Origin of the sequence: Bradyrhizobium genosp. SA-4 str. CB756 (genome assembly GCF_000473125.1) — a bacterium.
In the GTDB taxonomy this organism is placed as follows: Bacteria; Pseudomonadota; Alphaproteobacteria; order Rhizobiales; family Xanthobacteraceae; genus Bradyrhizobium; species Bradyrhizobium arachidis.
The window spans coordinates 851,165-908,554 of record NZ_KI421499.1 but is presented as its reverse complement, the minus strand read 5'-3'; the positions used below and the strand labels follow the sequence as shown (position 1 = coordinate 908,554).

At 64.9% G+C, this 57,390-nt stretch carries 50 protein-coding genes (2 of these 50 only partly in view); 19 read left to right on the top strand and 31 right to left on the bottom strand.

All coding sequences use genetic code 11. From position 1 onward, the window contains the following. From BRAGE_RS0104310 to BRAGE_RS0104290, 4 genes are all read left to right on the top strand, one after another. On the top strand, positions 1–832 hold the end of the coding sequence (locus tag BRAGE_RS0104310; RefSeq protein WP_027564578.1) for an ATP-binding protein. It extends 2,003 nt beyond the left edge of the window; the window shows 832 of its 2,835 coding nt (coding positions 2,004–2,835); the start codon falls outside the window, past its left edge; the stop codon is at positions 830–832. 118 nt (positions 833–950) lie between these two features. Further along, a complete protein-coding gene (locus tag BRAGE_RS0104305) occupies positions 951–1,658 on the top strand; it encodes a hypothetical protein (protein ID WP_027564579.1) in 708 nt (235 codons plus the stop codon). Positions 1,659–1,733: 75 nt separating this feature from the next. Beyond that, positions 1,734–2,786 (top strand): alpha/beta fold hydrolase, encoded by a 1,053-nt coding sequence (locus BRAGE_RS0104300; RefSeq protein ID WP_027564580.1) that lies wholly within the window; start codon positions 1,734–1,736, stop codon positions 2,784–2,786. A 394-nt stretch (positions 2,787–3,180) separates the two neighbouring features. After that, entirely contained in the window at positions 3,181–4,167 is a 987-nt protein-coding gene (locus BRAGE_RS0104290; protein ID WP_027564581.1) for a helix-turn-helix domain-containing protein, read from the top strand. A 155-nt stretch (positions 4,168–4,322) separates the two neighbouring features. On the opposite strand, the gene BRAGE_RS0104285 is transcribed toward BRAGE_RS0104290, so the two are convergent. From BRAGE_RS0104285 to BRAGE_RS0104275, 3 genes are all read right to left on the bottom strand, one after another. Beyond that, positions 4,323–6,719 (bottom strand): hypothetical protein, encoded by a 2,397-nt coding sequence (locus BRAGE_RS0104285; RefSeq protein ID WP_035729372.1) that lies wholly within the window; start codon positions 6,717–6,719, stop codon positions 4,323–4,325. Between the two features lie 363 nt (positions 6,720–7,082). Further along, on the bottom strand, positions 7,083–9,404 hold the full coding sequence (locus BRAGE_RS0104280; protein ID WP_027564583.1) for a molybdopterin guanine dinucleotide-containing S/N-oxide reductase: 2,322 nt from the start codon (positions 9,402–9,404) through the stop codon (positions 7,083–7,085). Positions 9,405–9,556: 152 nt separating this feature from the next. Next, positions 9,557–10,411 carry a LysR family transcriptional regulator gene (locus tag BRAGE_RS0104275; RefSeq protein ID WP_027564584.1) on the bottom strand — a complete coding sequence of 285 codons (855 nt, stop codon included), beginning with the start codon at positions 10,409–10,411 and terminating at the stop codon, positions 9,557–9,559. Positions 10,412–10,651: 240 nt separating this feature from the next. Between BRAGE_RS0104275 and BRAGE_RS47750 the strand changes: the two genes are divergently transcribed. Together BRAGE_RS47750 and BRAGE_RS0104265 are read left to right on the top strand one after the other, a co-directional pair. Then, positions 10,652–12,160, top strand: coding sequence for an MFS transporter (locus BRAGE_RS47750; protein WP_084560357.1), 1,509 nt, complete (start codon positions 10,652–10,654; stop codon positions 12,158–12,160). A gap of 96 nt (positions 12,161–12,256) precedes the next feature. Continuing rightward, positions 12,257–12,607: a RidA family protein gene (locus tag BRAGE_RS0104265; RefSeq protein ID WP_027564585.1), complete on the top strand. Its 351-nt coding sequence runs from the start codon at positions 12,257–12,259 to the stop codon at positions 12,605–12,607. Positions 12,608–12,647: 40 nt separating this feature from the next. Here BRAGE_RS0104265 and BRAGE_RS0104260 read toward each other — a convergent pair whose 3' ends face one another. The 12 genes from BRAGE_RS0104260 to BRAGE_RS0104205 form a co-directional block, all read right to left on the bottom strand. Further along, positions 12,648–13,844 carry a CaiB/BaiF CoA transferase family protein gene (locus tag BRAGE_RS0104260; RefSeq protein ID WP_027564586.1) on the bottom strand — a complete coding sequence of 399 codons (1,197 nt, stop codon included), beginning with the start codon at positions 13,842–13,844 and terminating at the stop codon, positions 12,648–12,650. A 27-nt stretch (positions 13,845–13,871) separates the two neighbouring features. Continuing rightward, the gene (locus BRAGE_RS0104255; RefSeq protein ID WP_027564587.1) at positions 13,872–15,026 is read right to left on the bottom strand and encodes an acyl-CoA dehydrogenase family protein; all 1,155 of its coding nucleotides are present in this window, start codon (positions 15,024–15,026) and stop codon (positions 13,872–13,874) included. 22 nt (positions 15,027–15,048) lie between these two features. Beyond that, positions 15,049–16,548, bottom strand: a complete 1,500-nt coding sequence (locus BRAGE_RS0104250) for a tripartite tricarboxylate transporter permease (protein WP_027564588.1) — start codon at positions 16,546–16,548, stop codon at positions 15,049–15,051. A 12-nt stretch (positions 16,549–16,560) separates the two neighbouring features. Beyond that, complete coding sequence (locus BRAGE_RS0104245) at positions 16,561–17,028, bottom strand: tripartite tricarboxylate transporter TctB family protein (protein WP_084335030.1); 468 nt, start codon at positions 17,026–17,028, stop codon at positions 16,561–16,563. Next, the gene (locus tag BRAGE_RS0104240) at positions 17,025–17,822 is read right to left on the bottom strand and encodes a carboxymuconolactone decarboxylase family protein (RefSeq protein WP_027564590.1); all 798 of its coding nucleotides are present in this window, start codon (positions 17,820–17,822) and stop codon (positions 17,025–17,027) included. Before BRAGE_RS0104240 ends, BRAGE_RS0104245 begins: the two co-directional genes overlap by 4 nt. Positions 17,823–17,835: 13 nt before the next feature. Then, positions 17,836–18,609: an SDR family NAD(P)-dependent oxidoreductase gene (locus BRAGE_RS0104235; RefSeq protein WP_027564591.1), complete on the bottom strand. Its 774-nt coding sequence runs from the start codon at positions 18,607–18,609 to the stop codon at positions 17,836–17,838. A 10-nt stretch (positions 18,610–18,619) separates the two neighbouring features. Beyond that, positions 18,620–19,639, bottom strand: coding sequence for an acyl-CoA dehydrogenase family protein (locus BRAGE_RS0104230; RefSeq protein ID WP_231164094.1), 1,020 nt, complete (start codon positions 19,637–19,639; stop codon positions 18,620–18,622). A 46-nt stretch (positions 19,640–19,685) separates the two neighbouring features. Next, on the bottom strand, positions 19,686–20,456 hold the full coding sequence (locus BRAGE_RS0104225; protein WP_027564593.1) for an SDR family NAD(P)-dependent oxidoreductase: 771 nt from the start codon (positions 20,454–20,456) through the stop codon (positions 19,686–19,688). Next, positions 20,456–21,667, bottom strand: a complete 1,212-nt coding sequence (locus BRAGE_RS0104220) for an acyl-CoA dehydrogenase (protein ID WP_027564594.1) — start codon at positions 21,665–21,667, stop codon at positions 20,456–20,458. Before BRAGE_RS0104220 ends, BRAGE_RS0104225 begins: the two co-directional genes overlap by 1 nt. 52 nt (positions 21,668–21,719) lie before the next feature. Further along, entirely contained in the window at positions 21,720–22,937 is a 1,218-nt protein-coding gene (locus tag BRAGE_RS0104215) for an ABC transporter substrate-binding protein (protein WP_027564595.1), read from the bottom strand. 63 nt (positions 22,938–23,000) lie between these two features. Beyond that, the gene (locus BRAGE_RS0104210) at positions 23,001–25,124 is read right to left on the bottom strand and encodes an acetate--CoA ligase family protein (protein WP_027564596.1); all 2,124 of its coding nucleotides are present in this window, start codon (positions 25,122–25,124) and stop codon (positions 23,001–23,003) included. A gap of 1 nt (position 25,125) precedes the next feature. Beyond that, positions 25,126–25,896, bottom strand: coding sequence for an enoyl-CoA hydratase/isomerase family protein (locus BRAGE_RS0104205; RefSeq protein WP_027564597.1), 771 nt, complete (start codon positions 25,894–25,896; stop codon positions 25,126–25,128). A 189-nt stretch (positions 25,897–26,085) separates the two neighbouring features. On the opposite strand from BRAGE_RS0104205, the gene BRAGE_RS0104200 reads away from it, so the two are divergent. After that, entirely contained in the window at positions 26,086–27,063 is a 978-nt protein-coding gene (locus BRAGE_RS0104200; protein ID WP_027564598.1) for a tripartite tricarboxylate transporter substrate binding protein, read from the top strand. 21 nt (positions 27,064–27,084) lie between these two features. Here the strand turns inward: BRAGE_RS0104200 and BRAGE_RS0104195 are convergent, their stop codons facing one another. Continuing rightward, positions 27,085–27,759: a TetR/AcrR family transcriptional regulator gene (locus BRAGE_RS0104195; protein WP_027564599.1), complete on the bottom strand. Its 675-nt coding sequence runs from the start codon at positions 27,757–27,759 to the stop codon at positions 27,085–27,087. Positions 27,760–27,857: 98 nt separating this feature from the next. Here BRAGE_RS0104195 and BRAGE_RS0104190 point away from each other — a divergent pair, with 98 nt between their 5' ends. Continuing rightward, positions 27,858–28,742 carry an SMP-30/gluconolactonase/LRE family protein gene (locus BRAGE_RS0104190; RefSeq protein WP_027564600.1) on the top strand — a complete coding sequence of 295 codons (885 nt, stop codon included), beginning with the start codon at positions 27,858–27,860 and terminating at the stop codon, positions 28,740–28,742. Positions 28,743–28,753: 11 nt separating this feature from the next. Here BRAGE_RS0104190 and BRAGE_RS0104185 read toward each other — a convergent pair whose 3' ends face one another. After that, positions 28,754–29,671 carry a LysR family transcriptional regulator gene (locus BRAGE_RS0104185; protein ID WP_027564601.1) on the bottom strand — a complete coding sequence of 306 codons (918 nt, stop codon included), beginning with the start codon at positions 29,669–29,671 and terminating at the stop codon, positions 28,754–28,756. Positions 29,672–29,794: 123 nt separating this feature from the next. Here BRAGE_RS0104185 and BRAGE_RS0104180 point away from each other — a divergent pair, with 123 nt between their 5' ends. From BRAGE_RS0104180 to BRAGE_RS0104170, 3 genes are all read left to right on the top strand, one after another. Beyond that, entirely contained in the window at positions 29,795–30,877 is a 1,083-nt protein-coding gene (locus BRAGE_RS0104180) for an LLM class flavin-dependent oxidoreductase (RefSeq protein ID WP_027564602.1), read from the top strand. 52 nt (positions 30,878–30,929) lie between these two features. Then, positions 30,930–31,424: a flavin reductase family protein gene (locus BRAGE_RS0104175; protein WP_027564603.1), complete on the top strand. Its 495-nt coding sequence runs from the start codon at positions 30,930–30,932 to the stop codon at positions 31,422–31,424. Positions 31,425–31,548: 124 nt separating this feature from the next. Then, positions 31,549–31,845, top strand: coding sequence for a hypothetical protein (locus BRAGE_RS0104170; RefSeq protein WP_027564604.1), 297 nt, complete (start codon positions 31,549–31,551; stop codon positions 31,843–31,845). Between the two features lie 10 nt (positions 31,846–31,855). Here the strand turns inward: BRAGE_RS0104170 and BRAGE_RS47745 are convergent, their stop codons facing one another. Continuing rightward, the gene (locus BRAGE_RS47745) at positions 31,856–32,296 is read right to left on the bottom strand and encodes a general secretion pathway protein GspN (protein ID WP_141263130.1); all 441 of its coding nucleotides are present in this window, start codon (positions 32,294–32,296) and stop codon (positions 31,856–31,858) included. A gap of 548 nt (positions 32,297–32,844) precedes the next feature. On the opposite strand from BRAGE_RS47745, the gene BRAGE_RS0104160 reads away from it, so the two are divergent. Next, positions 32,845–35,082 carry a TonB-dependent receptor gene (locus BRAGE_RS0104160; RefSeq protein ID WP_051377685.1) on the top strand — a complete coding sequence of 746 codons (2,238 nt, stop codon included), beginning with the start codon at positions 32,845–32,847 and terminating at the stop codon, positions 35,080–35,082. Between the two features lie 151 nt (positions 35,083–35,233). Further along, positions 35,234–37,867 carry a spermidine synthase gene (locus BRAGE_RS0104155; protein ID WP_027564606.1) on the top strand — a complete coding sequence of 878 codons (2,634 nt, stop codon included), beginning with the start codon at positions 35,234–35,236 and terminating at the stop codon, positions 37,865–37,867. A gap of 9 nt (positions 37,868–37,876) precedes the next feature. Here the strand turns inward: BRAGE_RS0104155 and BRAGE_RS0104150 are convergent, their stop codons facing one another. From BRAGE_RS0104150 to BRAGE_RS0104140, 3 genes are all read right to left on the bottom strand, one after another. Further along, positions 37,877–38,500 carry a putative 2OG-Fe(II) oxygenase gene (locus tag BRAGE_RS0104150; protein ID WP_027564607.1) on the bottom strand — a complete coding sequence of 208 codons (624 nt, stop codon included), beginning with the start codon at positions 38,498–38,500 and terminating at the stop codon, positions 37,877–37,879. 90 nt (positions 38,501–38,590) lie between these two features. Beyond that, entirely contained in the window at positions 38,591–38,986 is a 396-nt protein-coding gene (locus BRAGE_RS0104145; RefSeq protein ID WP_322596971.1) for a hypothetical protein, read from the bottom strand. Between the two features lie 38 nt (positions 38,987–39,024). Further along, on the bottom strand, positions 39,025–41,049 hold the full coding sequence (locus tag BRAGE_RS0104140) for a hypothetical protein (RefSeq protein ID WP_027564609.1): 2,025 nt from the start codon (positions 41,047–41,049) through the stop codon (positions 39,025–39,027). Between the two features lie 445 nt (positions 41,050–41,494). Here BRAGE_RS0104140 and BRAGE_RS0104135 point away from each other — a divergent pair, with 445 nt between their 5' ends. Genes BRAGE_RS0104135 through BRAGE_RS0104120 form a run of 4 tightly spaced genes read left to right on the top strand, consistent with a single transcriptional unit; the run spans position 41,495 to position 44,481 of the window. Next, positions 41,495–42,256, top strand: a complete 762-nt coding sequence (locus tag BRAGE_RS0104135) for a peptidylprolyl isomerase (RefSeq protein ID WP_322596972.1) — start codon at positions 41,495–41,497, stop codon at positions 42,254–42,256. Beyond that, positions 42,253–43,245 (top strand): HupE/UreJ family protein, encoded by a 993-nt coding sequence (locus tag BRAGE_RS0104130; protein ID WP_027564611.1) that lies wholly within the window; start codon positions 42,253–42,255, stop codon positions 43,243–43,245. The genes BRAGE_RS0104135 and BRAGE_RS0104130 overlap by 4 nt, the downstream gene beginning before the upstream one ends. A gap of 16 nt (positions 43,246–43,261) precedes the next feature. Continuing rightward, the gene (locus BRAGE_RS0104125; protein WP_027564612.1) at positions 43,262–43,867 is read left to right on the top strand and encodes a HupE/UreJ family protein; all 606 of its coding nucleotides are present in this window, start codon (positions 43,262–43,264) and stop codon (positions 43,865–43,867) included. Then, the gene (locus BRAGE_RS0104120) at positions 43,864–44,481 is read left to right on the top strand and encodes a HupE/UreJ family protein (protein WP_027564613.1); all 618 of its coding nucleotides are present in this window, start codon (positions 43,864–43,866) and stop codon (positions 44,479–44,481) included. Before BRAGE_RS0104125 ends, BRAGE_RS0104120 begins: the two co-directional genes overlap by 4 nt. Before the next feature lie 156 nt (positions 44,482–44,637). Here BRAGE_RS0104120 and BRAGE_RS0104115 read toward each other — a convergent pair whose 3' ends face one another. From BRAGE_RS0104115 to BRAGE_RS47740, 4 genes are read right to left on the bottom strand one after another with little or no spacing between them, the layout of a single operon-like run. Next, entirely contained in the window at positions 44,638–45,834 is a 1,197-nt protein-coding gene (locus BRAGE_RS0104115; RefSeq protein ID WP_027564614.1) for a CaiB/BaiF CoA transferase family protein, read from the bottom strand. Positions 45,835–45,844: 10 nt separating this feature from the next. After that, positions 45,845–48,046, bottom strand: coding sequence for an acyl-CoA dehydrogenase (locus tag BRAGE_RS0104110; RefSeq protein WP_231164096.1), 2,202 nt, complete (start codon positions 48,044–48,046; stop codon positions 45,845–45,847). Between the two features lie 49 nt (positions 48,047–48,095). Next, complete coding sequence (locus BRAGE_RS0104105) at positions 48,096–48,905, bottom strand: enoyl-CoA hydratase/isomerase family protein (RefSeq protein ID WP_027564616.1); 810 nt, start codon at positions 48,903–48,905, stop codon at positions 48,096–48,098. Positions 48,906–48,964: 59 nt separating this feature from the next. Beyond that, entirely contained in the window at positions 48,965–49,723 is a 759-nt protein-coding gene (locus tag BRAGE_RS47740; RefSeq protein ID WP_051395272.1) for a FadR/GntR family transcriptional regulator, read from the bottom strand. A gap of 191 nt (positions 49,724–49,914) precedes the next feature. Here BRAGE_RS47740 and BRAGE_RS0104095 point away from each other — a divergent pair, with 191 nt between their 5' ends. Then, positions 49,915–51,054 (top strand): acyl-CoA dehydrogenase family protein, encoded by a 1,140-nt coding sequence (locus BRAGE_RS0104095; protein WP_027564617.1) that lies wholly within the window; start codon positions 49,915–49,917, stop codon positions 51,052–51,054. A 52-nt stretch (positions 51,055–51,106) separates the two neighbouring features. Beyond that, positions 51,107–52,300 carry an ABC transporter substrate-binding protein gene (locus BRAGE_RS0104090; protein ID WP_027564618.1) on the top strand — a complete coding sequence of 398 codons (1,194 nt, stop codon included), beginning with the start codon at positions 51,107–51,109 and terminating at the stop codon, positions 52,298–52,300. A gap of 21 nt (positions 52,301–52,321) precedes the next feature. Here the strand turns inward: BRAGE_RS0104090 and BRAGE_RS0104085 are convergent, their stop codons facing one another. The 6 genes in view from BRAGE_RS0104085 to BRAGE_RS0104060 are tightly spaced (at most 42 nt apart) and all read right to left on the bottom strand, a layout consistent with a single transcriptional unit that may run on beyond the window. Further along, the gene (locus BRAGE_RS0104085; protein WP_027564619.1) at positions 52,322–53,470 is read right to left on the bottom strand and encodes a CaiB/BaiF CoA transferase family protein; all 1,149 of its coding nucleotides are present in this window, start codon (positions 53,468–53,470) and stop codon (positions 52,322–52,324) included. Positions 53,471–53,496: 26 nt separating this feature from the next. Then, complete coding sequence (locus BRAGE_RS0104080) at positions 53,497–54,183, bottom strand: nitroreductase (protein WP_035729363.1); 687 nt, start codon at positions 54,181–54,183, stop codon at positions 53,497–53,499. Then, positions 54,180–55,220 carry a phosphotransferase family protein gene (locus BRAGE_RS0104075; RefSeq protein ID WP_027564621.1) on the bottom strand — a complete coding sequence of 347 codons (1,041 nt, stop codon included), beginning with the start codon at positions 55,218–55,220 and terminating at the stop codon, positions 54,180–54,182. Before BRAGE_RS0104075 ends, BRAGE_RS0104080 begins: the two co-directional genes overlap by 4 nt. Before the next feature lie 5 nt (positions 55,221–55,225). Next, positions 55,226–56,470: an acyl-CoA dehydrogenase family protein gene (locus tag BRAGE_RS0104070; RefSeq protein ID WP_027564622.1), complete on the bottom strand. Its 1,245-nt coding sequence runs from the start codon at positions 56,468–56,470 to the stop codon at positions 55,226–55,228. A gap of 42 nt (positions 56,471–56,512) precedes the next feature. Beyond that, positions 56,513–57,298, bottom strand: a complete 786-nt coding sequence (locus BRAGE_RS0104065) for an SDR family NAD(P)-dependent oxidoreductase (protein ID WP_027564623.1) — start codon at positions 57,296–57,298, stop codon at positions 56,513–56,515. A gap of 10 nt (positions 57,299–57,308) precedes the next feature. Continuing rightward, positions 57,309–57,390 carry the 3' portion of an SDR family NAD(P)-dependent oxidoreductase gene (locus BRAGE_RS0104060; RefSeq protein ID WP_027564624.1) on the bottom strand. It continues 680 nt past the right edge of the window, so only the last 82 of its 762 coding nucleotides appear in the window; the start codon falls outside the window, past its right edge; the stop codon is at positions 57,309–57,311.

Here is a 57,390-nt window from a genome sequence, read left to right as displayed (position 1 = left end):
GTTCTGCCAAAGCGCGATGCTGCACAATCCCGGCTCGCAGCGGCTGAATATCGGCCATCTCGGCTATGACGACCGCATCGTCGCGCTGGTGGCGCTGGCACGCGGGCTGTGGCTCACCGGCCGGCCCGATCGCGCGATCGAGGCGGCCGAATACACCGTGCGCGAGGCCGAGCTGCTCGAACAGCCGCTGACGCTCGGCATCTCCCTGGTCTGGACGATCTACGTGTTTCTCTGGGTTGGTGACTTCGCCAATGCCGAGATCCTGATCGAGCGGCTGATCGACCATTCGGCGCGGCACTTCCTCGGTCCCTATCACGCGGTCGGCATCGGCCAGAAGGGCGAGCTGATGCTGCGCCGCGGCGAGGTTGCTGCGGGAATCGAGCACCTCCGCCGCAGCCAGGCGACGCTGTACGTGACACGGCACCGGATCATGACGACGGTGTTCGCGACCGCGCTCGCCGAGGGTCTCGCCGCGCAAGACCTGTCCGAAGAGGCCTTGCAGACCATCAATGAGGCCATCGGTCAGGTCCCCGATCACGGCGAGTCGTTCGACATGCCGGAGATGCTCAGGGTCAAGGGCGAGATCCTGGCGCGGTCGGGCAATCCGGCAGAGGCCGAGAGCTATCTGCGCAGATCGCTCGATCTGGCGCGGCGGCAATGCGCGCTCGGCTGGGAGCTCCGCGGCGCGATCAGCCTCGGCCGTATCTGGCAGCGGGCCGGAAAAGCAGGCGAAGCACGCGCCCTGCTCGCCCCGCTCGTCGCGCAATATCAAGAGGGTCTTCAGAGCCGCGATCTGGTCGCCGCAAAGGGATTGCTGAACACGCTGAATTGAGAGCGTCTTCAACGAGATACTGCCATCCCAAGCGCTCGCAACTCCTAACAACTTCTAACATGCCAAGCCGCATGCGCCCCGCCATGGTGGTGCCGCTTCACGGCGGACATGACGGGATATGGCGCTTCTTGACGATGCAATCGATGCCTGCGGCGGCATGGCCCACTGGAACAGCCTGGACCGGTTCACGCTCCACCTTTCCGTCGGCGGCACGCTGTTCACCAGCGCTGGGCATGCCAGGGAATTCAAGGACGTGACCGCGGAAGGCTCGACCCGCACGCAATCGGTCCGCTTCACCGGCATCACCGGGGGCGAACATTCCGGCACCTTTCAGCCCGATGCGATCACGATCGAGAGCGTGGACGGCGAGGTGCTGCGGACCTGGCGCAATCCGAGCCTTGCGTTTCCCGAGGTCGGCTCCCCTGCGCTCGCCGACGAGTTGCACCTCGTCTTCTTCTGCGGCGTCGCGATCTGGAACTACCTGACCAATCCGTTCCTGCTCGCCCATCCCGATGTCGTCACCGAAGAGCTTGCGCCATGGCGCGAGAACACCGAGACGTGGCGGCGGCTACGGGCGCAATTCCCCCCGCATTTGATCACGCTCGCGCCCGAGCAGATCTTCTATTTCGACGAGAACGCGCTGCAGCGGCGGACCGATCACGATCTTTTTGGAACGAAGGTCGCGCATTACTCCTGGGCGCATGACAGTTTTGGCGGCATCGTGGTGCCGACGCTTCGACGCGCGCAGGCGCTGCGCCCTGACGGAAGCGTGATCGCAAAGCCCGTACTGATGGACGTCGAGATTTTCGACGCCGTGTTCGAGTAGCGGCGGCGACAGCCGGTACCAACAGCACGGCGAACGGCCGCACGTCCTGCAAGACAAGGACGAGAGGAGATCGACATGTCCGACAAGATCGACCGTGAACGCCGCCAGTTCTTCGCCGGCGCGGCCATGACCTTCGCGGCAGCGCAGCTTTCGCTGACCGCGACGGCCGCCGCGGAGACGGCGAAGCCGGCGAAGTCCGCCGGCGCCATCAAGCCGGGAGCCAACACGAGCTTCGCATCGCTGAAGCAAATCGACGCCGGCCTCCTCAACGTCGGCTATGCCGAAGCGGGGCCGGCCGACGGGCCGCCCGTGATCCTGCTGCACGGCTGGCCTTACGACATCTACGCTTTCGTCGACGTCGCACCGATGCTCGCGGCGGCCGGGCGTCGCGTGATCGTCCCCTATCTGCGCGGCTACGGCAGCACGCGCTTCTTGTCCAACGCGACGATGCGGAACGGCCAGCCGGCGGCGATCGCAACCGACATCGTCGCGCTGATGGACGCACTCAAGATCGAAAAGGCCACGCTTGCCGGCTTCGATTGGGGCGCGCGGACCGCCAACATCGTCGCGGCGCTCTGGCCGGAGCGCGTCAAGGCGATGGTCTCGGTCAGCGGCTATCTGATCGGCAGCCAGCAGGCCGGCAAGATGCCGCTGCCGCCGAAGGCGGAGCTGCAATGGTGGTATCAGTTCTATTTCGCGACCGAGCGCGGCCGCGAAGGCTATGACAAGTACCGGCGCGACTTCTCGAAGCTGATCTGGCAGCTCGCTTCGCCGCAATGGCATTTCGACGATGCCACCTTCGAGCGCAGCGCCAAGGCCTTCGACAATCCGGATCACGTCGCGATCGTGATCCACAATTACCGCTGGCGGCTCGGCCTCGCCGAGGGCGAGGCGAAATACGACGCCTACGAGGCGCAGCTGGCGCAGGCGCCCGTGATCACCGTGCCCACCATCACCATGGAGGGAGACGCCAACGGCGCGCCGCATCCGGAGCCGTCGGCCTATGCCAAGAAGTTCTCGGGGCACTATTCGCACCGGACCATCAAGGGCGGCATCGGCCACAACCTCCCGCAGGAGGCACCGAAGGCCTTTGCCGACGCTATCCTGGACGTGGCGGCCGCAAGTTAGCCATGACGCCCGCGAGGTCCGCAGCAACGGGAGACGAAGCATGCGCAGGTTGCTTGCCGCGACGGCTCTCCTCGTCGTTGTCCTTCTCGTGCTCATCCAGTTTGGTCCGGCATGGCTGTTCGGTTAGGCCGTGCCGGGCCGCATCGATCGCCGCGCGACTATCGCTGCGCTGTCCCATGACGAGGCATCCACGCAATTGTCTGAAAAACTGAGCGCAATCAGAGCTACTGCGGCGGGCTGTCGCACCCAGTGAGCACGCACAAAAACTAACACATCCTAATCACCCCTAACGGGCTTCCTGGCCAAGTCGCGCCTATTCTCCCAGCATGAAAAGGAATGGGTTTGCGCGCTCGCCCGTCGTTGCAAGAGCGGCAGAGCCAGGAGAGGACCAACGATGTCGATCAATTTGCACGCGGCGCACGGCTCGATTGATTTTCCGATCTGCTCGCGGGATCACGAGATGTCCCGAGCCACAGAGGCTATCGCCCGGGAAAGCCAATGGCGTCAGGTCGTCCGCAGTCCGCAGGCCGACATCGCGGACATCACGATCTCGCGATGGGAAGAGGCGCGAAGCACCTCCTCGCATCAGGCGACGACGCCCGAGGATTGCTATTTCGTCGCCATCGCCCTCAAGTCCACACGCGCGAAATTGACCCGGGACCGCCAGGTCGTTTTCGACGGCACCATGCCCGAGGGCACGCTGTATGTCACCGCGCCATCAAAACCCCTCGCCGTGCAATTCCAGTCGCCGTGCGCCTTCCTGCACTTCCACATCTCCGCGGACCATTTTCCGGCGCAACTCGCCGCGGCCGAGGGACTGAACGATCTGGTGCTGCTGCGCGACCCGCTCGCAGCCGAGCTTGCCAAGGCGCTGATCGAACGTGGCGATGCCGCCGACCACCAATTCACCTTCTGCATCGGCCAGACCCTCGCGATGCATCTGACCCGGCTGGAATTGCCGCGCGCGCGGGTCAATGCCTTGCCGAAATGGCGGTTGCGTCGGGTCGAGCAATACATCGCCGATCATTTCGACCGCTGCATCAGCCTGTCCGAGCTCGCCAATGTCGCCGGCCTGTCCAGGATGCACTTTGCGGCACAATTCCGCGCCGCGACCGGCTATCGTCCTCGCGAATATCTGCTCAAATACCGGATCGAGCACGCGAAGACGCTGCTCGCGACGACCGGACGGCCGCTGGCCGAGATCGCACTCGCCGTGGGCTTCAGCACGCAGGCGCATTTCTCGACCGTGTTCAAGCGCATCAGCGGCCAGTCTCCGGCACGCTGGCGCCTTGCGAGCAAGAACCAGCGCTTCGAGGTCGAAGCGCTGCCGCGACGCCGTCCTTCGGCCGATGGGGATTGGATCACGAGCGCCGCCGCGTAGCACTTGCGCCGGCTCGCACCCTCCTCCTCCCGGGTCCTGCGAGCCTCTCGGGGCCGTCCCCGCGCCCACACAGGACGGCCCCATTTTCTTCCCGTCGGGAACCGCTCATGCGCGCCGGTGCGGCGCACCGCTTGGCCGATATTTCAGCCTGCGGGCTATTTCGAAGGCTGCCTTGGGATCTCTGAATTTTCACGAACCGCCCGGACAACGTCCGCGAATTGCCGCGCGTTCGGAGCAAACAGCTTAAGGCCCTGTCGCTGCAGATCGGAGACGGAGCTTGTGTCCAGGTACTTCTTGAACGGACGGACGTCGAGAACGAGCTCAGGAATGGAACCGAAGAAGGACATGAAGTTGGAAACAATAGACGGCAAGGCGGGCAAGATCAGCGTACAACATACCAATGGATCAGCCCGGCCGCCGCTCCGCTCCTCAATCTGGGCCCGCATACGAGCCGACAGCGTCCACGACAAAGGCGCCTGAAATTCATGATCGAAGAGTTGATAACCGTGCACGAACTTGAAGCCGGCAGCCAACGCATCGGCCTGGCGGAGACTGCGCGCGGTCCGCACCGCTTCGAATGTCGTGATCGGCGCCACAAGCTCTGATTGAGCACCTCGCTGCCCCTCCAACTGCAATGCTGCATTCGAATGCCCGAACGAAATCAGATGAAGTTCGAGATTTGATACGAGAGTCTTGGTGTCCTCGGCAGCCTGCAACTGCTTGATGATCTCGATAGCGGTGGCGATGCCGCTGTTGTCCCAGAAACCGCCGTCGATCAATTGAAGCCCGGTGGTCTCCCGCAATGTCGCGTCCGCAGCTACGATCTTCTTGTCCGCATACAACACGCCGGGCGGCGTCACATAGGGAAAACGCGCACTCAGTATTGCTGCCGTCAGAAGCGACAATTGAAGATTGGGGCGATATTCGAGAATGTTGAAATAGGCCGGCCGCGAATACTCGCTCGAACGAATCCCGGTGGTGACCATGCGCTGAACAGCCCTCAGCCGCTCAGGATCTTTCTCGGTTTGTTGCGTGAGCCGGCCCCAAACCGAGGCGAACACCTCCGAGAATGCACCCGCGGTACGCTTGTCTGTCATATATAGCTGCGAAATCAGGGTCGGCCTTCCATAGTTCGCGCTGGTTGTGTTCAAGAACAGCGCTGGAGCAACACCTGCGGCAGACCATGACGAATAGAACTGTGTTGAGCTGTCGTCTCCGTTCGAGCCCGTTACGGCGTTGATCGCGTTCTTGACGGCTAGCTCGAGCGTGTTTGCCCGGTCCGGAGCAAGATGCAGTTGCGGAATGGCAAGAGTTGGCGCATCGAAGAAAAGTCCGCTCGCGACGACCGGGGTCACCAAATCGTATTCAAAGAACTCGCGGACGGATTTCTCCAGCTTGCCGTCACTGACCGGAGCAGCGGAGCACCCGTCCCCGAGCGGTTCAGATCGACGCAACAGTTCGCTGAAGATGCTCGCGCCCAGACTTCCGCCGGAGACGCCGCTGATCGCGAAGACATGGTCTTTGAGTTTCGGGCAGCTATCATAGAGGCGGGCAAGGGAGAGTGCCGTGTGATAGGCCGCGTACTGACCGCCTCCCTGCGCTGCTACGATGAAGATCGGATATTTCCGCCCTTGCTCACCCGACCCAGCCGAAATCCGGCGCTGTTCCAGCCAGCTGCGGAAACCAGGAACAAGGCTTGGCACCTTGCGATTTTGAACGGTGCTCTCGATTGCCGCGGGCGTTTCCGGCTTTGCGTCGCCGATGTCAACGACGCTGTAGGGAAATTCAGGCGATGAACCGCCAATGAATTGGCTCAGCAGAACTACCACAAGGAGCCAAGCAGTGGCCCCATAAACGATGCCGTTCAACCAAATGAGGGCCTCACCGAGCAGCAACAGACATACGAGAAACAGCAGGATGATTCCGACGCCACCGATGAAGAAGGTTGCACCGATCACGTCGTACCAAAGCCAAAAATAAAGCGCGAGCGCGCAGCCGCCGGCCAACACCAGAATGGCCAGCGTTTTCCCGACGGACGCAACACGCTGCTCTTGATTTATCGGAATTGAGGCCATGATCGCCTGAATCACGGTGGTAATGATGACAACGGAGGCAGCCAGCCAGATCACCCATGACCCGCCGGCGGCTTGGCCCGCGGCATCGATCAGCAAATAGCTGAGAGCAACGGCCGGCATGACGAGAATGATCAACCGCGCCAATCGTTCGATGACCGATGGTGCCGGAGAGAGCGCGGTGCCCTTTGCACGCGAAATGACTCTGCGAAATAGCAGAATGGCGAAGATCAGATACAACCCGATGCAGAGCAGGAATTGAGCGATCAATCGCCAGCCGAAATTGTCGTGCGCAAACTCCGCCGTGTACAGGAAGTAGTCCGAGAGCGGGGAGAATTTGACAAGATGGTAGCTGAAGTAAGCCGCCAGGCAAACCAAGCAGACGACAAACGGAAAGCTTCCTCGTGGCGGGGCCGCAGCTGCTGGAATCGACATGTTCAAAATCTTTATTTGTAATACGGAAAAAGTCTTCGTTCGCATCAGCGCCTGCGCGCAATTCGCAGGAAGCAACGTGGAAGCGTATCAACGGGGCGCCTAATAAAAAGGGGGCGCAGTTAGCCAGTATATTCCTGTTCGATCGTACAATCCAGAGGTGTAGGGGCGCGTCCTGGACGCTGGGCGTGCAGACAGGTTTCGTGGGACCACGACCGATGCGTTTTGAAGATGCACTGGGGCGAAATCGCTACAAGCCGCGTCCTTGCAGGTACTTGCGTCGGCCCCAGTCATTTGCGCTATCGTTTTTGATGCAGCGCATCAGCGGCCGTTCAGCAGGGCGCCCGGCAGAGTCATGCGTAGCCGGCAACGGCGCCCTTCCGCAAACAGGAAGGCGAAGGCGCCTTCCCCCTACACCGGATCGAACGCCCGGATCGGCGGCAGATTGCCGGTGAACTTCTCCACCTCCACCGTCGTCAGCTGCCCCGTGCAGCCTTGCGCGAACGACGACGTGCCGATGTCGCGGGTGAGCACGTTCGGATTGCCGTGCACGCAGAGCGGCGCCTCGTCCTCGGGGTCCATCGGATCGTACCAGGCGCCGGTCGGAAGCTGCACGACACCGGCCGCGATGCCGTCGGTGACGTGGACGGCGGCAAGGCACGCGCCGCGTTCGTTGAACAGGCGGATGATGTCGCCATCCTTGATGCCGCGGGCATTTGCATCAACCGGGTTCATGCGCGCGACCTCGCGGCCGCGATGCTTTGCGCCAAGCGAATGGCCGCCGAAATCGAGCTGGCTGTGCAGGCGGGTCACCGGCTGGTTGGCAACGAGGAAGCACGGCGCGCCCGGTCTCGGCATGTCGGTCTTTTTCAGCCAAACCGGATGGCCGGGGCAATCCGCATCGCCATGGCCCGCGATCTTTTGCGAAAAGACCTCGATGCGGCCGCTCGGCGTCGGCAGCGCATGATTGACGGGATCCTCGCGGAAGCGGCGCAGCCGGCCGCCATCGTCGGGCTGCTGCGGCACGACCAGGCTGCCGCGCTGCCAGAATGTTTCGAAGCTGGGGGCCTCAAGACCGCGCTTGGCCAGCGAGGCGCGGGTCGGCTCGTAGAGATGCTCCAGCCATTGCCGCGATGTGCGGCCCTCGGTGAAGGGTTCGCGGGCGCCGAGACGCTCGGCGAGATCGGCAAATATCTCGTAATCGTCCCGTGCAAGGCCGAACGGCTCGGCGATGCGGTGCATCGCGACCATGAGGGGATCGTTGGTGGAATAGCCGATGTCCTCGCGCTCGAGTGTCATCGTGCTCGGCAGCACGATGTCGGCGTGACGCGCCGTCGCAGTCCAGGCGAGCTCGTGCACCACGAAGGTATCGAGCTGCGCAAACGCCTTGCGCAGGCGGTTGATGTCCTGGTGGTGATGGAAGGGATTGCCGCCGGCCCAGTAGACGAGGCGAATGTCCGGATAGGTCCGCGTCTCGCCATTGTAGCGATAGGTGGCGCCGGGATTGAGCAGCATGTCGGCGATGCGCGCCACCGGAATGAAATCGGCAACGCCGTTGCGGCCCTGCCCCAGCGTCGGCCCCGGCACGTCGTTGACGCGGCGGCCGTAATAGCCGATCGCGCCGAGCGAATAGGCGTAGCCGCCGCCGGGGAGTCCGATCTGGCCGAGGGCTGCCGCCAGCACCATGCCCATCCACACCGGCTGCTCGCCATGCTCGGCGCGCTGGAGCGAATGCGAGACGGTGATCAGCGCGCGCTTGCCGGCAGCGCGGCGCGCAAGCGAGCGGATGGCGTCGGCGTCGACGCCTGAGATCGATGCGGCCCAGTCGGCGTGCTTGGGCTGCCCGTCGCTCTCGCCAAGGAGATAGCGCAAGAAAACCGGCCAGCCTTCGGTATAGCGATCGAGGAAGGCCTGGTCGTGCAGGTTTTCCGCGACCAGCGTGTGGACGATGCCGAGCATCAGGGCGGTGTCGGTGCCGGGCACGCAGGTCATCCACTCCGCGCCCGCCTCGACGGGAAGATCGTCGCGCAGCGGGCTCACCAGAATGAACTCGCAGCCGCGCCGACGCGCAGCTTCCATCGCGCCGCGCTCGACATGCTTGCTGATCGAGCCGCCGGCCACCATGGAGTTTTTCAGCGCCATGCCGCCGAAAGCGAGCACGATGTCGGTCTCGGCAGCGATCTGCTCCCAAGTGACGTTGCGCTTGGTGATGTCCTCGTAGCCCGCGAGGATCTGCGGTAGCAGCACCGAGGACGCACCCGACGAGTAGGTGTTCACCGAGCGCACATAGCCGCCCATGGCGATGTTGAGGAAGCGGTGCACCTGGCTCTGGGCATGATGGAAGCGGCCCGCGCTCGACCAGCCATAGGAGCCGCCGAACACGGCGCCGGGACCGCGCGTGTCGCGGATGCGGCCGAGCTCGTCGCCGAGCAGATCGAGCGCCTTCTCCCAGCTCACCGAGACGAACTCGTCGCGGCCGCGGCGATCGTCCGGACCTGGACCCCGCTCGAGCCAGCCGCGGCGGATCGCCGGCTGGGCGATGCGCGCCTGGTGGCGCAGCGCGCCGGGGAAATTTTCGATGATGCCGTTCGGATCAGGATCGCCCGCATAGGCCCTGACCTCGAGCCCGGCTTCGCCGTGACGCGCGGAAAACACGCCCCAATGCGAGGTGTGCGGCTTGAAGCCGTCCGACAGGTCGAGGCCCGGGTCGGGGAAGCCAATCGTATCGTCCATCGCGAGATCCTTGTTCCGGTGCGTGGTGGCAGTATACCGATCCACATCCCGATGTCATGGCGATCAGGCTGACGTAGACGCGGGGCTCCCCTGTACGCCGTGCGGTCTGGTGAACGTTTCGTTGGAACGACAGTCGCTGGCTTCGCGTGGGCTCACGCCGGCGCACGATGCTCGCGGAATGCGGCCGCCAATGCGGCCAGGGCAGCCCGCGACCGTCGATCCGTCAAGGACGAATGAAGCACGACCTCGGACGGTGGAAGTTTTGGTAGCCCAAGCCGCTCGCCGATGTCGATCGTGCCGCCAGGAGCGATCCGATACGACAACGGTGCGATTGCGAGTCCGGCCACAACCGCGGCGTGGACCGCAGAGGAGCCACCTCCCAAAAACACCTCGGTCCATTTGATGCCGGCAGCGTCCAGTGCCTGCGTGGCGATGTTGCGGACACCGCAGGTCGCGGCCAGCGCGGCGAGGCGCAAGGGCTCTCCCGGCCTGTGCTCGAACCCCTGCGCTGCGAACCAGCCGAAGCGCTCGTGTGCAAGCGTCTCGCCGTCGCGACGATCGTCCTCGCGCTGGACGATGGCCGCGTCCAGCCGTCCCTGATCGAACAGATCGAGGAGGTTTCGCGAACTGTCGAGCTGGACCTCGATGGTCAAATTCGGATCATGCGCATGGAGCCGCGACAGCAGGGACGGAACCTCCGGGCCTGCGACATGCGCGGCAATGCCGAGGCCGAAGTGACGCGGCGGCGCAGTGAGTCCCGCGATCGCGCGCTCGTGAGCCGCGATGAAGTCCCGCGCGCCCTGGAGGAAGGCGGTTCCCTGCGCCGACAGCCGCACCGAGCGCGGCGTGCGTTCGAGCAAGCGATGACCGATGCGATCCTCGAGCCGCTTCAGCTTCACGCTGATCGCCCCTTGCGTAGTCCCCAAAGCCTTTGCGGCGCGCGTGAAGCTGTGGAGATCCGCCACCATCACAAAAGCCCTGACGGCATCGACATCGAGCGAGAGCATTCCACCATCCGGCTTTGTTGTCTCTGAAATCTATATTGATCGGATTTTGTTGTGGTCAAGGCCCCCCTATGTTCGCGCGGCCTGACGCACGGCAGCGCAGGGGAAAGCAGCATCCTTCGATCGAGGGATGCCGCGCCTGCACGTCCGTCATCGGCACCAAGTTTGGAGGTCATAGCTTTGACGGTCTCACCATCACGACGAAACACGATTGCCCTCGCCGCGGCGTGCCTTGCGTCCCTCATGTTCGGTCTGGAGATCTCCAGCGTGCCGACGATCCTGCCGACACTGGAGACGGTGCTGCACGCAACCTTCCAGCAGCTCCAGTGGATCATGAACGCCTACACCATCGCAGTTACGACGGTTCTGATGGCGACGGGGACGCTGGCGGATCGCTATGGCAGAAAACTTGTGTTCGTCGTCAGCATCGTCGTGTTCGGACTTGCCTCGCTGGTCTGCGGCCTAGCACAGGACGCCCTGGTCCTCATCGGGAGCCGCTTCCTTCAGGGCATGAGCGGCGGCGCGATGCTGATCTGCCAGGTTGCGGTTCTCTCACATCAATTCCAGGAAGGACCGGAGCGCGCTCGCGCCTTTGCGGCCTGGGGGATCATCTTCGGAATTGGCCTTGGCTTCGGCCCCATCATCGGGGCGGCGATCGTCGCAGTCTCCGGCTGGCAGTGGGTGTTCCTGGTCCATGCCGTCATCGCCATTGCCGCGACTGCGCTCGCCGCGACCGGCGTGCAGGAGTCGCGCGATCCCGACGCGACGCATCTCGATGTCGCGGGGATCGCGACGCTCTCAACCTCGGTGTTCTGTGTGGCCTTCTACATCACGCAGGGTCCTGATTTCGGCTTCACCAGTCCGACCGGCTTTGCGATTGTCGCGACGGCGGTTCTCAGCTTCGTCGCCTTCGTGCTGGCGGAGACGCGTAGCGCCCGCCCGATGTTCGACTTCTCGGTCCTGCGCATACCCGCCTTCTCTGGCGCCCTGCTGGGGTCGGCCGGCATGAACTTCAGCTTCTGGCCGTTCATGATCTCCCTGCCGATCTTCTTCCGTAGCGCGCTTGGCTACGACAACATCGCGGCAGGCCTGGCGCTGCTCGCCTACACACTTCCGACGCTCGTCGTTCCGCCGTTCGGCGAACGGATCTTGCTGAGGTTTGGCGGCGGCATCGCCATCCCGGCCGGCCTGTTCGTGATCGGTCTCGGCTTCCTACTGATGTGGACCGGCAGCGGCGTCGCGCATGTCAGCTGGCTGACGCTGGCGCCGGGATGCCTCCTCGCAGGCGTCGGCCTCGGTCTCACCAATACGCCGGTGACCAACGTCACGACCGCATCGGCGCCGAGCACGCGGGCCGGCATGGCCTCAGGGATCGACATGAGCGCCCGCATGATTTCGCTGGCGATCAACATCGCCTTGATAGGCTTCATCCTGATCGCGGGCATTTCGTCCCGGCTGAGCAGCACACTTCCCGTCGCGCTCGACGCCGGCTGCCTGCAAGATGTTGCGCAGAAGATCGCCGGCGGTGCCGTCCGCGTGTCCGATATCCCCGAGCTGAGCCTGACGCCGGCGGCGGAAGCCGTCCTGCAGGATGCGCTGATCCATGGCTTCAGGCTGGTGATGCTCTATGGCGGGCTTTCCGTCTGGATGCTGGCGCTGGCGAGCTTCCTGATTTCCGGCCAAAGCCGTGCGCGGCAGCACCGGCCGCAAAGCGGGAATGCACCTTGCTGCGTCCCCCGCTCCTCCTCATGATCAGAAGGCGCGGAGGGCCAGTGAGGTAAGGGTCTCGTATTGGTGGTCGGAATATGCGATACGCCACGCATCCCCTCGAGCAGTATCGGTCTCATCATGATAAATCGCGTCTTGCCCTACGAAGGACTTCTCCACGAAGTGGTCGAGCACAATGGTGTGCTCTACATCGGCGGGATCGTCCCCGAGGATACGAGCCTCGATATGTCGGGCCAGGCCAACGACGTCCTCCGGCAGCTGGCGCAGCTGCTGAAGACCCTCGGGTCCGATGTTTCCAAGGTCTTGCAGGTGACCATCTACATGACCGATCTCAAGGAGAAGGCCGAGTTCAACGCGGCCTGGAAGGCGCACTTCGCGGAAGCGCATCTGCCGGCGCGCGCTGCAATCGGCGTGGCCGATCTCGGTCCGGGCGTCAAGCTCGAGATGACCGCGATCGCGGCCCGGCAATAGCGCCGCCGAGCCTGCTTCGCCCTGCGGCCTCGCGACCTTGTCAGATGACCTTCAGCTCGGCGAGGCGATCGATCTCGGCCTCTGAAAGCCCGAGCCAGCGCTGGTAGATCTCGCGATTGTCCTGGCCGATGTCGCCCGCGGATGTCTTCAACCGCGCGCGATCGACCGTGAAACGCGGCACGACATTCGACATCGCCACCGAGCCGAAATCCCGGTCGGGAACGCGGGTGATCATCTCGCGCGCCAGGGATTGCGGATCGGCGGCGATCTGGTCGATCGCATAGATCGGCGCCAGCGTGCCCTCCTCGGCGGCAAAGGCGGCAAGCACGTCTTCGAGCGTATGGTCGCCGCACCATTGCGAGAAGATCGCATTCAACTCCGCCGAATGCTCGACGCGGCGCGCGTTGTTGGAAAAACGGGGATCCTCGATCAGGTCAGGCCGGCCGATGGCCCGGCAATTCGCCGCAAACAGCGCATTGGTCGAGCCCGCCAGCGTGACCCAGCGATCATCGCGGGTCCGGTAGACCGCGGCGGGCGCGGAATACGCGTTGCCGTTTCCGATCCGGCCGCGCACCTCTCCCAACTGATCGAACTCGATCGGCAAAACGTCGAGCAGCCGGAAAACGGCTTCGGTCAGCGCGAGATCAATCTCCTCACCCGGTGCATCCGGATTTTTCGCGCGCTTCCACAGCGCCGCGAGCGCGCCGACCGCGCCGAACAGGCCGCCGATCGCGTCACCGATCGGATAGCCCGGATGCATCGGCTGACCGCCGGCCTCCCCGGTGATGTAGGTGAGCCCGCCCATCGCCTCGAAAATCCGCGCGAAGCCGGGCCTGTCGCGATACGGTCCGTCCTGGCCGAACGCGGTGGCGCGCAGGATGACGAGACGCGGCTGGATCTGCCACAGCACCTCCTTCGACAATCCCCAACGGTCGAGCGTGCCGGGGCGGAAATTCTCGATCAGCACGTCGAATTGCGGCAGCATCCGCTTGAACAGCGCGACGCCTTCCGGCTTGCGCAGGTCGAGCGTTGCGAACTTCTTGTTGCGGTTGACGCTCTTCCACCACAACGGCTTGCCGTCCTTGAACGGCGGAAAGGCGCGCACGCCGTCGCCCTGCCCGGGCATCTCGATCTTGAGCACCTCGGCGCCGTAGTCGGCCAGCAGCGTTGCCGCGAACGGCGCAGCGACGATGGTCGCGATGTCCAGGACCTTCAGTCCTTCGAGCGGCCCGCTCATCTCACTTCCTCAATTTGGCTTGACGGCTCACACTGCATCCCGCAGCAGCAGGCGCGCGATGTTGAGCTGATGAATCTGGCTGGTGCCCTCGTAAAGACGGAACAGCCGGACGTCCCTGTACCAGCGTTCGATCGAGGAGTGATCGGCGACGTAGCCGGCGCCGCCGAACATCTGCACGCAGCGATCGGCCACGCGGCCGCACATCTCGGTCGCGAAATATTTGCACATCGACGCTTCGAGCGCGATGTCTTCGCCGCGGTCGCGTTTGCGCGCGGTCTCGAGAATCATCGACTGCGCCGCGAAAATCTCGGTCCGGCAGTCCGCGATCATCGCCTGCACCAGCTGGTAATTCGCGATCGGCTCGCCGAACTGAACACGGCTGCCGGTATAGCGGATCGCCATGTCTAGCATCCGGATCGCCGGCCCGGTCGACAGGGCGGCCAGATGAATGCGCTGCTTGTTCAGCACCTTCATGATGGTCTTGAAGCCCGCGCCTTCGCGGCCGCCGATCAGATTGGCCGCGGGCACCCGGCACTGGTTGAAATAGACCGCGCTCACGGGCGAGCCCGCCTGCCCCATCTTGCGATAGGGCGCGCCGGTCGCAAGGCCCGGGCTACTGCGCTCGACGATGAAGGCCGAGACGCCCGCGGCACCTTTCGACTGCGGATCGGTTCGCGCGGTGACGGTGAAGACATCAGCGACGGGCGCATTGGTGATGAAGCACTTCTCGCCGTCGAGAACGTAGTGATCGCCCTCGCGGCGGGCGATGGTCCGCACGTTCGAAGCTTCCGAGCCGGCGTCGGGCTCGGTCACCGCGAGGCAGCCGGTCCATTCCCCGCTGGCAAGGCGCGGCAGATAGGTCTGCTTCTGCTGCTCGGTGCCATCGGCGACGATTCCCTCCGAACCGATGCCGGTGTTGGTGCCCACGCGGGCGCGGAAGGCGACCGAGCATTGCGACAGCTCGAACGCGGCAAGGACGAGCTCCTCCGTGGTGAGGCCGGCTCCGCCATAGGTCTCGGGGATGCTCCAGCCGAAGAAGCCTTCCTCGCGCATGGTGGCAACGATGTCCGCCGGGACCTCATCGCAGCTTTCGACGCGTGCCTCGGTTGGAATGGCGATGTCGCGGACGAAGCAGCGGACACGCTCCAGTAGGGCCTCGAAGGCGGCAGGTTCACGGATCATGACGGAAGCCTTCCGAAGTCTCTCATTCCTGGAGCGCCTCCTCGCGCCGGGCGCGGATTGTCGGCAGCATGATCAGGAGGACCGCGATGGCAGCGGCAGCCAGCAGGCTCGCCGAGAGCGGCGAGGTCAGCAGCACGGTGGCATCGCCCCGCGACAGCACCATGGCGCGGCGGAAGTTCTCCTCGATGGCCGGACCCAGCACCAGGCCCAGCAGCAGCGGTGCCGCCGGCAGTTGCAGCTTGATCAGGATGTAGCCGAACACGCAGAACACAGCAGCTTCATAGACCTCGAACGTTCCGCTGTTGATGGAATAGACGCCGATCGAGCAGAACACCATGATCGCGGGGAATAGATAGCGGTAGGGAATCGTGAGCAGCTTCACCCACAATCCGACCAGCGGAAGATTGAGGATCAGCAGCATCAGATTTCCGACCCACATCGAGGCGATCAGGCCCCAGAACAGGGTCGGGTTCTTCGTCATCACCTCGGGGCCCGGATGGATGTTATGGATGTTCATGGCGCCGACCATCAGCGCCATCACGACGTTGGAGGGAACGCCAAGGGTCAGCAATGGAATGAACGAAGTCTGGGCGCCGGCATTGTTGGCGGATTCCGGGCCGGCAACGCCTTCGATGGCGCCCTTGCCGAACTGCTCGGGGTGGCGCGACAGCTTCTTCTCCAGCGTATAGGACGCAAACGACGACAGCACCGCGCCGCCGCCGGGCAGAACGCCGAGCAGCGTGCCGAGCGCCGTGCCGCGCAGCATCGCCGGCACCATGCGACGGAAGTCGTCGCGGGTCGGAAACAAATTGGTGATCTTCTGCGTCACCAGCGACAGCTTGTCGTCCTGCTCGAGATTCTTGACGATCTCGGCGAAGCCGAAGATGCCCATCGCCAACGGCACGAAATCGAGGCCGTCGAACAGCTGGGGAATGCCGAAGGCAAAGCGCTGGCTGCCGCTGTTGAGGTCAGTGCCGACGAGACTCAGGAGCATGCCGAGCACGACCATGCCGATGCCCTCGATGAAGGGGCCGCTCGACAGCACCGAGGCTAGGATCAGGCCCAGGATCATCAGCGCGAAGAATTCCTTGGGACCGAACAGGAGCGCGGTCGCAGTCAAAGGGCCCGCGAGGGCTGCAAGAGCGAGCGTCGCGACGCAGCCGGCGAAGAAGGAGCCGATCGCCGCGGTCGCGAGCGCGACGCCGGCGCGGCCCTGCTTCGCCATCTGGTAGCCGTCGATCGTGGTGACGACGGACGAGGACTCGCCGGGCAGATTGACCACGATGGCCGTGGTCGAGCCGCCATACTGCGCGCCGTAATAGATGCCGGCGAGCATGATCAGCGCGGCGTCCGGTTGCAGCGCATAGGTGATCGGCAGCAACATCGCGATGGTCGCGAGCGGACCGAGGCCGGGAAGCACGCCGATCAAGGTGCCGAGCAGGCAGCCGAAGAAGGCGTAGAGCAGATTGGCGGGCTGGGCTGCCGTCGCAAAGCCGATCGCCAGATTGTGGAAGAGATCCATCGACCGGCTCGTTCAGTTGAAAAGGGAGGGCCAGACGGGCAATGGCAGCCCGAGACCATAGACGAAGACGGCAAGGCACAGCACGATGAGCACCGCCGCATTGGTCAGCGCGCCCGTCCAGGTGAATTCAGGGCTGGCTTTGCTCGACACCATGATCAGGACGAACAAGGCGCCAACCAGGCCGAGCGGAAACAGCAGGGCGCCGAACAGCACCACCGATCCGGTGATCCAGGCGAGCCCCTTGAGATCCCATTGGCGCAGCGCCTCCCGACTTGCGCCCGGCTTGATCGCCCCGAGCATCACGACGAGACCGATGGCAGCGAGCACGATCGCGAGCATGCGCGGGAAATAACCCGGCCCCATCTTCGCAGCCGTGCCGGCGGGATATTCCAGCGCGACCAGGAAGAAGAAGATCGCAAAGGCGAGGAACAGCGCGCCGGACGCGAACGCCCGCTGGTTGCGGATGGCCAATCCCTTCATTCCGCTCCTCCTGCCTCGCCCTTGCCTGCGCCGGTTCTGGAGCGTTCGTCGAGGGCTTCCATCAGAACCGGCACGCCGACGGCGCATGCGTGCACGCCGAGATGTGCGGTCATCTGAAGGACCTGCACGATCTCGCGCTGGTCGATGCCAAGCCGCAGGGCGCGCCTGATCTGCACACGCAGCCCGTGCGGATCGAGCCCCGTGAAGCAGGCGTTCAATGCGATCGAGATCAGACATCGCGAGCGCTGGTCGAGACCACCTTCGGCGTGCCCGCCCGCGAGGAGATCGAGCATAACGGCGAAATAGCCGGGATCGTGCCGCAGCCATTGCTCGCAGAAGTCGGGCCAGTCTCCGAATTTCGCCACATAGGCGCTCCGGAGCGCCCTCTGCTCGTCCGTCAGCTCGGGCTGATCGACCGCGAGGCCCGCGCTTGCCAATTCCTCGGCAAGGATATTGATGCCGACATTGCTGCCGTCGAGCCCCTGAACCGTCGCGAGCCGGAATACGTCGATGATCTCCTGCGCCGAGGCTCCCGCCTGAAGCGCAAGAACGAGGTGCAGCGCGAGGCCGGAACGGAACAGATGCGTTGCCGAACCGTCGAGCGCGACATAGATCAGCTCCCGCATCTTGGGCGACAGCGGTCCCTTCTCCGCGGCATAGCCCGCATATCTGCCGTAGGTCTGGAGAAATTCGGGATCGAGGCGCAACAGGCCTTCCGTCCAGGGCCGCCAATAGCCGCGGGCCTTGACGTAGGCGTCCTTCAGCGCCTGCTGTTCCGGCGTCAGATTGGACATCGCGATCGTCCCGTCAGGCAATGTTGGTCAGGGTGATGCCGCCGTCGACGGTGAGCACCTGCGCCGAGATGAAGCCGCTCTCGTCGCCGGCGAGGAAGCAGATCGCCTTGGCGATGTCGTCGACGGTGCCAAGCCGCCCGAGCGGTGTCCGCGCGACCCGGCGCGCGTCGAGCTCGGCGTTGCGATTGCGCATCGTGCCCTCGGTCGGAATCGCCGAGGGCGCGACCGCGTTGACGCGGATGTTGCGCGCGCCGAGCTCGGCTGCGGCCGCGCGCGTGATGCCCATGACACCGGCCTTGATGCCGCTATAGACGATGCTGTTCTTGGCTGAGATCAGGCCGGCCACCGAGGCGACGTTGACGATGGCGCCGCCGCGCTCGGCGTCCATGACTTCCGCGGCGGCCTGGATTCCCCAGATGATCGCCTTGAAGCCGATGTTGAGCATGCGATCGACGGTTTCCGGAGCGATGTCCGGGACGGATTGATAGCGCACCCACGCCGCGTTGTTGACGAGGATGTCGAAACGCCTCTGACGCTCCGCCAATCCGAGAACCGCCTGCCGCATGCCGTCGCGGCTGGAAACGTCATGCGTGACGGCAACCGCGTTGCCGCCCGCTGCCTTGATCGCATCCACCGTGCTATCAACAAATTCCGGCTTCAAATCATTGACGCCGACGATCGCGCCGCGCGCGGCCAGCTTGAGCGCGGTCGCGCGGCCGATGCCATTGCCAGCGCCGGTGACGAGGGCGATGCGGCCTGCGAGGGTTTGATCCTTGATCTCGGTCATGACTATCTCCTCACGCTCCCGTCTCTGCGAACGGTGCAATTTCCGACACGTAACGGCGGCCGAATGCGCTGATCAGGGCGCTGGCATCGCCCTGTGCCTGGAGCGTGCGGATGCGGCGCAAATGGCGATGCACCGGCACGTCCCAGGTGAAACCCATGCCGCCATGGATCTGTAGCGCGCCTTCGCTGATCGAGCTGCCATAGGTCGCTGCCGCCAGGAACGCCGCATCACGCTGAACCGGGCCACCGCCCTCGGACAGGCCGCGCGTGATCGCATGACGGATACTCTCTAATCCCAATTTCTGGCGCGCCAGCGCATGGCGGATGGCCTGATTATAGGACAAGGCGTGGCCGAACTGACGGCGCGTCGAGGCATGCTCCTGCGCGAGCGCCAGGCACGCCTCAGCCGATCCCAAGATGGCCGCGGCACGAAGCACATTGGCATCCGAGTTGAGCCCATCCCATGTTCCGGCCGGCAGGACGGAGCCGATGGGAACTTCGACTTTCTCAAGCCGCACCACGTGCTCCGGCACCGTCAGGTCGAGGCCGGCCGCGTCCTCCACCAGGACGCCTTTGGCATTGGCCGGGATCAGCGCTGCCGCACCACCACTCATCCGTACCAGGATGTGGTCGACCGATGCAGCGCAAGGGGCGCGCGCGAGCGTACCGCTCAGCATCAGCAGTCCGTCTTCCCGGTCGGCGATCGCCTCGCCCTGCCAGGCGATCGTCGCCAGCTTCTCGCCGGACACGATCGCGCCGGCAAGACGGGTCAGCGATGACTGGAGCAGCCGGCTGACGAGAATGGTTTCCAGCAGCGGGAAGCCGAGCAATCCCGAATGCGCGGCCGCGATCACCGGCACTGCGAAGCCAAGCGGCAGGGCGAGCCCGCCCACCTCCTCATCCGCGATGACGCCGAGCAGGCCGTCGCCGGCGAGATTGCGCGCCTGTTCACGAACGTCCAGGCCCGCGCATGCGGTCACTGCGCGTGTCGCGGTTGCCGCGAACTCGGCGGGCTGAAGTCCTTCGGCCATGCTCATCATCGTCCTCTTCTCAAAACCCTGCGACTACAATCGTTCACTAGGCGAGATACCCGCCGTCGACCGGCAGGATGACGCCGTTGACATAGGAGGCCATCGCCGATGCCAGAAAGATCACGGGTCCAGCGATCTCGTCGGGCTGCCCTACGCGCTTCGTCGGGGTGCGCGCCATCAGGCCGGAGAGCCTCGTCGGATTGTCGCGCGTGCTCTCGCTCATCTCGGTCGCGATGATGCCGGGCGCAACGGCGTTGACCCGGATGCCGTCGGGCGCGAGATCGCGGGCCAGCGCCTGCGTGAACAACCGCACCGCCCCCTTGGACGGCGAATAACCGAGCGCGCCATTCATGCCGCCAAAGGCCGCGACCGAGGCAACGTTGATGATGGACCCGTGCGTCTTGCGCAGCGCGGGGATGAAGGCATGAACCATGTTGAAGGTGCCGTTGACGTTGACGTCGAAAACCTGGCGCCAGTTCTCGTGGGCCCGCGGGCTGTCGATCGACTCGCGGATGATGATGCCGGCATTATTGACCACGACGTCGGCGGGACCGATCTCCTCGTCCACGCGCTTCGCCAACTCACCGCAGGCCGCAGCATCGGTCACATCGAGCGCGCAGGCCAGCGCCTCCTTGCCCGCGTCCCTGATCTCGCGCGCGGCAGACTCTGCCCGGTCCTGCCGCAGATCGGTCACGACTACCTTCGCGCCGGCAGCGGCGATGCCGAGCGCGATGGCACGTCCGATCCCCTGCCCCGCCCCCGTCACCACGACGCGGCGATCGTGCAGCAGGCCCGCGACCTGACCCTGCGCGGCCATTATTTGCCTCGCGACAGCTGGAGGATCCGGTCGGCGATGATACCGAGCTGAATCTCGGTGGTGCCGGCATAGATCGTCTCGGCACGCGCCTGGAGGTAGATGGTCTCGAAGCGTCGCCGTGCCACCTTGATCGCCGGGTTCTGCGGCAGCGAGGCCTGCGACAGCAGCTCGATCGCGAGCGCAGCGAAGCGCTGATGCGATTCGCTCCAGTACAGCTTCGCAAGACTGCCGCGCGCCCCGATCTTGTCGCCGCTCGCGAGCGCTTCCACGGCCGTCTCGACATGCGCCTTCAGCACCTCGATCTCGACCGCGACTTCGCCGAGCCGGACCGCATAGTGGCGGTCCGCGACCATCGCCGACAGCACCGGGTCGGTCTTGCTGGCGGAGATCAGATGGCGCAGCTCGTTCTCGAAGCGCCAGGCGCGGTACATCCGGTTGGTCGCGCGCTCGATCTCGAGCACGCGGATCGCCGCGGCCCAGCCCTCGTCGGGCGCGCCGATCGCATCCGTCTGGGCAACTTCGACCTCGTCGAAGAACACCTCGCAAAAACTCTCGCGGCCGTCGATCGACTTGATGGTGCGCACGCGCACGCCCTTGGCATCGAGCGGCACCGCGAACATGGCAAGACCGCGATGGCGGTCCTCCAGCGGTCCGGTGCGCGCGAGCACCAGGCAGCGCTGTGCGCGATAGGCGCCGCTGGTCCAGATCTTCTGGCCGTTGATACGCCAGCCGTCACCATCCCGCGTGGCACGGGTGCGCAGGGCCGCAAGGTCGGAGCCGGCCTCGGGCTCGGAGAAGCCCTGGCACCAGATGTTGCGCATCTCGAGGATCGCCGGCAGGAAGCGCCGCTTCTGTTCCTCGGTGCCGACGGCCAGGATGATCGGACCGGCAAGCTCCTTGCCGATCGAGTTGACGCTCTCCGGCATCGCAAGCCGGCCGATCTCCTGATTGGCGATGAGATGTTCGCGCAAGGAGCGGCCATGCCCGCCATAGGCCTGCGGCCAGGTGATGCCGGTGAGGCCGGCGCGGTACATCGCCGCCTCCCAGGCGACGGACTGCTGCAGCGTGGGCGCCGCGAACGCGGCGCTGTCGCTGCGGAAGCTGGCGGGCAGATTGGCATGCAGCCAGCGATGCATCGCATCGCGATAGGCTTCGCCCATCAGGTTCTCGCCCGCGACGGCTTGCATCGATACCGCTTCAACTACACTCATCGCCTGCTTCCTGCTTTCGCCATCCGTGCCGGCATGTCCGGCTACCTGTTGCTCACTGCGACTTGAGAAGGTCGCAGGCACTCTCCGACGCCGGCCGCCACGCGTCCTCGGGCGCGATCGTGCCGGTGATCTCGTAATAGTCGTAGGTGTATTTGGATTCCGCCGGCGTCTTGATCCGCGCGACATAGAGCGGGCGCATCACCTGGCCGTCGGCCCGGATGCTGACGTTCTTCATCTCGAAATCGTTGACCGGCGTGTTCTTCATCTGCCGCATCACGGCCTCGCCGTCGTCGGCCCCCGCGGCGGCGACCGCTTTCAGATAATGCGTGATGGCGCTGTAAGTGGCCGACTTGCCCTCGTTGAGCAACTGACCGCCCGTCGCCTCGGCATAGCGCTTGGCGAAGGCCCGGCTTTCCGGCGTCATGTCCCAATAGAACGGCGTCGTCAGCCGCACGTTCTGGAGGTCCTTGAGGCCAATGCCGTGAGTCTGGCTGATCATGAGACCGAGCGGGACCAGCAGCTGCGACTTGGTCAGCCCGAATTCCTGCGCCTGCTTGATCGCATTGGCGAAATCAGAGCCCGAATTGGCGAGCGCGATCGCCTTGGCGCCACTGGCCTGCGCCGTCAGCAGGAACGAGGAGAGATCCGACGCATTCAGCGGATGCAGCACCGAGCCGACCACCTTGCCGCCGCCGGCCTTGATGAAGTTGGTCGCGTCAGTCTGCCAAGCCTTGCCGAAAGCGTAGTCGACCGTCAGGAAGAACCAGCTGTCGACGCCCTGCGCGAGCAGCGCCTTCACGGTGGCCTTGGGCTGGGCGTAGGTATCGACCACCCATTGCGTCGTCATCGGCGAGCATTTGTCGTTGGTGAAGAATGAGCCCGCCGTGCCGGCCAGCATGTAGGGCTTCTTGCGGTTCTTCATGATCTCCTGCACCGCAAGCGCGATCGAGGACGTCGAGCAGCCGACGATGGCATCGACGCCCTCATTGTCGACCCAGCGCATGGCGATGGCGACGCCGACATCGGGCTTGTTCTGGTCATCGGCGATCACGAGCTCGATCTTCTTGCCGCCGACCGTTCCGCCAAAATCCGCGACCGCGAGCTTGGCCGCCGCGACCGAACCGAGGCCGCAATTGTCGGCGTAGGGGCCGTTCTGGTCGTTCATGATGCCGATCTTGACGACATCGCCGGAGATGCCCTGCGCGTGCAGGGGCGCATTCGTGAGCAGCAAGGCAATCATGCCGAGCGCAGTGATCGTCGATCTCTTCACCGTTTCCTCCTGCCTTTCGCGTTTCCTCTGGGCCGGCTTGTGCGGCCTCTTGTGGTCTTGAATTCAGTGTCGTGCCTGCGCGCCGTGCGGGATCAGCAGCGCGTCGAGCGCGACGGCCCCCTCGCCCTCGGCGCGCAGCAGCAGCGGGTTGACGTCGATCTCGGCGACCGTGTCGGCATGCGCTGCGGCAAAGCGCGACAGTGCGGCAACGGCCCGGGCCGCGGCGTCGAGGTCGGCACGCGGCCGCCCGCGTGCGCCGTCGAGCACCGCGAAGGCCTTGAGCGATCTCAGCATCGCCATGGCCTGCGCCTCGCTGACCGGTGCCATCTGCACGGCGGAATCGTGGAGGATCTCCGCGAAGATGCCGCCGAGGCCGACCATTACCACCGGTCCGAACACGGGGTCGATGCGGCTGCCGAGGATCAGCTCAGCGACACCCTTGGCCATCGGCGCCACGATCACGCCGTCGATCGTCGCCGTGGGCGCGCGGGTGGCGACGCGATCGCGCATCTGGGCATAGGCGCGCCGGACGTCGGCTTCCGAGCCGAGGCCGACGACCACGCCGCCGGCCTCGGTCTTGTGCGGCAGATCGGGCGAGGCAATTTTCAGCACCACGGGATAACCGATCTCGGTGGCGGCGCGCACTGCCGCATCCGCATCCTGCACGAGATGTTCGACCAGCACCGGAACGCCGGCGTCGGCAAGCGCGCGCTTGGCGCCAAGCTCATGGCGGAATGCGCCTGCCGGAAGCGGCGCCGCCTGCGCGACTGCCTCGGGCGCGTCCTGCGGACGCTGCGATGCGGCCTGCAACCGCACCAGTGCGGCAACGGTTGCGCAACAGCCGTCGAAGCTGGCGATGGTCGGAAAGCCCAGTGCATGCAGCTCGGCCAGCGCATCATCCGGACCGTCGACACACAGGACGATCGGGCGATGAGGAAATTGCGCGCGCATGTTGCGCAACCTGTCCATATAGATGGAGCGCAGGCGCGGCAGATGCAGCGAGAACGGCAGCGGCAGGATCACCGTGTCGGTCCGTTCGTCCGCCACGACGGCAGTCATGATCTTCTCCAGGAGATCAGGACGGCTCGACATCTGCGCGGTGGCGTCGACCGGGTTGCGGGCGGATGCAAAGGGCACCAATTCCAAAATCTGGCGCTGCGTCTCCTCGCCGAGCTCCGGCAATGTCAGCCCGACCGACTGCGCGGCATCCGCGAGCAGCACGCCGAAACCGCCCGACGCCGTGAGGATCGCGATGCCCGGCCCCTTCGGCAGCCGGTCCGGCAGCAGGATCGATGCGGCATGGCCGAGATCGATCAGCTCGTCGATGCTGCGCACCCGCACCGCGCCGCAGCGGGCAAACAGCGCGTCGAACACCGCATCCGATCCCGCCATCGCGCCGGTGTGCGAGGCCGCGGCGGCCTGGCCTGCCGCTGATGTGCCGATCTTCATGGCGATGACCGGCTTCCCGGCATCGCGTGCCTCCTCAAGCGCGGCGATCAGGCGGCCGGCGTCGCGGCACGCTTCGAGACAGCACAGGATCACCTTGGTGGCGGGGTCGCGCGCCATCCAGGCGATGCCGTCGGCAATGTCGATGTCGCACTCGTTGCCCGTCGTGATGAAGCGGCTGACGCCGACGCCGCGCTCGCTGGCGAGACGCATGGTGTAGCTGCCGAGATTGCCGCTCTGCGACACGATGCCGAGCGAACCCGCAGCCGGCATGCCGTGCTCGAGCACGATCGAGAAGGTCGCGATGCTCTTCTCGGCGATGCTGACCGCGCCGAGGCAGTTCGGCCCCAGCAGGCGCATGCCGCTGCGCTGTGCGGCGACGCGCAGCCGGTCCTGCATGGCGCGACCCTGCTCGCCGAGCTCGGCAAAACCCGAGGAGAAGACGACGACGCTGCGGACGCCGCGGGCGGCGCACTGCTCGACCGCTTCGCCGGCGCGTTCCGCATCGACCGCGATGATGGCGAGGTCGGGCGCTTCCGGCAGGTCGGCGACGGAGCCGTAGGCTTGCAGCCCCTGCACCGTCGCAGCCCTGGGATTGACCGGATAGATCCGGCCGGCATAGCCGTGACGACGCAACAGATCGACCGGCCGACCGCCGATCTTCGTCGCCTCCTGCGAGGCGCCGATGATCGCGATCGAGCGCGGCGACATCAGCGCGTCGAGACCCTCCCCCGCCCGCATCTCAGCGCCCCTTGAACACCGGCGCGCGCTTCTCCAGGAACGCCATGCGCGCCTCCTTGGCGTCCTCGGTCTTGGACAGGGCCATGGTGATGTTCTGCTCGAAGCGGTAGGCATCGCGCGGCGGCATCAGCTCGACCATGTTCGCCGCGTTCTTGGCGTATTCCATCGCGATCGGGCTCTTGGACGCGATCTCACGCGCGAGCTTCATCGCCTCGGGGAGCAGGTTCTCCTTGGTGGTGCAGGCCTCGATAATGCCGAGCCGATAGAGTTCGGCGGCCGGCACCCGATAGCCGGTGAAGAACATGCGACGCATCAGCGAGCGGCCAAATATCGTATTCAGCATCGCAGCACCGCCGGCGAGACCGACATTGATCTCGGGCATGCCGAAGACAGCTTCCTCGCAGGCGTAGAAGATGTCGCAGGAGGCCATCAGGCCCACACCCGCGCCGAGCGCGACGCCGTTGATCGCCGCGATGACGGGCTTGGCGCATTCACGGATGCAATTGCCGGTCTCGCGCGTGATGCGGTTATGGCTGTGAAACGCGCCGATCTTGGTCGGGTCCGGCCGGTCCTTCAGATCCGCACCGCTGCAGAACACCTTGCCGGCGCCGGTCAGGATCGCGACCCTGACGTCCTGGCGCTCGGAAATCTCGTCGAACACCGCCACGATGCGGTCGCGCATTGCGCGATCGAGCGCATTCACCGGAGGCCGGTTCAGCGTCACCAGCGCGATGTTGTCGGACACTTCGAGGGTGACGATATCTCCTGACATTGGGCTTCCTCCTGGCTTCTGTTCGTCTTGCTTGGGGCCGTATCGCTACGCCTGACCGATCGGTCAGCTTTTTGTGCTGATAACACCAACCGCACCTGCTTGCAATATCCTCTCGCGCTCCTATTGACCGACCGATCGGTCAGCCGCTAGGTTCACGGCAAGCAAGAATGACCTTGAGGAGGATTTTCCATGCCCAGGATCAGCCGACGCCAGGCGACAGCTCTGATCGCCGGCGCCCTCGCCGCGCCGCTTGGCGCACCCGCAATCGTCAGGGCGCGAGCGTCGCAGATTTTCATCATCGTGCCCTATGCGCCGGGCGGTTCGATCGACAGCCTGATGCGCTCGATCGCAAAGGCGATGGCGGAAAACCTCGATCAACCCGTCCTCGTCGACAACAAGCCCGGCGCCAACGGCATCGTCGGATCGCAATATGTGGCGCGCGCGCCGAAGGACGGCTCGGTCCTCCTGGCCGGCGGCACCGGGCCGATTTCGCTGAACGTGCTGCTACGCAAGAACCTGCCCTACAAGCTCGAGGATTTCGCCTCTGTCGCCATGCTCTGCAACGGGCCGCTGTCGCTGACCGTGAACGCGCGGACGCCAGCCACCGACGTCAAGAGCTTCGTCGCCTACGCCAAGGGCCGCGACAAGCCGCTGTTCTACGCCACGCTAGGCCCGGGCAGCGTCACGCATCTGTTCGGGATCATGATGGGCAAGTCGATGGGATTTTCCGTCACCGAGGTTGCCTATCGCAACAATCCGGCCTCCATCATGGAGACGCTGTCGGGAGAGTGCGATCTCAATTTCGCAACGCCCGCCGCCGTTATCGAGCACGCGCGCGGTGGTCAGCTCCGCATTCTCGCGGTGTCCTCGGAAAAGCGCATGGCAAGCTTTCCCGAGATACCGACGCTGGCCGAATCCAGCCATCCCGACCTCACGGCGTCGTTCTGGACCGCGCTGCACGCGCCCGCCGGCACGCCGCGCGACGTCATCGCGCGGCTGAATGCGGCAGCGAACGCCGCGATGCAGAAGGCGGAGATTGCAAAGCAGCTCGATACCGATGGCCTGATGGTCGACACCGGCGCGCCGGAACGGCTCGACGCCCAACTGACCAAGGATGCCGCGCTCTGGGGACCGGTGATCAAGGCGCAGAACATCGTTCTGGAATGAGGCGCGGCCGCCGCTCGCCGGTCAGCGCGACTTGCGCCGGCCGGCCTTGGGCGGCTCAGCCCCAGGAAGCTCGACAAGTTCGCCGCTGCGCAGACCATTGAAGATCATGTCGAAGAAAATGTCCGCGATCTGCTCGGGGGTTGCGGACTTGTTGGGATTGTACCAGCGATGCATCCAGTTCAGCGAGGACAGGATCAGCCGGCCGGTCATGGGCACATCGACCTTGCGGATCTCGCCGGCATCGATGGCTTCCTGGATCAGGCCGCGCAGAAAGTTCTCGAAGCGGTCGCGCCGCGTCAGCCGTTCCTTGTGCCGGTGCCGGTCGGGATCGTTCCAGAAGGCGGTCGTCGAAGCGATCCAGGCCCAGCGGTAGCGGCGGAAATATTCCGCCGTGGCGACCATGAACGCGCGGATCTTCTGCGACGGCGGCCCGTCGGGAATGCGATCGCGCACAAACAGATAGAGCTCCAGCGTCGAGCCGACCGCCACGCGCGCGTAGATCTCGTCCTTGTTGGAGAAATGATGGTAGAGCAGCGACTTGGAGATACCGCAGGCGAGCGCGATGTCGCGCATCGAGGTTCCTTCGAATCCCTTGCTGGCGAACAGCCGGCCGGCCTCGGCGAGGATCTGAAGCACGCGATCAGAGGCCTCGGCCTGGTTCGCAACGCCATCCTTCATCGTTGACAGTTCAGTCATGAACTCCGCAATCCATTCATCAGCCAGCGAGTCTTTAGAATGAAACTAGGTTTTCACCGACCGATCGGTCAAGCCCGGCGATTCCCATGCGAGGAACCATGAGCATGGTACGGATCACGCGCGTCGGCACGACCAGGGACCAGCTCGGCGAGAGCCCGGTGTGGGACGAGCGCAGGCAGCGCCTGTTCTGGATCGATTCCCTCGCCGGATTGATTCGCACGCTCGATCCCGTCACCGGCGCTATCGACGAATTCGGCGCTCCCGCGCCAATCGGCTCATTGGCGTTGCGAGGCGACGGCGGCGCGGTGCTGGCGCTGCGCCATGGATTTGCGCACCTTGATTTCGACACGCGCGCGCTGACCGACGGTCCCTCGATCGGGCTCGACCACGCCAAGGTGCGGCTGAACGACGGCAAGGCCGATCCCCATGGATGCTTCGTGGCAGGCACGATGCACGGCGACCGCGCCCAGGAGGAGGCGCCGCTCGGCGGTCTCTATCGGCTGGACGCATCGGGCGCGCTGGAGCTGCTGGACACCGATCTCGCGGTCAGCAACGGGCCGTGCTTCAGTCTGGACGGACGGACGTTCTATCTCGCCGACAGCGCAAGACGGATCATCTGGGCCTATGACTACAGTCCGGACGGTCCGCCCGCGAACAAGCGCGTCTTCGTCGATACCGAGGCGCAAGGGTCCGGATGCGACGGTGCAACGGTCGATGCGGAAGGCTGTCTCTGGTCGGTGCTGGTGCGCATCGGCAAGATCGCGCGGTTCGCACCGGATGGGACAATGGTGCGGACGATCGACATGCCGGTCCGTCACCCCACCAGCGTGGCCTTCGGCGGGCCCGATCTCGATGTTCTCTACGTGACCTCGATCTCGCGCAGCCACGCGCTCGGTGACGATCACCCCGATGCCGGCGGGCTGTTCGCGGTCGAAGGCCTCGGCGTCCGCGGCCTGCCGGCGCACAGGTTTGGCCCCGACTGAGCGCCTCTGCTCTAGTGCGCCGACCTCTTGATCTGCTTCGGCACGTTCTCCGCCATGTAGTCCACAAAGACTCTGATCTTCTCCGGCAGATAGCTGCTCTGGAGAAACGTCGCGTAGATTCCTTCGTCGAAGGTGGAATTCGTCACCCGGAAGCCGGGCAACAGACGGACCAGGCGCCTGCTCTTCAATTCCTCCGCCACAGTGTAATCGTCGAGCAGCGCGATACCGTGCCCGGTGACGGCGAGATCGCACAACACCACGCCGTTGTTGCTGCTGAGGGACGACGGTACGACGATCTCGCGCAAATTGTTCCTGCGCATGAACTTCCAGACCACATCGTCCGGGCCCATCCAGTAGGTCAGGCAATGATGGCGGGTGATGTCTTCCGGTTCGCGCAACTTCGGCATCCGGCCGACATAGTCCGGTGAGGCCACGAGAATCCGCTCGCTCCGCAGCAGCCTTCGCTGCATGAGGCCTGGGTCCTTCGCTGCCTGGATCTGGAAGTCGACGTCGAATTCATCTTCGCGAAGCTGAGGGCGCCGCTCGGACAGACGCAGCTCCAACTTCAGCTCCGGATAGAGCTTTTGAAAGCCCGGGATCAGGGGCGAGAGCACCTTGATGCCGAACAGCGTCCGCGAGTGCACGCGCAGCGTTCCGCGCGGTGCGGTCTGGAGCGAGAGCGCTGCAGCCTCGGCATCCTCGATGCCGTGCAGCACCTGCTCGGTGCGCTGGAAGAAAATCTTGCCCGCATCGGTCAAGCCGAGATGGCGCGTGCTGCGGTTCAAAAGCTGCACGCCGAGCTGCGCCTCGAGCTCGCCGATGTAGCGCGACACCGACGCCGGCGAGAGCCCGACGCGGCGCCCGGCCGCCGAAAAGCTGCCCTCACGGACGGCGCTGACGAACAATTCCATGGCCTGGAGGCGATTCATCGATCTTTTCAGATTTTGCAAAAGACATGCTCAGATTACGCCAATTGTTCGAAAAAGCTCAAGGCCATAATCTCATGAGAACGCGTCGCAAGAGCGACCGCAATTGGGTGGAGGAGGCAACCGATGGAATTCGGCGTATTCATTCTGGCGCAGCAGCGCGGTTATCATCAGACCTCACAGCAGGTGATCAACAACGCCGTCGAGCAGACCGTTGCCGCCGAGCATGCCGGCTTCGATACGGCCTGGTATGCCGAGCACCATTTCAACAATTACAGCCTGTGTCCTTCGCCGCTGATGATGGTCGCGCATTGCGCGGGCCTCACTAAGCGCATCCGCCTCGGTTCGGCCGTCTGCGTGCTGCCGCTCTACAACCCGGCGCGACTGCTCGGCGAAATCGGCTTTGCCGACATTGTCTCGAACGGGCGCCTCGATCTCGGCATCGGCTCGGGCTACCAGAAATTCGAGTTCGACCGCTTCGGCGTCGACCTCGACCATTCGCATGCGCTGTTCGCCGAGTTCTACGACGTGCTCCAGGCCGGCATGCGCGAGCGCATCTTCTCCTATTCCGGCGAGCACCTGAAGATGCCGCCGACGGCGATCGCGGTGCGCACGGTGCAGAAACCGATGCCGCCGATCTGGGTCACGTCCGGCCACGGCGAGACGCTCGGCCGCGCCATTCGCGACAACCACAACCTCTTCGTCACCGCGCTCTTGAACGGCCTCGACGCAATCAAGGCCTTGCGCGAACGTCTCGAGGGAATCGCGGCCAAGGAAGGCCGCTCCATCGACGATACGCATTTCGGCTTCCTGCGCTGTGCCTATGCCAGCGACAATGACAGCGAGATCCAGTCCTATCTCGACAACGCGCGCTTCCAGCGCCGGCTCTCCGAAAGCCTGAAGTTCCGCCGCGCCCAGAGCGACGACGGCTACCTGATCAAGGAGGAAGCCGGACCGAACGACATGAGCCTGGAGACGATGCGCAGCAACCTGCCGGTCGGCAGCGTCAACCAGGTGATCGACCGCATGCTGGAAGAGACCAGCATTCTCAAGCCGACCCACATCGCGCTGCAGACCCAGCTCGGCGACTTCGATCAGCGCACGATGCTGCGCCAGATCGAATTGTGGGGCAGCAGGATCATTCCCGCGATCCGGAAGGAGCTGAAATCCGGTCGCGGCAAAGTCGCGGGCGAAGCGGTTTCGGCATAGCTCAGCGCGAGCGCAGGCCCGGAGGTACGTCATGGGATGTCAGATCTCGCAGATGACCGATTTCCACTCCGTCGAAGCCGCCGAATTCCGGCTGGCCATGCGTAATCTCGCGAGCGGCGTAGCGATCGTTGCGACGGGAACGGAAACCACACGGCGCGGGCTGACGGTCAGCTCCGTCACCTCGCTGTGCATGGACCCGCCCTGTCTGCTCGTCGGCGTCAACTCGAGCTCCGAAACGCACGCCGCCATCCTCGCCAACGGCCGCTTCGGAGTGAGCCTCCTTGGCCGGGGTCAGGAAGATCTGGCGCTGCGTTTCGCCGGCGGCATCAAGGGCCTCGAGCGCTTCGCGACGGCGCCGTGGGAGCAAGGTGTCCTCGACGTGCCGCTGCTCGAACCGGCGATCGGCGCGCTGGAATGCGTGCTACATCACCACCAGGTGGTCGGCACGCACGGTCTCTTCATCGGCAGGATCGTGGCGACGCGCGGCGGGAACGGCGATCCCCTCGTCAATTTCCAGGGCGCGCTACGCGCCTTGCCGCAAGCCTAGAGCGCGATGAGATCAGGATGAATCGTCATCGCGCTTTAGGGTATTGTTTGAGCATGATCTTCTCGGAAAACCGCTGCGCACTTGGATCACGCTCTAGCCGGGCATCGCACGAGGGAGCGGCGTCGTGATCATCGAATGCTTCGAGGGTAGCATCGTCCGGCTGACGGAGCCGATGGACTTCCGCAGGTTCAAGCTGGTGCTGCATGCCGGCGCCCGGCCCGAAACGCAGGGCTGGAAAGGGATCACGCTGCTCGACGAGCGCGATGCGCTTGTCGCGATCGATCTCGTGCCGACCCTGACCGGCCGTCCTGACGATGCGAGCTGGGACCAGCGCTACGCCGAGATGGTGACCAAGGCCCGCGAGCATGGCTGGATCGACGCCGAGCGAGCCGCGATCCGGGCTCATATCGAACGCGCGTAAACCAACTCACCTAATCGTACTGCGCCGTGTGCGAGCTTCCGCGCTTTGCGGTGCTTTCCGCAACCGCCGACACGTTTGCGGACGCGCCCTGGCCCGTCTTCGTGAGCTCCAAGGTCTCGGTCAGCTCGCCGCGCGCCATGATCACCTCCCGGCGATGCACCGAAAGAAGTTTCCAGCCCTGATAGTCGCCGTCGAGCTTGAGGCGCAGTGTGGTCTTGCTGTCCTCGTCGACAAAAATCCCGACACTCTGGTCGCCGCCGATGACCGTTCCGACCAGCACCAGATGCAACTCGGCCTGCGGCGGGCCGGACGGCGTTGGCGGTGGCGGCGCGCTCGACGCGGCGACCGAAGCCACGGGCGGTGGCGGGCGCCGCGAGGCCGAGAAGATCGGTCGCTCGCCCGTCTCCGACAACGTTGCGAGCGGCACCGCCCAAAGCGGATTGCCCTTCATCGCCTCCCGCTTGACTGGCGAGGCTGATCGCGCCGCAGGGCCGACGGCCGATGCCGGTGTTGCGGGAACTTCCGGAAGCGGGCGGTCAGGCGCCGGCACGAGGTAGGCTGGCGCGTCGGCATCCGAAAAATCCGACGGCAGCGCAAAGGTCGGAGCGGAAACGGCAAGCAATGCCGCCAGCATGGGCGCGAACCATGCCGAGATCCGCCGTATCGCCCGATGTGCTCGCATGCCCCTCGTCATCAGCCAATTGCCAGCAGTACAAGTTTCTCAGTCACGGAAAGCTGGCGGCCTGCATATGCAGGACAGGCAGCGCCGAGGGAAGCAAGGCTTATCGGTTACCGATGTGACAACCGTGCGAAGCGGCGATTACCTTGCCCGATGTTTCAACGGCTTATCCGACTGCAACGGCGCAGAGATGAATTTGAGCGTCCAAGCCGCCGGCAATGCGCCTTTTTGGTTGTAACTGTAACAATTCGCTACTCGCAATGGCCGCCTGAGGTCTAGTATGATATTGTTGCTGGATCGTCATACTCACCTGCCATAGTATGGCCATTGGACTGCAATGGTTGTCGTGCGGAGATATCGTGGTGCGTAGGGTCTTGTTGCGGGTGTTTTCCGCCGCCGCATCGTCCACCCTGTGCGCGTTCCCGGCTCCGGCCCATGAGAGCAGCTCGGCCGCACCCGCCGAGCTTCCGCCGGTCACCATTGCGGCGGCAGACCATCAGCATCCCAAACGACACGCTCGCAAAAAACCGCGGAAGGACCTTGGTGTGCACAGCCAGACTGCCGCTCGCGCGGACAGCCAGGCCGAGGGCGGCGGTGCGGCCGGCGCAGCGCCGGCCGGTTCGACCGCCTTGCAACCCACTGCCGCCAGCGCAATACGCATCAGCGGCGCGCAGGTGAACGCTATCCCGTTCTCGCGCCCCGGCGAGGCGCTGGAAGTGGTGCCGGGCCTGATCGTCACGCAGCATTCCGGCGAGGGTAAAGCCAACCAGTATTTCCTGCGCGGCTTCAATCTCGATCACGGCACCGATCTTGCGATCAGTGTCGACGGCATGCCCGTCAACATGCCGACCCACGGTCATGGGCAAGGCTATGCCGATATCAACTTCCTGATCCCGGAGCTGATCAAATCGGTCAACGTCCGCAAGGGACCGTATTTCGCCGACCAGGGCGACTTCGCATCCGCCGGCGCCGTGGCGATCGACTATGTCAACAAGCTGCCGCACAATTTCGCGGAGATGACCTTCGGCAGCTTCGGCTATCGGCGCGCACTGGCGGCGGGATCGACCCGCGTCGGCGACGGCACGCTGCTGACGGCGTTCGAAGCCAACAAGTATGACGGGCCGTGGGACGTGGCCGACGATGTCCGCAAGCTGAATGGCGTCATGCGCTACAGCCAGGGCACCGCGACCGACGGCCTGACGCTGACGGCGATGGCCTATTCCAACGGCTGGAATTCGACCGATCAGGTCCCGCAACGCGCGATCGACCAGGGCCTGATCAGCCGTCTCGGCACACTCGATCCGACCGATGGCGGCACCTCCAGCCGGTTCAGCCTGTCGAGCAACTGGGCGCAGTCGAGCCAGTACGGGCAGACCAATGTCAGCGCCTATGTCGTGCGCTCCGACCTGCGGCTGTTCAACAACTTCACGTACTTCCTCGACAATCCCGTCAATGGCGACCAGTTCAGCCAGCTCGACGGTCGTACGCTCGGCGGCTTCGATGCGCGCCATACGTTCGACTGGCGCTTTGCCGGCCTCGAATCGCAGACCCGCGTCGGCCTGCAGAGCCGCTACGACGACATCCATGTCGGCCTGTTCAAGACCGAGCAGCGCAATTGGCTGTCGACCGTGCGCGACGACCGTGTGCAGGAGGGCAATGTCGGCCTCTGGACCGATACGACCACGCACTGGAACGACTGGCTGCACACCACGGCCGGCATCCGCGAGGATTTCTTCGCCGGACACGTCTTCAGCGATACGCCGCAGAATTCGGGCAACGCGCAGGCCTCGATGGCGAGCCCGAAGGCCGGCATCGTGCTCGGCCCCTGGTACAAGACCGAGTTCTACGGCAATGCCGGCTACGGCCTGCACAGCAACGACATCCGCGGCGCGACGATCACCGTCGATCCCAACGACAAGGTGACCCCGCTCGACCGCGTGCCGCTGCTGGTGCGCTCGCGCGGCGCCGAACTCGGTATCCGTACCAAGGTGATCGAGGGCCTCACCAGCTCGCTGGCAGTGTTCGTGCTCGACTTCGACTCCGAGCTGTTGTTCGTCGGGGACGCCGGCACCACCGAGCCGAGCCGGCCCAGCCGCCGCGTCGGCGTCGAGTGGACGAACGAGTACAAGCCCCTGCCGTGGATGACGATCGATCTCGACGTCGCGCAGACCCACGCGCGCTTCACCGATTTCGACCCCGCCGGATCCCGAATCCCCGGCGCACCGGCGTGGGTCGCAAGCAGCGCGATCACGCTGGGCGGCGACACCGGCTGGTTCGGCAGCCTGAAGGCGCGCTATTTCGGTCCGCGTCCGCTCATCGAGGACGACAGCGTCCGTTCGCGGTCGTCGTTGATCTTCAATGCACGCGCCGGCTACAGGTTCGACAATGGCGTGAAGGTGCAGCTCGACGTGCTCAACCTCTTCAACGCCCAGACCAACCAGATCGAATATTACTATCTGTCCCGCCTGCCGGGAGAGCCCATCGACGGCGTCGCTGACCGTCACGTCCATCCGGCTGAGCCGCTTGCGGTGCGGCTGACGGTGGCGGCGAGATTCTGATCGCACCGGCAATAGGCACTGACCGGCCGTCACAAATCCTGAAAAAATCTGACATAGAGCAAATGCTCTGATCGGCCCTGAGAACGACGGCCGATGCAAAGCGCTCAGCTTGCCTCGCGCAAGCGGTCGCGTTCGAACAGGAGTGAGGGAAATGCAATCTGAGCCGGACAGCATCGCGATCGCTTCGGCTGGCCGGTTCGCGGGCGCGGTCCAGAGCGAGACCGCACCGGCGCGCGCGCGTCCGGTTGCAGGCCGCGCCTGGGCTCTCGTGCCGATCGTGACGGCGTCGGGCTTTGCGGGCCTCGGCTACGAGATCGTGTGGACGCGCCAGTTGAGCCTTGTGCTGGGCACCGAGATGATGGCGGTGCTTGGGGTCATCGCCGGGTTCTTCGGCGGCCTAGCTCTCGGCGCGTTCGCGCTCGATCGGCCGATCCGCCGCGCGACATCGCCATGGCGCGTCTATGCGATGCTCGAAGCCGTCATCGCCGTGTGGGGCTTGATCAGCGTCTGGTTGCTGCCCGCAGCGGGTCGTGCTCTGGCCCCCCTACTCGGCACCGAGCCGTCGCCTGCCCTGCTCTGGGCCGGCAGCCTGGCGCTGCCGACCCTCGTGCTGCTGCCGGCAACGATGGCGATGGGCGGAACCCTGGCCGCGCTGGAACGGTTGATGCGGGACGCGCGTGGCGAAGCCCGCGTCACGGCCGGTGTCTACGGCGCGAATACGGCCGGGGCTCTGGCCGGCACGCTCGTCTCGACATTCCTCCTGATCCCGGCGCTAGGATTTTCGGGCACGTTGCTCTGCCTCGCGGCTGTCAATGCGCTCTGCGCGCTTGGCGCGCTTGCGCTCGGATCGCCAGCAGCCAAGGCCGATGCTGAGGAACGCCGGCCGGAACGCATCCGCGATGTGCGGCTCACCATCACCTTGTTCGCCACGGGACTGCTCGGAATCACCTTCGAGGTCCTTGTGGTCCGGCTCGCCGCGCAGGTGATGGAGGACACTGTCTACACGTTCGCTGGGCTGCTCGCCGCCTATCTGCTCGGCACCGCGGCGGGGAGCCTGCTCTGGCAGCGATCCGGGCGCGATGCGGGGGATGAAAACCTCCGCGGCCTGCTCGCGGCAACCGCACTCGCCTGCATCGCGACCGCGGCGCTTGCACCCTATGCCGGCCGTCTGGTCGAGACCCTATCCTCGGCGGATATCTTCGGTGAGCTGGCCGTCGCGATCGCGCTGTTCCTGGTCCCCGCCACCGCCATGGGCGCACTGTTCGGCCTGCTGGCGCAGCGTGTGAGCGATCAGCGCGGCTCGGTCGGAGCGGCGGTCGGCATCAACAGCCTTGGCGCCTGCATCGCGCCGCTGCTGGCGGCGCAATTCCTGATTCCGGCCCTTGGTGCCTGGACGGCGCTGCTTGCCGTTGCGATCGGCTATCTGCTGCTGCTGCCGCCCGGCCGATCGGCGCTGCTGTGGTCCGCGGTACCGGCGATCGCCGCGCTCATCCTGTGGCTCAATCCTGCGCCATCATTGACGCGCGTGCCGCCGGGTGGAGCGCTGCTGGCGGTGCGTGAAGGGCCGATGGCGACCGCCAGCGTGGTCGATGACGCCGCGGGCGTGCGCTACCTCGAGATCAACGGCCACTTCCGCATGGGCGGAACGAGCTCGACGCGCTCCGATTACCGGCAGGCGATGCTGCCGCTGCTGCTGCACGAAGCCCCGCACCACGCCCTGTTCCTGGGCATCGGTACCGGCGCCACCATGGTCGGCGGCGCGCAGATGCCCGGCGTCAGCGTGCGCGCGGTCGAGCTCTCCCGCGAGGTGGTGGAGCTCTTGCCCTGGTTCGTCAATCCGCCGCCAACCTCAGCGCCGCTTGTGACGGTGGCGGATGCCCGCCGCTACGTCGCTGCGGACACCGGCCAGCACGACGTGATCATCGCCGACCTGTTTCATCCCGCGCTAGACGGCAGCGGCGCGCTCTACACCGTGGAGCATTTCGCAGCCGTGAAACGGCGCCTCGCGCCCGGCGGGATCTTCTGCCAATGGCTGCCGCTGTACCAGCTCGACATGCCGTCGCTGCGCGCCATCGTCCGCGGTTTTCTCGAGATCTATCCCGACGGCGCGGCCTGGCTCAATCACTACAGCGTCCGCACACCGATGCTTGCGCTGATCGGAACGCGGGACGGCGGCCATCTCGACACCGACGCGCTGGCTGCACGACTTCGCGATCCCGCCATCGCGCCCGTCGTTCGACCGCTCGGATTCGAGGCGCCGATCGATATCCTCGGCCAGTATGTGGCAGGCCCGCACGCCCTCTCCGCCTTCGCCGGCGAGGGTCCGCGCAACACCGACGATTATCCGTTCGTGACCTTCGATGCGCGCCGAAACGTCCGTGCGCTCACGGCAGCACCCTGGTCACTGCTGCTTGCCGTCACGAAGGAGATTCGCCCGGATCCGAATGAACTCCTCGCCCGCGCAGCCGAGCGCGACGCGCTGGGCACGCGCCTCAATGCCTACTGGGCCGCGCGCAACCGCTTTCTCGAGGCCGGTGCATCTCTGCCAGGCGATCCGCGCGGAGCCGCGCTGATCGACGCGGCCGCGCCTGGCCTCATCGACGCGCTTCGCCTGAGCGCCGAGTTCGATCCGGCCTATGGGCCGCTGATGGGGATGGCAAAATCCCTGCTCGGCTCGGACCGCGCGACCGCCGCACGCCTGCTGCGCAGGATCAATGAGGCGGCGCCGTCCCGCCGCGAGGCAAGAGACCTGCTGCTTCGCGAGTTCGGCCTGAGAAACGAGTGATCGACGGCCTCACGGCGCGAAGTTGATGCGATAGCCCCAGCAGTCCAGATGGTCCGGAATCGCGTTGAAGGCGATCGTGATCCGCTGTCCGCCCGGATTTCGCGGGACCTCGTGGTAGAGATAGCTCGGGAACAGCACGAGATCGCCGGGCTCGGCCTCCGGCAAGACGTATTTACCCGCATTGAACGGCCCGAGGGCAGCACTGCGCGTGTGGTGGCGGAAGGAGAAGTCGGAGCCACCGGGCGGCCGCACGAACACCGTCTTGCACGCCGCGTGTGACGGCGTGAGATAGAAGATGCCGGACACGAAACTGTTGGCATGGGAATGCAGCGTCTGGTTTCCGCCGGTCTCGAGCATGTTGGTCCACATCTCCTTGACCGTCCAGCGCAGCTGCTCGCCGAACAGCAGGACGCCGAAATCGACCAGCTTCGGCATGGCAAGCTCGGCGATCTGGCGAAACAGCTCGTTGTCGCGGGGATCGGCGACCTCGGTGTGAAACAGCTGGCCCGAGCGCAGATTGCCTTCGATCTTGGTGCTGCGGATCGCGGTGACGGCGGCCTCGTTCAGCGACGGCGGCAGCAGCCCAGGCGAGCGCATGAGGGGAATCGGGAAAAGCGGCTCGATCTGATCCATGTCGCGACATCTACCTGTTGGTGAAGCTCGGCCAACAATGCGCGGGGAAAGATGACGCTGCGATGACAGCGCGCAAGATCTCCGCTCCCGCTACTCGTTGGGCTTGAGCACTCTCAGCTGCTCGCCCGGCTGCAGCTCATGGCGCCGTTCGCGCACCTCGTCGGAGGCACGCGCGGCCATATCGACGCATTCGTCGAACTCGCCATTGCCGGCTTCGACCAGCGCCTGGTGCAAATGCCGCTCGGCAAAGTAGCGGGACAGATGATCCGGCGGCAGATCGGCCGCCAATGCGCGCGCCTCCGCAACCGCGGCGTTGCAGTCTTCCCGGGTGGGCTCGTCCGAGGCAGGCACCGCACCGGAGGTGGCTAGGGCGCAGCCGAAGCCGGCAAGGAGGAACGAGAGCGTGCAGATCGAGATACGGAGCAGATACATCGAGGTCGTGCTGTCGGACTTGCGCATTGCGAAAGAAAGTACGGCGGGACGCATTTGTCATGCGCCCCGCCGGATGGCCTCAAATCATCGCGTTAGTGGTGGTCGTGATGATGATCGTCGTGATCATGGTCGTGATGATCGTGATCATGATCGTTGTCCGCGCGCTGCCCGAGCCGGCGAGCCAGCTCGGCATTGGTCTCGACCAGCAGCTTCGGCGAACGTTCCGGCCGCACGAAGATCGGGTTGGCGTAGAACCAGACGTTCGAGTAGGCCTGAACGTCGTGGGTCACCTTCTTGGCGCCGTTCACCGTTTCGAGATGCGCGGGGCAAGCCGGATCGGTGCAGCTGACCAGCGCGTTGTTGGCGTCGACCAGCGGGTTGCCGGCGGTGTCGCTGACGTTGGGGGTGCCGTTCGGAATGTTGGTTCCGCGCGCGCGGATGTAGAACGGCGTATTGCCGGCGGTGAACGTCGTCGTGAACTTCAGGCGGACAGCGCCATGGTCCCGATGCTCGCGATGCATCTGCTTCGCCAGGATCTGCTGGGCGATGGTCGCCGTCGGATTGTACACGATCGCCGCACCAGCCGTACCGGCCGCATTCGGAACCGCATAGCCGGCCGCATCGGGCGCGACCACGCCGGTGATCTTGCCGGTGATGAGGTCGACGTGGTCGAGCGACGGCTTGTTCAGCGGTTGCTTGATGCCGACGGGCAGCAGCAGCGGGTTGTTGAAGCTGTAGGGCGCGTTGTTCTCGGCCGGGACGGTCATCTCCATCTCGACCGTCACCTTGTCGCCCGGCCGCACGACCAGCGTCTCGCCCATCGTCTTCCAGTCGTCGCCACGCGCCTTGGCGCGGAACACCAGATCCGGTCCGATGAGGTCGGCGTTGACCGAGTACGAGTTGCCCGAACGCATGCCGTCGACGACGTGCTGCGACGAGAACCGTCCGGCATTCGGAACGTACAGCTTGGTGTACTCGCCGGGGATGAAGTCGGCCGTCGTGAAGGAATCACGCGCACCGCCCGCACCGCGGCTATGCCAGTCGGAGCTCACGAAGATGAAGAAGTTGCGGCCTTCGCCGAGCAGACCGTCCCAGAGGCCGCCGACCTTCGCGGTGTAGATGCCGCTCATGCCGTAAGTGCCGCCGCCGACCGCGCCGGTCGTGTACGAGCCGGAGCCGCCGGTGGCGCCGCCTTCAGCGAAGTGACCGGGCGATTCGATGCCGAATGCCACCGTCGGGCCCGCGTTGTTGAAGTCGCGGAAGTGCTCGATGTTGTAGCCCTTGTTGGCGGTCGCGCTGAACGGACCCTGGCGTTCGGTGTGGGTCGGGATGACGTAGGATTGCAGCGGATAGTTCTGCTGCAGCCACTTGATGCCGGTGAGCGCCTTCTGGTGACCCGCAGTGCCCGTGTTGTTGACGTTGTCCTTGCCGGGCCAGAGCTGGTTGCCGCCGGCGTCGATGGTGGGACCGATCGCATCGGTGTCGGCACGGTCGAAGCGGTATTCGAATTCCGCCATCTTGTCCGCGTTGCCGGACTTGCGCGGGTGCTTCGGGTGCTGTCCGGTGATCACGGCGACGTCGACGTGCTCATGGCCGGGCGCGATCCACTCGAGACCTTCGATCAGCACCTTATCGTAGGTGTTGGTGCGATTGACGATGGTCGGATACTCGACCTCGCGGATCGACTGCCAGCGCCACATCTGCGCGCCGCTGCCGGTGCCGTTCGGGGTGCCCTTCAGGCTGCTGATGGTGATGCCGTCGATGGTCTGACCGAGCGTCTGGCTCCAGGTCGTCGTGGTCTGTCCCGGAAGATTGGCGCTGGTGTCGCTGAAGCGGCAGTCGCGGTTGCCGGAACCGCCGTGGTTGCCGAGCGTGAACCAGTCGAGATCGAAGTTGTTTCCGCCGGCAGACGCGGTGCCGCGGCCGACCGCGCGGTCGATCGTGTAGCCGGCTGCGACCGAACCATCGGTACAGGTGTTGTGGTTGTGCATGTCACCGGCAACATAGGGATTGCCGCGGCGCTCGCCGCGCCCCCAGTCGTCGGCTGCAGCGCTCTGCGTCAGCGCCAAGGTTGCCGATGCTGCAGTCAACAGGATCGTCTTGCCGGATGGAAACATCTATCGCCCCTCGTGTCATATATCGAGAAAATTCGTCAGAGGTGCGGGGAGTTGAGAGCCGTTTGGCTCATCCGCGTGCGCGGCTCCCTGCACGCGGCGATACTGGCCAGAGTTACGATACAGCTTCGTGAAGGATTTGTGTTTGACCGCGACAACTGCGCGCTGCATGTGCGGCATCTTGTCTCTTGCGTTTTCCCATTGCATTTTTCTTCGCCGCATGAGCGATAGAGGATGACAGATGAAAAGCACTGCCGCATAAGACGCGGCGAACGCGCGTGCCAAGAAAGTTTGTGACAACCGTATGTCAATGCCAGCGACACCAGTTGAAGTGCAGCCCTTTCCGATATCGCGTATCGAAGGTTCAGACCCGAATGATATCGCGCATGGAGCAACGAAGTCCTCGCGTTCGTTCGTCTCGACACTGGTGCGGCTCTCGCGTGAGCCTTTGCTGCACTTCACGTTGTTAGGGGCGATCATCTTCGGCATCGACGCGGTGCTGCATCCGCCGGCCAAGGACGAAAAGGTCATCACCGTCACCAAGGCGATGCGGCAGTCCTTCATCGACAATTTCGACGAGGACAAGGAACGCGCTCCTTCCGAGGCGCAGCTCCAGAAGATGATCGATAGCTGGGTCGCGAGCGAGATTCTCTATCGCGAAGGCAAGGCGCTTGCCGTGGATCGCGGCGATGAGACGATCCGCGACCGGGTCGCCTACAAGATGCAATTGCTAATCTTCGATCAGATCCGCGTGCCGCGTCCCACCGACGAGCAGCTGCAAGCATGGTTCGCGGAAAATCACGCCCGCTTCGACGAGCCTGAGCGCGTCTCATTCTACATCACCCCGCCGACGGATCAGGAGACGGCGCAACGTCAGCTCGACGACATCACCCAGCAGCGCGAATCCGAGGAGTTGCAGAAGCTCACGCGCGCCATCCTCGGCCGCCCCGTCGAGAGTCTCTCCGCATCCTTTGGCGACAGCTTCCGTGACGGATTGCTGGCGATGCCGCAGGGCGAGTGGAAACTGTTGCAGTCCAAGGATGGCTGGCACGTCGCCCGGCTGGATTCGCGCCAGGCCGGAAACCTTGCCAGTCTCGACAGCGTTCGGGATGAGGCCGCCAGGAACTGGCACACGGAGGAAACCCGCAAGCGCGCCTGGGAAGCGGTCAAGCGGCTCAAGGCATCCTATCAAGTGCGGAACGAGCCGTGACCGCGATTCGATATTTGCGGCTGGCGCTGCTGGCCTTGACCTTCGCGCTGGCTGTGCTGATCCGGCCGTCGGCGCTTCATGCGCATGAAGCGGCGATGGGCGTGCTCGAATTCCGCGAGGTTCGGCCCGGCGCCTTCGTCGGCCGCTGGAGCATAGAGCCGTCGATCGGCGCCTCGCGGGTCGACCTGCGGGTGCCGCCGCATTGCTTCCTGCGCCTGCCCGAGATGAACTGCGGCCAGAAGGGGCTGATTGGTCCGATCACCATCACCAATCTCGGCTCCAACATGTCGGTCGTCCTGATCAAGGTCATCCCAATCGAGGGCGAGCCGCGCAGCTACACCATCTCGACGGCCAATCCCGTCGTCTCCGTGCTCGGTACCGGCGCGCCGACGCTCGAGACCTGGATCGAGCTGGCCAAGACTTATGTGAATTACGGTATCGATCACATTCTGCTCGGCGCCGATCATCTGCTGTTCGTGCTCGGCCTGATCTGGATCGTCGGCGGCGGCTGGCGGCTGGTGAAGACCATCACCGCCTTCACGATCGGGCACAGCGCTTCGCTGGCCGCGGCGGCATTCGGCCTGATCGGCGTGCCGGAACGCCCGCTCAACGCCTGCATCGCGTTGAGCATCGCCTTCGTCGGGGTGGAGATCGTCAAGCAGCAACGCGGCGAGATCGGGCTCACCGCGCGTTATCCCTGGATGGTTGCCTTCAGCTTCGGTCTGGTTCACGGCATCGGCTTCGCGAGCGCGCTGGCGGGACTTGGGCTCGAACACCGCCTGCTGCCGGCGGCGCTGCTGTTCTTCAACATCGGCGTGGAGATCGGACAGCTTGCCTTCGTGCTGCTGGTGCTTGCATTGATCTGGGCGCATCGGCGGCTCGATGCCGTCGTGCCGCGCTGGGGCGAGGCGCTGCCGGCCTATCTCATCGGGTCGGTGTCGATGTTCTGGTTCTTCGGCCGTCTGGCGCGCGTGTTCGCCGTGATCTGAGCGAGAGTCGCACATGATGTCTTTACGCGTTTCCCGAGCCCTCACGATCGCAATCGCTTCGTTCGCACTGGCGCAACCGGCCTTCGCGCACGAGCAGGCTGGCGTGGCCGGCGGCCTCGCCAGCGGCCTGCTGCATCCGGTCACCGGCATCGACCATCTGATTGCCATGGTGGCTGTCGGGATCTGGGGCGCGCAGCTCGGCGCGCCCGCCATCTGGATCCTGCCGATCACGTTCCCGCTCGTCATGGCGATCGGCGGGGTGCTGGGCGTGCTGCATGTTCCGCTGCCGATGCCCGAGCTGATGATTGCCATTTCCGCCGTGATCCTCGGTGTCGCTGTCGCGGCCCGGCTGCGCCTGCCCTTTGCTGTGGCCGCCGTGATCGTCGCGATCTTCGCGATCTTCCATGGACATGCGCACGGCGCCGAGCTTCCCCGCGCGGCGAATGCGCTGGCCTACGGCGTCGGCTTCGTCACCGCCACCGGCCTGCTGCATCTCTGCGGCATCATGATCGGCACGTTGACGCGCTGGCCCGCCGGCGAGCGCATCATTCAGGGACTTGGCGCCGGCATCGCCGGGATCGGCTGCTACTTCCTCGCACAGGGTCTCGGAGCCGTCGCATGAGATCGCACCTTGCACGGGCCTTGATCGCCACAGCGTTGCTGCTGACCGGGGCGAACGCAGCTGAGGCCCATATCGTCGCGGCCCGCCTCGGTGATTTCTACATGGGAGCCTCGCACCCGCTCACCGATCTTCAGGATGTCCTGCTCTGGACCGCGACCGGCGTGCTGGCAGGCACGCTTGGCGCCACCAAAGGGCGCTGGCTCATCCTGGTGTTTCCGCTCGGCCTGTTGGCCGGGCTGCCGCTCGCGTCCTTCTTCGGCGCGGCCGCGACGCAGCTCGCCGACGCGACCATGATGCTTGCGATCGGCATGCTGCTCGCAGCAGCCGCGCAAGTTCCCACCGTCGTGCTGTGCGCAATTGCGTTCGCGGTCGCCGTGATACGGGGCGCGGCGAACGGCGCCGAGCTCGGGCCCGAGACCGATCGGCTGCTGTTTGCGGCAGGCCTCGCCTGTGTGGGCTACACAGTGATCACGCTGACGATGGCGCTGACCGCCATGTTCAGGCAAACGCTGCCCGACAATTCAGCATCCTGGCGGTTCATCGCCGTTCGCGCCCTCGGAGGCTGGATCGCTGCGATCGGCCTGATGATGGCAAGCCTCGCTCTCGCGACGTGAGCGGACCGCAAGCGATCGCGACACTGGCGTGACTGAAAAGGCCGCGACCGATCTCGCTGCGATCCCGTCAGACCTTGGATATTGGGCACCAACGTAGCCTCACGAGGGACAGCTCGCGGCGCACCCATGCCACGCCGTTCGTCACCTGAAGGTCGGCTAGTCCGCCGTCGTTCCAAATGCTCCTGCCCGGGCAAGGTCGGCAATTGCCCCCGCCGAAAGGCCGAGGACGCGCGAGAGCACCTCATCGCGATGAGCACCAATCGCGGGGATTTCCCGCTGCATCGAAGTGGCCGCCGCACCCGACATCTTCCAGGGCGCGTTTACTCCCATGAACTCCCCTGCTCCGTCAGCAATCGTCTCGAATACGCCGCGTTGCAGAAGATGCGGATCGGTGAACGCCGCGCCGGGATCGCGATACTCGGCGGCGGGCACGCCGGCCTTACCCAGCGCGTCCATGCATTCGCGGACGGAATGTCGCTCGGTCCATTTCTCGACGACCTGCATCATCGCGGTCCAGTTCGCGCCACGTCCCGGCACCGTCTTGAAGCGGGGATCATCGGCGAGCTCATTCTGCCCCGTTACCTCGCAGAGCGCGGCAAAGTTTCGCGGCGTGATCGGCGCGATCAGGACATCGCCATCGACGGCGCGTACCGGCCCATAAGCCGCGCGCGGCACGGGGCTCGGGAATTGCGCCTCCTGCAGTTCATAGACCAGCAGGTTCAGCATGCAGTCCATCAATGCAACGTCGATCCGCTGCCCCTCGCCCGTTCGTGCGCGCTGGACGAGCGCGGTCTGGATCGCGGCGTAGCCGAAGATGCCGCCGAGCACGTCCGCAACGAAGATCGCGCCGGCGGCCGGGCGATCGCGGTCGCCCGCATAGCGCATCAGGGATCGATCGAAGCCACTTTCGGCATGGACGATCATGGCGTAGGCCGCCCGCTCGGCCGCAGGGCCGAACTGTCCGTAGCCCGAGATCGAGCAATAGATCAGGCGCGGATTGATTGCGCGCAGAGCGTCGTAGCCGAGGCCGAGGCGATCCATCACGCCCGGCCGGAAATTTTCGACCAGGATGTCCGCCTCCGCGACCAGTCGATGCACTAGGCTGATCGCTTCGGCACTCTTCAGGTCGAGCGCAAGGCTCTGCTTGCCGGCATTGAGCTGACCGAAATAGGCGCTGTGGCCGTCGCGGAGCGGCGTCCGCAACCGCATGTCGTCGCCCTCCGGCGGTTCAATCTTGATCACCTCGGCGCCGACGTCGGCAAGCAACCGCGCGCAATAGGGTCCCGCCAGCATGATCGAAAAATCGAGCACGCGCACACCTTCGAGAGGCCGACTCGCGGTTTGCTGCTGCATGCGGTTGCTCCTATCTGGGCAGCCCAAGCCCGCGCTGGGCGATCAGGCTGCGCTGGATTTCGTTGGTGCCGATGCTGATGACCCACATCAGCGAGTGCCGAAGGTTCTGCTCGAACCGGCCGTTGTCGATCGCACCCGGCATCTGCTCCGACAGCGTGGCGCGCATGCCGAGAATCTCGAGCGCAGCCTCGCCGAACCGTTCCATCAATTCGCCGGAGAACACCTTGCTGATCGCGCCGTATTCCGGCGGGGTCACGCCGTCGGCGGCCAGATCGGCGCAATGCATCATCAACTGGCGGCCGACCTCGATCTCGGCCGCCAGCGTCGCCATGCGGTCGCGAACGATCGGGTCATCGGCGAGCGCACGCCCGGTATCGTCCCTTGTCATGACATGACGACGCAATTGCTCGAAGGCGTGGGCGACCTTCAGCACGATGCCGCCGCCGACCAGGCCGCGTTCGAACGCGAGCGCGCCGGTCAGGACCTTCCAGCCGCCGTTGACCTCGCCGACGATGTTCTCGAGGGGAATGCGGACGTTATCGTAGAAGATATTGGCGAAAGTGCCGTCATACATCGTGGTTGCCGGCCGAACCGTGATGCCCTCGGCATCCATCGGCACGATGAACATGCTGATCCCGGCATGCGGCGGCTTGGCATCCTTGTCGGTGCGGGCCGCAAGGAACATGTATTTGCCCCACCAGGTGGTGGTCCAGATTTTCTGGCCGTTGATCACCCAGTGATCGCCGTCGCGCACTGCGCTGGTGCGCAGCGCGGCGAGGTCGGAGCCGGCCTGCGGTTCGCTGTAGCCCATGCCGTGCATGGCTTCGCCCTGCAGGATGTCCGGCAGATAGTTTCGCTGCTGCTCGGGCGTGCCGAACATCATGAGCGCATTGGCCTGGATCGCCGCGCCGATCCGCGGCGCTTCGCCCCGCTCCATCGTCTCCATGAAAGCGATCTGTTCGCGCGGCGAACGCCCTTGGCCGCCGAACTTCTCGGGCCAGCCGAGACCGATCCAGCCGGTCTCGCCGATATCGCGGGCAAAGCCGGCATCGAACTCGCGCCTGGAGAATGGCCGCCGTTCGAACGCGGCCTTCCGTTCTCCGGACCAGTTCTGTTCGAGCCAACCCCTTACCTGCTCGCGCAACGCGTTGCCGGCTGGGCCGAGATCGTACTCGGGCAGGCCCGAGCTATCGGCATCCAGCAAGGACGAGGCCAGCGAGCGCTTGGCATGCGAGGCTCCACCCAGCGCCATCGTGTCGAGATGCACGCGCTTGAAGTGCAGCGGCGCCTCGTGTTCGTCGGCGTAGCCAATGGCTCCGAACGCGTGCTGGGTCTCGAGCAAGGTCCGGCGCAAGGCCTCGCTTGCGAAGGCGACAGCGCAGCTCGCGAAGTGGCGCCAGTCGCGATCGTCCACATCGTGCAGTTTCGCGGCATGATCAACCATCAGGCGCACGCCTTCGAGGGCGATGAGCCCATTCGCAAGCTTGTGCTGGATCGCCTGGAACCTCCCGATCGGCTGGCCGAATTGGTGACGTTCCCTGGCGTAGTCCGTCACCAGCTCGAACGCACGCCGGGCCGCGCCATGCGCCCGCGCGGCCAGCATCAGTTTTCCCTTGGGCAGGAGATCGTCGATGACGCCGTCGTCCAGCGCTATGAAGGACATGGCCGCCGTATTCAGCCGGACCTCGTAAAGGCCCCACGCGCCCATGGCGCGGGTCGGGACCATCTCCACACCTGCTCCATCGAGCGCGACGAGCCCCAGCCTCGACCGATCGATTGCGACGAGCAGATGGGTGCAACTTCCCGCGGTCTCGACAAAGCGGACCAATCCGTCCACACGGCCGTCGGAGGCGCGAAGCGTGCCCACCGCCGGATCGGGATCGAGCGTCCCGAACGAAAACGCCACGCAGGCCGAGCCTGCGTGCAGCGCCTGCAGAAGATCGACAGCAACTTTTGACGGGGAGGTCGAGAGCGCGATATTGGCGAGCACCGCAGACCACAGAGGGGCTGGGCACGCCGCGCGGCCGAGCTCTGCGAGCGCGACCACAGCTTCACGGAGCCCGCCCTCGTCGGGCTTGCCGCCGAGAGTGGCAACACCCTGCCCGACAAGCCTGGTCCATATCCCGGCGATGTCCTGCGGCGCCGGTCCGAGCCTGATACAATTGGCGTTCCATTGCTCGCCGAGAAACCCGCGCAGGGACTCCCGCAGCATGTCCCCGATGTCGTCGTCCGCAGACCCTGCCACGACCATGAGGAGCGACCTAGCCCCGGCCAAATCGCGGCTTGCGCTTCTCCTTGAACGACATCGTCGCCTCCTTGTGGTCCGCGGTCTCGAACGTGACCTGCTCGAGCGCCATTGACGCCTCGAGCAGCATGTTGACGCGGTCCTTGACGATCTGATTGATCGACAGCTTGGTCCAGCGGATTGCCCAGGTCGGACCGTTGGCGAGCTCGATGGCGATTTCGCGTGCCTTGGTCAGGACCTCCGCGCGCGGCACGACGTGATTGACCAGCCCGATGCGCTCGGCTTCGACGCCCTTCAGGAGCGTCCCGCGGATCAGGAATTCCTTGGCCTTGTTGATGCCGACGAGCAGCGGCCAGATCACCGTGCCGCCGTCACCCGCGACCAGACCGACGCGCGAGACGTGCGTGTCGCCGATCCGGGCGTCGTCCGCCATCACCGTGATGTCGCACAGCAGCGCATGCGTCGCCGCAAGGCCGATGGCATCGCCATTGATGGCGGCGATGATCGGCTTGTCGAGCTCGAGCTGCCGGGTGACGCCGCGGCGGCTGATCATGGGATCGTGCACCTCGCCCTCCTCGAGGACATCGCCTCCCGGGCGCTCGGACATTGCCTTGACGTCGCCGCCGACGCTGAAGAATTCGCCGGCACCCGTCAGCACGACGACGTTGACGGCATGATCATCGGCCAGATCGTCCCAGATCGTCCGCAGCTCACGGATGAGCTTCTGGTTGATCGCGTTGCGCGCCTGCGGGCGGTTCAACGTCACGATTGCGACCTTGTCGGCCACCTCGACCTTCAAGCATTCGTACTTGGCATACTGGGACATGACTTCCTCCGTCTATTTTTCTTGTTCACGCGCGATCTATCTCGTCGCTGGATCGTCTCTCATCGCCTCATGCCCGGCTGCATCTCCGCCAGCGCAACCTGAAGCGACATCGCGCCGGGATCCTGCTCCAGCATGCGCTGCACGGCGCCAAGATGGCTGCGCATCAGCCGCGTCGCGGATGACACGTCCCGCTCGCGCAGCGCCGCCAGGAATTTGCGGCGCCGCTCGACCAGCCCGGCCATCGCGACCCCGCTCGACGCCACCTTGGCGTAGACGAAGCGCATATGGATCTCGGTGACCGAGTCCATGATCATGGCGATCACCTTGTTGCCGCTCGCTTCTGCGAGCAGCTTGTAGAATTCCCGGGCACATTCGACCCGGTCGAGCAGCCGACCTTCGCGCGTCGCGAGCTCCGTGCGCTCGACATTGGCCTCAAGCGCCTCGAAATCGGACAGCCGCGCATTGGCGCAAGCCAGTTGGACGCCGAGATCCAGCACGTGGACCCGCGCCTCCGACAATTCCCGAACCGAGATCGTCCCCAGGCTCAGCATGTCGCGCATCACGACGTTCATGCGGCTGGTGTCGCCCGCCTGAACGAAGGCTCCCCCCTTGACGCCCTTCTGCAGGCGAAGCACGCCGGCCATCTCGAGACTGCGCAACGCCTCGCGCAGGACATTGCGGCTGACGCCCAGCTGCTGCGCGAGGTCGCGCTCGGCCGGCAGCTTGTCTCCGGGCTTGAGAACGCCGAGCGCCAACTGCTCGCGAATCCGCGCACAGATCTCCTCGAACGCCCGCTTGGTGTGAATCGGCCGGAACATCGGGGCTGCCGGCGCTCCGGCGGTGCGGTGATCGGACGGGCGGTCGCGCCGCGAGGCAGGGATCGGCCGCGGGCCGGAGGATGTGCGGGGGCTTGACTTGGACGACATGGGATGAATTATTAAATGGATCACCCATTCAATGGAAGCCCCTTTTTGGGGCCTCCCAACAGAAAAATCAGCGGAGTTTGTCCATGAGCTTCACCGAGGAGCAGATCGCATTTCGCGACAACGTCCGCCGAATGGCCGCCAAGCACGTGGCCCCGATCGCCGCCGAGATCGACGAGACCGACCGCTTCCCGCTCGAGCTCGTGAAGCTCTTCGGCGAGATGGGCCTGATGCAGCTCTGGGTGCCCGAGCAATATGGCGGCCCCAACGGCAACCTGACCATGGCGTGCATCGCGCGCGAGGAGATTTCCAGGATATCGCCGGCCTGCGCCTCGATTGCATGCCTCAACACCATGTTCATCATGCCCCTGCTCCATTTCGGTTCGGAGGAGCAGCGAAGGAGGTATCTGCCGATCATCGCGAAGGGCGGCGTCGTGACCGCGATCGCGATCTCCGAGCCGCAGGCCGGCTCCGATGTCACCGCCATCAACACGCGGGCCAAACGCGATGGTGACTGTTACGTCCTCAACGGGCGGAAGCAATGGTGCAGCTATGGCGTCGTTGCCGACTTCATCGTGGTGATGGCACGGACGAGCGACAGTCCGGGCGCCGACGGCATCAGCGCCTTCATCGTCGAGCCCAAGACAATGCCGGGGATCACCTTCGGCCGGCACGAGCGCAAGATGGGCTTTCGCGGCGCGCCGAACACCCCGATCTTCTTCGACAATGTCCAGGTTCCCGTCGAGAACCTCGTCGGCGAGGAGGGCAAGGGTTTTCGGGCGTCGATGCGCGCGCTCGACCTCAACCGTCCGACCATCGGCGCGCAATCCGTCGGCCTGGCACAGGGCGCGCTCGATGCCTGCGTCGCCTATGCCAAAGAGCGCAAGCAATTCAAGAAGTCGATCTCCGACTTCCAGGGCATTCAGTTCATGCTCGCCGACATGGCCATGCAGATCGAGGCGGCACGCGCCCTCGTCTATGAATGCGCGCGCGCCGGCGATGCCGGCGACTGGAAGCGTCTCAATGTGCTCGCCAGCATGGCCAAATGCGTCGGTAGCGACATGGCCATGAAGGTGACGACCGATGCCGTGCAGATCTTCGGCGGCTACGGCTACACCATGGACTATCCGGTCGAGCGCATGATGCGCGATGCGAAACTGACCCAGATCTTCGAGGGCACCAATCAAATCCAGCGCATGGTGATCGCGCGCGAGCTTCTTCGATAACAAACCAGGACAATCAGCGGGAGGACACGCCTTGAATAGAAAGTTTCGACGGATTTTGGGAGGCGTCGCAGCCTCGGCAGCGCTCGCCACCGCGCCGGTCGTCGCTCAGAACGCCTACGGTCCGGGGGCCAGCGACACGGAAATCAAGCTCGGACAATCGACGCCGCTGAGCGGCCCCGCATCGGCGTTCGGCGCCGGCGCCGGACGCGCGGTGGTCGGCTATTTCCAGATGATCAACGAACAGGGCGGCATCAACGGCCGCAAGATCAGCTTCACGCAGCTCGACAATGCCTACAGCGCGCCAAAGGCCATCGAGCAGTCGCGCAAGCTGGTCGAGGATGTCGGCGTGCTCGCGGAGGTCGGCACCATCGGCACGGTTCCGAATGTCGCCATCCAGAAATATCTGAACTCCAAGCAGGTGCCGCAGCTGCTGATCACCGCCGGCGGGCGTCGCTTCAACGATCCGAAGAATTTCCCGTGGACCGTGCCGTTCTATCCGGACTTCGAAACGGAAGGTCGCGTCGTCGCGCACTACATCCGCAACGCCAGGCCGGACGCCAAAATCGGCATCCTGTTCCAGAACGACGATTTTGGCCGCGACTACATGAAGGGATTGCGCGCCGGCCTCGGGGCAAAGGTAACGCAGATCATCGCCGAAGCCTCTTATGAGCTTGCCGACCCGACCATCGACTCCCAGATCGTTCAGCTCAAGGCTGCGGGCGTCGATACGCTGATCGAGCAGTCCTCGGCAAAGGCGGCCGCACAATCGATCCGCAAGGTGCGCGAGCTCAACTGGAGTCCCCTGCACGTCATCGGCGGATCGACGGCATCCGTCGAAACCGTGCTGCGTCCTGCAGGCCTCGAGGCTTCGAAGGGCCTCGTGACCACGCTATTCCTGAAGCAGCCCGGCGATCCCGCCTGGGCCGACGATGCCGAGGTGAAGGCCTATCACGACTTCCTGAAGAAATACACGCCGTCAGCCAATCCGGACGATTACTCGGTGCTCGTCGCCTACATGAATGTGAACGCGCTTACGACGGTGCTGAAGAAATGCGGTGACCAGCTCACGCGAGAGAACCTGATCCGTCAGGCCACCTCCCTCCATGGCGAGCGGATGCCGCTGATGCTCCCGGGCATCACCATCAGCACGTCGCCAGGGGATTACACGCCCTTCAGAGTGCTGCGCATCGCCACATTCGACGGCACGAGCTGGACGCTGTCGGCTGATCCGGTATCGGCGGACTAGATCGAAGTTGATGTCACCGCGTCATTCCACGATGGCGCGGACCGACTCCAGCACCGCGATCTGCTCCGGCGAAACGCCCCAATCCGCGAGCGCCTCCCGGGTATCGCGCCCTGGCGGCGGCGGCGGTGTGTGAAGCGCAGACGGTGTGCGCGAGAACCGCGGCGCGGGGCTCGGGTGTCGAACCCCATCGAACATGGCGTAGGCGCCACGCGCCTGCATCTGGGGATGTGCGGGCGCCTCGTCGATGGTCAAGACCGGCGCAAGACAGGCGTCGCGCCCCCTCGCAGCGGCAACCCATTCGTCGCGCGTACGCCCGGCGAAGATCTCAGCGAAGCGCTGGCGCATCTGCGGCCAGGAGGCGCGATCATCCTGGCCGGGCAAATCGGCAGCCCTGAGCCCCATCACGTCGAGCAGACTGGCGTAAAAGTGCGGCTCGATCGCTCCGACGGCAATGAACTTGCCGTCGCTTGTCGCGTAGCTGCCGTAGAACGGTGCGCCGCCGTCGACGATGTTGTCGGCGCGCCGCTCAGTCCAGCTGCCCTGCTGGCGGAACGCCTGGAACGCGGACATCAGATGTGTCACGCCGTCGATCATGGCGACGTCGATGGTCTGTCCTTTGCCCGATTGCCGCGCCTCCATGGCCGCAGCAAGCAGGCCGACAGTGAGATACAGCGCGCCGCCTCCGAGGTCCGCAACGAGATTGAGCGGAGGCGGCGGCGGGCGGTCCGCCTCTCCCAGGCAATGTAGTGCGCCGGTCAGTGCAAGATAGTTGATGTCATGCCCCGCCTCCTGCGACATCGGCCCTTGCTGCCCCCAGCCGGTCATGCGTGCATAGATCAGACGCTGGTTCGCGGCATGGCAGGCGTCGGGCCCAAGGCCAAGCCGCTCCATCACCGACGGCCTGAAGCCCTCGATCAGAGCGTCGGCCTGCGCAACCAGCTGCAGCACCGTTGCGACGGCCTGCGGCTGCTTGAGATCCAGCGCGACCGAGCGCTTGTTGCGGTTGTAAAAGTCGAACCGCGCCGGCAGATCCGGCTCAACGCCCGGCCGGGGAACGCGATCGATCCGCAGCACGTCCGCACCGAGATCGCCGAGCAGCGCGCCGGCAAAGGGCGCCGGGCCGATCCCACCCATCTCGACGATGCGAAAGCCCTGCAACGGTCCGGTCAAGGTGACATCTCCTCCGATGGGAACTCTCAGCGGTGGAAGCGCACGACGTCATCGATCGGGGCCCGATCGACGCGCGCCGTATTGGCCTTGACGTCGACATCCTCATAGCCAAACGAGACACCGAACAGCAGTTTTTGATGGGCGGGAATTCCAAGCTGCTTGCGAACGATGTCCGGAAACAATCCGAGCGCGCCCTGCGCGCAGGAGGCGATGCCGCGGGCGATGAACGCGAGCATCAGGGTTTGCGCGTACATGCCGATATCGGCGGCCTCGCGCGTATCGAACGGCTCGGGCATGAAGATGAAGACGACGTGGGGCGCATCGAAGAAGGCGTGGTTGCGGATATAGGCCAGCTTGCGCCCGACCGCGTCGCTTCGCACTACACCCATCGCGCCATAAAGCGCCTGCGCGGCACCGACCTGCCGCTCGCGGTAGATTCCGGTGAACTTGCCGTCGGCCGGCCAGTCCGGCTTGATCGGCTCGTCGCGCATTCCCGCCGCAACGAGCGCGTCGCGAAGCTGTCTGAGCCTGTCTCCCGACACCACGTGAGGGACCCACGGCTGCACGTTGCAGTTCGATGGTGACCATTGCGCCAGCGCGAAGACCTCGCGAAGGACCGCGTTCGGCACCTCGCGGGATAAGAAGCCGCGCACGGAACGCCGCTGGCGGATCGCTTCATCGACGCTCATCGACGGTCGTTCCAGCATGCTCATGACTCGCTCTCGATCAGGGCCAAGCCCCGCGTCGCGTAGGCGCGGGCGAGCCGTCGTCCGACATTGGCGGCATCGGGCAGGACGTTGTTGCCGAGATCGCCGCGGGCCGCTACGCCGGCACTTCCGACCGCACCGCGGAACATGGCAAAGACCTGGTGGAAGACCGTCAGGCGCTCGGTCGCACCGGACAGCTGGTAATAGAGTTCGAGGTAATCCTGCTCGCGCGGGATGCCCATGTCGTCGAGTGGCAGACCGAGCAATCCGCCATTCTCGTCCGGCGCCATGCGCCAGGCCTGGCTGTTGAAGGCGAGATCGACAAGCGGGTGGCCCAAGGTCGACAATTCCCAATCCAGGACGCCGACCACACGTGGCTCGGTCGGATGAAACACCAGATTGGCCATGCGGAAATCGCCATGGCACAGCGCCAGGCGTTCGCTTTCCGGCACACGCTCGGAGAGCCAGCGCACCATGCTGTCGAGCGCGGGGTTGTCGTCGTCGCCACGGCGGTACTCGGCCCACAGCTTCGACCAGCGGCTGAGCTGGCGGGCGAAATAATTTCCGGGCTTGCCGAAGTCGGCGAGCCCGACCGCCCGAAAGTCGAGCTTGTGGATCGCGGCTAGCGCAGCACACATTGAGCGATAGCATGCGATGCGCTCGTCGCGTCCGAAGCCGGGCAGCGCGTAGTCGTAGACCACGCGTCCCTCCAGCCATTCCATGAGGTAGAAGGGCGTCCCGAGGACGTCGCGGTCCTCACAGTACCGATACGGTTTCGGCGTCGGGGCAGCAGTGTCCTGAAGCGCGGTCAACACGCGATATTCGCGATCAATGGCATGGGCCGACGGCATCAGCACATTGTTCGGCTGTTTGCGCAGGACCGCACGCCAATCGCCGCGCGTCACGAAATAGGTGGGGTTCGACATTCCCCCACTGGTTCGCGTCACGCGGGTCGCTGAGCTTCCACCCAGCCAATCCTTCAAATAGCCATCGAGCCGACGAAGGTCGAAATCCAGATCGCCATCGCTCGCCTGTCCGTTCATCGCAATCAGCTCGCGCTCTTGCCGCTGAAGCCGAACAGATACTGCGCCACGCGCCGCATCTGCACCTCCTCCGTTCCCTCCGTGATGCGGTAACGGCGGTGATGCCGATAGATGTGCTCGAACGGCATGGCGCGGCTATAGCCCATGCCGCCATGCACCTGCATTGCACGGTCCGCAGCCTCGCAGCACAACCGGTTGGCACGGAAGTTACAGATCGAGACCATATCGCTGATCTCAAGCGGGTTCCGGCGATCCATCTGCCACGCCGTGCGGAAGATGAAGTTGCGCAGCATCTGATAGTCCGCCCAGAGCTCGACGAGCGGAAACTGAACGGCCTGCTTCTTGGCAAGCGGCTCGCCGAACGCGACGCGCGATTTGGCGTACTTGACCGCCTCCTGGATGCAATAGCGCGCCGCGCCGGCGCTGGCGGCGGCCTGACGGATGCGGTTCTCATGCACAAAACGCTGCGCGACGACGAGCCCCTCGCCCTCCCTGTGCAGAATCGCGCTTTCCGGCACGCGCACATTGACGAGCTCGGTTTCCGCGTGATCGCTCGGCATGTTGAAGGTCCAGTGATTGTAGAGCACGTTGTGGCCGGGCGTGTTGGTCGGCACGACGAAGGCCGTAATGCCCTTGGCCTCGCCTGGCTTGCCCGAGGTGCGGGCGAACACCAGATTGGCATGGGCGCGCGCGACCTGGCTGTTCCAGCGCTTGCGGCCGTTGATGACCCAATGGTTTCCGTCGCGCACGCCGGTGGTCTCGAGCCATGTCGCGTCGCTGCCGTGCCCCGGCTCGGTCAGGCCGAACGACAGATGCTTCTTCCCTGTGATGATGCCTTCGATGTAGGTCTTCTGCTCTTCGGTCCCATAGTCGGCCAGCGCCGGGATGATCGGAAAATTGCCGACGATCGACGACTCGTCCTGCAAGTCGTTGTGCAGACCCAGCCCCTTGGCCGCGAGATGCTCGCGGATTGCGGCGATCGCGAGATTCGAGGCGCCTTGCCCGCCGCATGATTTAGGCAGGCCGTAGCGCAGATGCCCCGCCGTGTCGGCACGGCGCTCCATTTCGCTGATCAGCGCCCGCCATTCATCACGGGGACGGCCGTCATTGTCCCAGTCGGTCCGCGCGTTCTCACGGCGGTGATCGAAGAACTTGATATTTTCCCGTTCGAGCGGCTTGATCTCCGCCTCGATGAACGCGTCAAGCTCGGCGAGCTTGTCGGTGATCTCCTTCGGGAGCTCGAAATCCACGGCGCCTCTCCTGTCTCTGTTCTTGTTGGGCCGCCCAATCCGCTAGAGCGCGATCCGGCCATGGGGATGGGTGCTGCTGACACCGCCATCGACGGACAGCAACTGGCCGTCGACATATGAAGAGTCGTCACTCGCCAGGAACGCCGCGGCGGCCGCGATTTCCTCGGAGCGGCCCGGCCGCTTCAGCGGTGTGACGTGGCCGAGCTTGGATTCGATGCCTCGTGCGCGTGCGTCCTCGAAGACTTTGCGGGTCAGCTGGGTCTCGACGAGGCCTGGCAACACTGCATTGACCCGTACGCCCGTGCCGGCAAAGGCATTCGCCGCCGTCTGCGCCAGGTTGTTCACCGCCGCCTTGCTTGCGCTATAGGAGATCGCGCCGGCATTGGCGCGGAGCGAGGCCGCGGACGAGGTCAGTATTATCGAACCATAGCCCTGCGCGGTCATATGGCGTCCCGCATATTTGATGGCGAGGAAGCAGCTGATCGTGTTGATGCGGTAGACCTCGGACCATTCCTCCACCGTCTGCTCCAGCAACGGCGTATTGGTCCCGGTAACCCCGATATTGGCGAAGAATATCTCCAGCCCACCGAACTCCGAGACGCAGCGCGACACGATCGCAGCCACATTCTCCTCGACTGCGGCATCCGTGATCATGGCGGAAGCGATGCCGCCCTCGCCCCGGATCGCCGCCGCGGTCTCCTCCGCATTGCCGGCCCGGCCGACCACCAGCACGGATGCACCTTCGCGCGCGAAGCGGATGGCGCTGGCGCGGCCGATCCCGCTTCCACCGCCAGTGACGACCGCGCGCTTGCCTTCGAGCCGCTTCATGCGCCTTCTCCTATTTTGCAGGAACGGTCCAGCCGCCGTCGGCGGTGATGACCGCGCCCTGGATGTAGCTGGCATCGTCGCTCGCGAGGAAG

Bases quoted from the DNA above. Each gene is read 5' to 3' on its own strand.
- BRAGE_RS0104305 (WP_027564579.1), top strand. From the start codon at position 951: ATGGCGCTTCTTGACGATGCAATCGATGCCTGCGGCGGCATGGCCCAC.
- BRAGE_RS0104300 (WP_027564580.1), top strand. From the start codon at position 1,734: ATGTCCGACAAGATCGACCGTGAACGCCGCCAGTTCTTCGCCGGCGCG.
- BRAGE_RS0104290 (WP_027564581.1), top strand. From the start codon at position 3,181: ATGTCGATCAATTTGCACGCGGCGCACGGCTCGATTGATTTTCCGATC.
- BRAGE_RS0104285 (WP_035729372.1), bottom strand. From the start codon at position 6,719: ATGCGAACGAAGACTTTTTCCGTATTACAAATAAAGATTTTGAACATG.
- BRAGE_RS0104280 (WP_027564583.1), bottom strand. From the start codon at position 9,404: ATGGACGATACGATTGGCTTCCCCGACCCGGGCCTCGACCTGTCGGAC.
- BRAGE_RS0104275 (WP_027564584.1), bottom strand. From the start codon at position 10,411: ATGCTCTCGCTCGATGTCGATGCCGTCAGGGCTTTTGTGATGGTGGCG.
- BRAGE_RS47750 (WP_084560357.1), top strand. From the start codon at position 10,652: ATGTTCGGTCTGGAGATCTCCAGCGTGCCGACGATCCTGCCGACACTG.
- BRAGE_RS0104265 (WP_027564585.1), top strand. From the start codon at position 12,257: ATGATAAATCGCGTCTTGCCCTACGAAGGACTTCTCCACGAAGTGGTC.
- BRAGE_RS0104260 (WP_027564586.1), bottom strand. From the start codon at position 13,844: ATGAGCGGGCCGCTCGAAGGACTGAAGGTCCTGGACATCGCGACCATC.
- BRAGE_RS0104255 (WP_027564587.1), bottom strand. From the start codon at position 15,026: ATGATCCGTGAACCTGCCGCCTTCGAGGCCCTACTGGAGCGTGTCCGC.
- BRAGE_RS0104250 (WP_027564588.1), bottom strand. From the start codon at position 16,548: ATGGATCTCTTCCACAATCTGGCGATCGGCTTTGCGACGGCAGCCCAG.
- BRAGE_RS0104245 (WP_084335030.1), bottom strand. From the start codon at position 17,028: ATGAAGGGATTGGCCATCCGCAACCAGCGGGCGTTCGCGTCCGGCGCG.
- BRAGE_RS0104240 (WP_027564590.1), bottom strand. From the start codon at position 17,822: ATGTCCAATCTGACGCCGGAACAGCAGGCGCTGAAGGACGCCTACGTC.
- BRAGE_RS0104235 (WP_027564591.1), bottom strand. From the start codon at position 18,609: ATGACCGAGATCAAGGATCAAACCCTCGCAGGCCGCATCGCCCTCGTC.
- BRAGE_RS0104230 (WP_231164094.1), bottom strand. From the start codon at position 19,639: ATGGCCGAAGGACTTCAGCCCGCCGAGTTCGCGGCAACCGCGACACGC.
- BRAGE_RS0104225 (WP_027564593.1), bottom strand. From the start codon at position 20,456: ATGGCCGCGCAGGGTCAGGTCGCGGGCCTGCTGCACGATCGCCGCGTC.
- BRAGE_RS0104220 (WP_027564594.1), bottom strand. From the start codon at position 21,667: ATGAGTGTAGTTGAAGCGGTATCGATGCAAGCCGTCGCGGGCGAGAAC.
- BRAGE_RS0104210 (WP_027564596.1), bottom strand. From the start codon at position 25,124: ATGCGGGCGGGGGAGGGTCTCGACGCGCTGATGTCGCCGCGCTCGATC.
- BRAGE_RS0104205 (WP_027564597.1), bottom strand. From the start codon at position 25,896: ATGTCAGGAGATATCGTCACCCTCGAAGTGTCCGACAACATCGCGCTG.
- BRAGE_RS0104200 (WP_027564598.1), top strand. From the start codon at position 26,086: ATGCCCAGGATCAGCCGACGCCAGGCGACAGCTCTGATCGCCGGCGCC.
- BRAGE_RS0104195 (WP_027564599.1), bottom strand. From the start codon at position 27,759: ATGACTGAACTGTCAACGATGAAGGATGGCGTTGCGAACCAGGCCGAG.
- BRAGE_RS0104190 (WP_027564600.1), top strand. From the start codon at position 27,858: ATGAGCATGGTACGGATCACGCGCGTCGGCACGACCAGGGACCAGCTC.
- BRAGE_RS0104185 (WP_027564601.1), bottom strand. From the start codon at position 29,671: ATGAATCGCCTCCAGGCCATGGAATTGTTCGTCAGCGCCGTCCGTGAG.
- BRAGE_RS0104180 (WP_027564602.1), top strand. From the start codon at position 29,795: ATGGAATTCGGCGTATTCATTCTGGCGCAGCAGCGCGGTTATCATCAG.
- BRAGE_RS0104175 (WP_027564603.1), top strand. From the start codon at position 30,930: ATGACCGATTTCCACTCCGTCGAAGCCGCCGAATTCCGGCTGGCCATG.
- BRAGE_RS47745 (WP_141263130.1), bottom strand. From the start codon at position 32,296: ATGAAGGGCAATCCGCTTTGGGCGGTGCCGCTCGCAACGTTGTCGGAG.
- BRAGE_RS0104160 (WP_051377685.1), top strand. From the start codon at position 32,845: ATGGCCATTGGACTGCAATGGTTGTCGTGCGGAGATATCGTGGTGCGT.
- BRAGE_RS0104155 (WP_027564606.1), top strand. From the start codon at position 35,234: ATGCAATCTGAGCCGGACAGCATCGCGATCGCTTCGGCTGGCCGGTTC.
- BRAGE_RS0104150 (WP_027564607.1), bottom strand. From the start codon at position 38,500: ATGGATCAGATCGAGCCGCTTTTCCCGATTCCCCTCATGCGCTCGCCT.
- BRAGE_RS0104145 (WP_322596971.1), bottom strand. From the start codon at position 38,986: ATGCGTCCCGCCGTACTTTCTTTCGCAATGCGCAAGTCCGACAGCACG.
- BRAGE_RS0104140 (WP_027564609.1), bottom strand. From the start codon at position 41,049: ATGTTTCCATCCGGCAAGACGATCCTGTTGACTGCAGCATCGGCAACC.
- BRAGE_RS0104125 (WP_027564612.1), top strand. From the start codon at position 43,262: ATGTCTTTACGCGTTTCCCGAGCCCTCACGATCGCAATCGCTTCGTTC.
- BRAGE_RS0104120 (WP_027564613.1), top strand. From the start codon at position 43,864: ATGAGATCGCACCTTGCACGGGCCTTGATCGCCACAGCGTTGCTGCTG.
- BRAGE_RS0104115 (WP_027564614.1), bottom strand. From the start codon at position 45,834: ATGCAGCAGCAAACCGCGAGTCGGCCTCTCGAAGGTGTGCGCGTGCTC.
- BRAGE_RS0104110 (WP_231164096.1), bottom strand. From the start codon at position 48,046: ATGCTGCGGGAGTCCCTGCGCGGGTTTCTCGGCGAGCAATGGAACGCC.
- BRAGE_RS0104105 (WP_027564616.1), bottom strand. From the start codon at position 48,905: ATGTCCCAGTATGCCAAGTACGAATGCTTGAAGGTCGAGGTGGCCGAC.
- BRAGE_RS47740 (WP_051395272.1), bottom strand. From the start codon at position 49,723: ATGTTCCGGCCGATTCACACCAAGCGGGCGTTCGAGGAGATCTGTGCG.
- BRAGE_RS0104095 (WP_027564617.1), top strand. From the start codon at position 49,915: ATGAGCTTCACCGAGGAGCAGATCGCATTTCGCGACAACGTCCGCCGA.
- BRAGE_RS0104080 (WP_035729363.1), bottom strand. From the start codon at position 54,183: ATGAGCATGCTGGAACGACCGTCGATGAGCGTCGATGAAGCGATCCGC.
- BRAGE_RS0104075 (WP_027564621.1), bottom strand. From the start codon at position 55,220: ATGAACGGACAGGCGAGCGATGGCGATCTGGATTTCGACCTTCGTCGG.
- BRAGE_RS0104065 (WP_027564623.1), bottom strand. From the start codon at position 57,298: ATGAAGCGGCTCGAAGGCAAGCGCGCGGTCGTCACTGGCGGTGGAAGC.